Here is a 57671-nt window from a genome sequence, read left to right on the forward strand (position 1 = left end):
GGTTTAGAGCTCCGTTTCGCAGCAGATGGTGTCACCGCCACTTTGGATTAGCAGATCGCCAGCGGTCTAATGCGGAGAGGAGGACCGCCGCCCTGCCTCAATGCCCGGTCGTTGCAGCAGCACGTTAACCGCCGCAACGACTGGACGCCGTCACCTGATCCTTAGAAATCCCAACCGGCGCTGGAACCCATCGGATTCCGTGACCGTGATACTAACGTAGCTGAGGTATTTCAATCCCTCGTCGGACTCGGAATGGCGGACCAAAAAGGAGCACTCCGTCACTGGATCCAGTGCCGCATAGATCTTGAGCTTGCGCATTCCGATCTCGTCCGGCGGTTGAATCTGCTCGATCGGTCGTCCCTCAGCGTCTCTCTCCAGCCAATTACACCGGCCCTTGTCCGGGGCCGGGGATTCCAGAACTACCTCGGCGGCCCCGTCAGACCCGTCGAGGAACTGCAGGGACACTTTGGTGAACGGCTTGGGCGGGGTGACGGTGATTCGGTAACCGTTTTGCGTGGCAATACAACGCGCGTCGGACAGCATTTCAGACATGATCGGGATCCTTCGAGGTCTTGGAATAGCCCAGGTCCAGGCCTACTGTCTTGAACAGCAACTGATAATAACTCCACGTGTCGAGGTCGTGGACCCATGACAAGGGAATCGTGAATCCTGACGCGTCCAAATCACCGCTCACCATGAGCAGCACGGCCAGCCGCCGATGCATCCGATCGAGACCGGGCGAGGGGGAAGACCCCACCATTGCGGCGTTCGTCGGAATCCACCCGTCACGGAGCAAGGTCATCGACCCAGCCGCACGACCGGTGTCGGGCAGATGCAGTGCGAACTGGGCAGAAGTGCCTCCCATATGGCTCCCGGGGTCATAACCGGGCAGGCAGTCGTCAACACGGATCTCGAGCGAACCGTGTCGCACATCCGCGTACTTCCAGTGCACGTTGGTGATCACGCGTGATCCGGAACCCGGAAGTTCTCGAAGGACCTCGAGTGTAGCCGGGGCAAGGTGATCCTGGGTGTCCACGGGTCCGCTGGCTGACGACCAGTATGCGAGTGCCTCGGCCAACCCCATCCTCGGCTCGATGGCCTGGCTGAGCACCCGATCCACGATGAGGACCGGGGCAGAAGGCTGCGCGTCATATTCTCCCAGCTCATAGGACAGAGTCTGTCGCTGCAGCTCGTCCTGGTCTCGGTTGATTTTCACGCCGTCAGTCCCATCTCGATTGCCTTGCGATGAATGTAGGGCAGGTGCAACTTGGCCGTGGGTGAATACGCCTTTATCAGGCCGCTCGCTCGTCCCACTGTTTCCACGAGGTCGGCGAAATCGGCAGACCGCTGAAGGATGATTCGGCGTGTGCCTGCGCTGTTCGACAAGGAGAAACTCACGGCAGGACGGTGGGAACTCGAGAGCTCGGGTTCGTCGACACCGTCCTGCGGATCAGCGGGTTCCCAACAAACGAGGAACTCGTCCGGTTGCAGCTTGTCTCGTTCTGCCTGGATGAGGTTTTCAACTGCGTCGCTGAGAGCGACGAGCGGCTCGCCGCCGGTCTCGACCTCGTCCTCGCCGGTCGGAGGTAGCACGGTGAGCCCTCTCTTGATCCCTGAGGACTCCTCGTCACTTTCGATGACGTGATGAGGCACGTTCTTACGGCGCAAGGCCGCCAGTTGCGGCCACGTCACACCCGAGACCTGCAGCGGTGAGCCGACCTGTTCACCCGTGCCGGAGATGATGGAAACGGCTGATCCGGCACGATGTGGGAGCGGCAGATCAATAGTCTTCAGCATGTCACTGGGTCGCAGTTGAACTGTGCGCGTCACCAAGTGATCGGGTAGCCAGGGGCGCATGGTGGGGGTGGTTTTTACCGCGTCGACGGGGCGTTCTGTGGTCTTGGAGTAATTGTTCTGGGCGTGCTTCATGGTTTGTGGAACCACCCCGCCTTGGAACCACACGTGAGTCAGCCGCGCACCCAGCTTCTGCTGCTGGCCGTCCACCATGGTCACTTGCTTCTCATGAATCCGCCGCAGGGTCACGAACTGGTTGCAATGACGGAAACTGAACCCACTGCGCAATGCGCGAAGAGCCACATTATTGTCAATCGCCGAGGAGAGGCTCTCGTCGTAGGGGATCTGCTCAAGGAGCGACTTCTCGACGAGCCAGCCCGGATGCCCAGCGAACCCCCCTGTCGGCAAGGCGCCGGCCGTCGTCGGCCGGGCGTCAGAGAAGTAGTACATCTGCCCATCGGAATCGTAAAAGTGCAGCAGGTTTCCCACGCAACCCTGGGCCGCGCCATCGAGACAACCGAGCTGGATCTCCAGTCGGTCCGGTCGCATGAGGTCGTCATCGTCCAGCACGGCGATGTAAAAACCCCGCGCCTCCTTGGTCCCGCGGTTGCGTGCGGCGGCGACCCCGGTGGCATCCTGATGGACGTACCGGACGCGGGGATCCTCGATCTGCCGCACGACGGCTTCGGTGTCATCGGTGGATCCATCATCGATAACCAGCACTTCGAGGCTACGAACCGTCTGATAGAGCGCGGAGTAAATGGATTCCGCGAGGTAGGCACTGCGATTCCTCGTGGCGATGACAACCGAGACCAACGGTTCATCCGTTTGTCCGGGGGTAGGAACATTACGAATCACAGAGTCATCGCTGTAGTAGAGATCGCGGTTCTTCTTAATGGCGGCAGCAACCCGCGAATCTTTAGCAGCCATATTGGGGATACGGTCGTGCCAGATATGGAAGAGCTCGTCCCCACGGTGTCCCACCCATTCTTGACGCAAACCTGTTCGCTTGAGCCTTTTGGTGAGATCGAGGTCCTCGCCCCCATAGGTGTGCATTCGCTCATCCAGTCCACCGATGCGCAGGAGAGCGGATCGAGGGGCCAGAACGAGACCGTGCCCCCACCGAGAATGGGATACGGATTTCTCGCGGAACAAAGCCCAGTCAGGTTCTGCAGTGGTGAGTGCGTATTCCGTCAGGTCCTCCGGTAGATCCCACACTTGTGAGTTGATGAAGGATTTCGGGTGAGCTTTAATTTGATCCAGGTGTGCCGCCAGGCTCCCGGGGGTCCAGATCATGTCCACGTCGTGCACCTGCACGTATTCGCCACGACTAACAGCCAACGCCCGATTGATGCACACGGACTTGTTCCAGTGGTCCGACTCCAGACGCAACCATTCAGCCCCCGACCGCTCGCAGACTGACCGCACTGTCCCTGGGTCATCACTTCCAAGGTCCGAGACGATGACCTGCACAGACAGGCCCGGCGCCGCCGCAGCAAGCGACTCGATGGCGCGCCTGAGCCGGGAGACCCCCCTGTTGCGGAAGGGGATGATGACTGTCACGTCAACGCGGTCTGCGTCCTTTGTCGGAATGTTCATGGGTGCTCCAGTTCACAAGTAGCGATCGATGGTGGGGGGCCCGGACTCACGCCGGAAATTCGTGGAACTGCGCCAGGATGTTTTTGACCTCCAGGAACTCCTGCCAATCCGTGTAGGTGTAGGGCACGCACTGCGAGACCGCGGCCTCGTGGAGGGCGTGCGCGGTGAGCGAAGGGGGGACCCCCGAATAGAAATTGGTGTTGATTTTTTCGTAGAAATCCAAAGACAGTGGCCGGATTCTGTTCAAAACGTCAGCCGGAATGTCTCCGACCAGGAGCTTGGTGTACTCGGGTCCTAGGATCCTGTACAGGTAGAAGCTCAGGAAATCATTGGCCAGATTCGTTCCGAAGACACCGAGCGGAGGTTGCTCCACGTTCACCGGGTCCAGACTGATGGGGCCTGGAGCGTGACGAGCGGCGGCATGGAGAAGCAGAAGCTTCCTGGTGTGCTTGAGGCTTCCTGCTCCCGCGACGGATGCGAGACTCCGTAGTGCGAGTTCCGGCCTGTGGCTCAGGATGATCATGGCTGTTCCGACCTCGGTCAGGCCGATCACCGGGTTGAAGATGGTGAGCCCCGCCTGGTTGAACCACGCCTGCCTCAGGTTCCCCGACGTCATCCCGGCATTGAAGTGCCAGGGAGAGGCCTCCAAGATGGCACCGAAGGAGTAGGTTTGAAGATTGAGGTAGTCACGAAGCAGGATGGATCCGACACCCATGAACGACCACGTGTTGAGGCTGAATCCCAACTCGCGGAAGTTGGTGGAGATGGTGTGCGTCGGAAAGTCCTTGAAGAACTCGCGTTCGCGAGCGAATGGCCCGCCGAAGTCCAACGAGATTAGGTGGGCGTCCCTGGGTAGCAGGGCCTGTGCCGCCAGCGAATCGAACCCGCCGCTGAAGTTGAGGGCCACGTCGTTGCGTTGCTGGGGAGAATCGCTCATGGGGCTGCGCGCAGCACCTGTGAACCACTCAGCCTGCGTCACGGATTCGACCGCCCCGCGGGTCTCCGGGGAGATGGCGTCCGAGAAAACCACGGTCGAGTACTTCGTCCCGAGCAGCGTTGTGAGCGCCAGGGCCACCAGATCTGTATCGAGCACCCAGTCCTGGGGGAGGGTGAAGGTCAAACTGTCCGTGCGGGTCTCTTCGTGGAATGGAATGCTAAGCACACGGTTGGCAAACTCGATTTCACTGAACACTATTTTCAATCCAGGTACCTTCTGTGCCCGTTGATGGCGCCGCAACCTCATCTGGGCTGCTCGCCTTGTCTTGTCGTGCATCGTTCGTTGCTGCTGGCTGCGCTGTTGACTGAACCTGCCTATACAGTCCCTATCGGGGGGCCCGGCTGAGGGTCTGCAGACATCGAAATCACTTGGGCGCATCCGTCCACACGGCGGGCCGACGCTCCCGCGCAGACGGTGGTGAAGTGGTGAAGGAGATTGCTCGAATGAACGCTTGAGATGCCGACTCCCACGACGATTTGCCCTGCTGGTTCGAGAGTGATCGGATGACGATTGACACCGCAGTTTCTCTTGTCAGGTCGTCCACAGTCACGTGAACGGGACGTTTGAAGGCGGCACCGTCCCAGGACGCAACGGGCCGCCCGTCGAGGTGAACTTCGAACTGGAATTGACCGACCGCCCGAAGATTGCAGTAGGGGGCATCCACGACGAAGGTCAGGGTCTGCGGCAGCGTGGAGGTCGGGGCGAGGAAGGCCCGTGATGCGGTGGTGTGTGGCGTGAACCGGTAGGAAGGCAGGGAGAGCTCGTTTCCGACGGCATCCAATTCCAGAACCGGTCCAACTGGCCCCCTGACCTCGAGCGTGGCGCTCAGCTTGGCCGTGTCAGCCGCGGTGTGCCTGCCTTCGTGGGAAAGCCTCTCGTCCCTCATTTGCTCATACAGGTTTCGAACGTCGTTCTTGCCAGGGAAGTTCAGCACGGGCATGGAACGGTTGATGAGTTCCCAGAAGATGAATGACTCCTGGCGTTCCTGAAGCGTCATGGACAGTGAGATGTCCAGCAAAGCTCTGACGTTTATTGGGACAAGGGTCTGGAAGGCGAGATCGGTCTCGTTAAGAATCTCGGAGAGCCAACGACCGCACCGGATCTCCCAGTACGCGAGATCACGAACATGGTAGCCGTGGCGTTCGCCGTCGTAGCCCCACTTGCGAACCCCCTGGTCGTAGTACGCGCGCCTGTCCTCCGGTGAGACGTAACCCTGGTCACCCTTGGTGATCTGCATGTACAGGTTCTTGAGGCTGGCGAGGGTGTCGTTGTCCTCCGTGAGCCCCCAGTAGGCCCGGCCGATCTCGTACCCGTTTCCTCGGAGGTGGATATGTCCCTCCCCGGGGAATGCCGCTGCGTAGAAGGCGACCAGCCAGCGTGAATGCTGCTGCGTGGAGTTTGCCTTCAAGAGCGGTTCGAGTTCGCGAATTGTGTCCGTGTCTCGATTCTCCGACTCGAAGTAGCGGTGTTTGAATGACACGAACCTCTTAAGCTGCTCCACGAGCTCGCGGTCCAGTGCCATGGACTCGCTCCACTTCGAGCCGGGAATCTTCCTGGCCGTATAGGTGAAGAACTCTATTTCCTCCAAGTAGTCCACTGACAGTGCAAGCGAGGTCCTGCTGTCGGCCCCACCAGTGATGGACATCACCAGGCTGCTGTCGAGTTCGCTGAGCCGGGCCAGTTGGTTCGACCAGAGCCGCTGGAATCTATCCAGCTTCGCCTCGAGGCCCCACCCTGCGTAGGCGTTCGTGGTGCGCGGGAAATAGCGATCTACGGTCCAGTCAGGCAGCCTCAGGCGATGGTTCGGTAACAACGGCTCGATACCGACATACTTTGTGTGATCCCAGCTGTGGGTGAGGGCCCGGGCCCCCTCGCTCTCCTTGCGTTCCCGGTGCGGGTGGAGAACGTTGATGAGGTGGGCATGAGAACTAACGGTGTTGAATTCTCTGGAGCTGTACACGGAGCGCATGCCCGCCGCATCGTGATAGACCTCCACCGCATCCTCTGCTCCCCGGAGGATGATGTGTCTTCCGCCCAGCTCGTCGAGCGCGGACAGAAACTGCTCGTTACTGCTGTTCCACTGCTTCAGAAGGTGCTCCGCGACAGTGCCCTTCAGCGCCTTGTCTCCCGCGTAGAGGCATAGCCCATGGACGAGAACCCATCTGGGGCTGCCCTGGTCAAAAGCAATATCTGGTGCGTAGTGCTCGTCGTACGAAAAGTGCCACGCAGCACAGGGAAGTGTCAGAGTGGACCATGCCTCCGGGATCTTGGGCATGTCTGTTACGCGTGTGATCAGAAAACCACGCGGGTAAGGGCGACGTGAGACCACGAGGGTCCTTTCGGGGGGGGGGGGGAGGGGGGGATTGTGCGGAATGCCCCGCTGAGTCAGTGGGTCATGTGCGTCGGCCCATGGCCAGGTATCGCCATCCAGCTTGTTGCCACGCCACCGGATCCAGCACGTTCCGCCCGTCGATGATCGTGGGGGACTCCACCAGCGACTTCACGAACAGGGGATCCATCTCCCGGAACTCCCGCCACTCCGTGAGCAGCAGGGTCACCTGCGCACCGGTCACGGCGGCGTCGAGCGAGTCCACGTAGTCCAGGCGGGGGAAGCGCTGGGCGGCGTTGGCGTTGGCCTGGGGGTCGTAGAGGCGCACGTCCGCACCCATGGAGTGCAGGCGGGCGGCGATGTCCAGGGCGGGGGAGTCCCGGACGTCGTCGGACTCGGGCTTGAACGCCGCGCCGAGCACGGCAATCTGCGTGCCGTGCAGGGAACCACCGCATTCCTGGACGGCCAGCTGCACGGTGTATTCGCGCCGCCGCAGGTTGATGTCGTCCACCTCGGCCAGGAACCGCAGGGACTGGTCCAGACCCAGCTCGGAAGCGCGGGCGCGCAGCGCGCGGATGTCCTTGGGAAGGCACCCGCCGCCGAAGCCCACACCGGCGTTGAGGAACTTCCGCCCGATCCGCTCGTCCAGCCCGATCGCGTCCGCGAGCGTACGGATGTCCCCGCCCACGGTCTCGGTGATCTCGGACAGCGCGTTGATGAAGCTGATCTTGGTGGCCAGGAAACTGTTGGCCGCGACCTTCACGAGCTCCGCGGTCGCGTAGTCGGTCACGATGAACGGGATCCCCGCCTCGAGCTGGTGCGCATACACCTCACGCAGCACGGCCTCGGCGGCCTGCGCCGCGGAGGTGGGGCGACCGGCGTCGTCGTACTCGAGGCCCAATACCATACGGTCGGGACTCAGGGTGTCCTCCACCGCGTGACCTTCGCGCAGGAACTCGGGGTTCCACACGAGGCTCACGCGCGTGCCCGAGGGCGCCGAGGTCAGGGCCAGTTCCTGTAACCGGGCCGCCGAGCCCACGGGAACCGTGGACTTACCGGCGATCACGCAGTCGTGCGTGGTGGCGCGGGAGATCTGCTCCACGGCCGAGTCCACGTAGGTCATGTCCGCGGCGTGGCCGTTGCGCTTCTGGGGCGTTCCCACCCCGATGAAGTGCACGTCCCCGAAGGCGCCGGCCTCCTCGTAGGACGTGGTGAAGCGCACCGCGCCCGTGGCCACGTGCTTGCGCAGCAGCTCGGGCAGCCCCGGCTCGTGGAAGGGCACCTGCCCGGTGGAGAGTAGATCGATCTTGGCCTGGTCCACGTCCACGCCGAGCACCTCGTGACCGAGCTCGGCCATGGCCACCGCGTGCGTGGCACCGAGGTATCCGGTGCCGATGACTGTCATGCGCATGAAGAGACCGTGATCCTTCCGTTCGAGGCGAGAGGGCTGGGCTTACGCCTGGGAATCGAAGTCCGCCACGCGCCGGCCCACATCGAACATCTGCTCGATCGCGGCCAGGGAGCGTTCGGCGGCCTTGCCATCACCATACGGGTTCACGGCGTTGGCCATCTCGTGGTAGGCGGCATCGTCGTTGAGCAACCGGTCCACCTCGGTCACGATCCGCTCCTCGTCCGTACCGATGAGCTTCACGGTCCCGGCCGTCACGGCCTCGGGACGCTCGGTGTTCTCGCGCATCACGAGCACGGGCTTGCCGAGCGACGGCGCTTCCTCCTGCACCCCGCCGGAGTCGGTCAGCACCACGTGCGCCACGGACAGCATGCGGGTGAACTCGCCGTAGGCGAGCGGCTCGGTCACGACCACATTGGGCTTGCCCTCGATGGCCGGCAGCACCGCCTCGCGCACCACCGGGTTGCGGTGGGCGGGCAGCACGATGGTCAGCTCGGGTTCCGCGTCCGCGATCCGGGCCAGGGCGCGTCCGACGCCGCGCATCGCCTCGCCCTGGTTCTCACGACGGTGCGTGGTCACCAACAGCACGCGCTTGCCGGAGGACGCGATCTCCTCGAGCTGGGGGTCCGTGAAGGGCAGCTGCTGCTCCACGGTGTGCAGCAGAGCGTCGATCACGGTGTTACCCGTGACCACGATGTCCTCCTCCGTGATGGCCTCGCGCAGGAGATTCTCCTTGGACGTGGCCGTGGGGGCCAGGTGCAGGGACGTGATCTGCGAGGTGATCTTGCGGTTGGCCTCCTCCGGGAACGGGGAGAACAGGTTGAAGGAGCGCAGGCCGGCCTCGGCGTGGATCACGGGGATCCCGCGGTAGAACGCGGCGATCGCCGCAGCGGTGGAGGTGGTGGTGTCACCCTGGACCACCACGGCGTCCGGGGGAGTGTCCTCGAAGATCCGGTCCAGACCCTCGACCGTGCGGGTCAGCACACCGTTGAGGGTTTGGCGGGGCTGGATGATGTTCAGATCGTGGTCCGGCGTGATCCCGAAGATCTCGTTGACCTGGTCCAGCATCTCGCGGTGCTGGCCGGTCACAGTGACCACGCACTCGAACTGATCGCTGTTCTGCAGGGCGGTGACGATGGGAGCCATCTTGATGGCTTCCGGACGGGTACCGTAAATCGGCATGATCGTGAACACGCAATTCATCCTTACCTCGGCCAATGACGCGTTACGTGAGTCGCGGATCACCCAGCCCGGCCCCACACGCCCTGTACGGCCACAGTCTAAGGGAATACCAGGGTTCACGCGGGCAAGCTCGGATGATTGTGTCCACCATAGTGGCTACAAAAGTACCGGGGAGTAGGGGCGATGGTGCTCCCCAGGGTGTCCTACACTGTGTGTATATGAATGCAGGTGTGACGTCGGCGAATATCCTCTAGGAAAACGGCGTTATTGCCGGGAAATGTTCCCCCGAACACCCGGACCTCGGTGACCTGCATTACGGAGAAATGTCTCTGCGAGCTCGATGAAAGGCACCGTGGCACGCAACTATCTGGGCACCGTCCCCCCCAAGGCCCGTGTGATCGTCGCCGTCACCTACCGGGATGGGGACGGGCGACAGCTGGCCTTGCCGCAGTCACCGTTGCGCGAGAGCTTCACGGGTTTGCAATTGCTGACCCAGCAGTTGCTCGGGGACGCCAGGGGGATTATCTCTGGGTGGAACCAGGACTTCTCTATCGGCCAGCTGGGCCCATCAGCGTTCGAGATTGAGGTTCGGGCCGAGGCCCCGAAGCGCGTCAGTCTGCGCAGGCCGGCTACCATGACGAAGCACTTAATGGTCCTGGGTCTGCTGGAGCACCTCACGGATGTCTTGATCGACCTCGGGGATGTTGCGTGTTTCATGGCTGGTCACCCGACGGCCCACCTGCGGTACATAGACGGGTACCACGGGCCCTATTACGAGTTCATCCAGGACGGCCAGGCGGTCAAGACGATCGATGCACGCTTGCTGGAGCTGTTGGTGGCCCCGGGGTCCGTGGACGGAATCCGCGCGGTGGTCGCGAACCTCAAACAACCTGGGGTCGCTTATGCGACAGTAGCCAAGCGCGTTCCTGGCCTGTACTACGTGAGCCGCGTCCAAGTCCCTGCCAACGAGCACTTACGGGACTTCGCGAACGGAGGGTCGCTTCCGTTCAGTCAAGCGTGCCTGGATGCGGCGCGAGCCCAGGCCCTGTCGGAGCAAACGGCTGACTCATCCTCGTCGAGGGCTTATGACGGGCGGGAGCAGGACTGACCGCCCGGTGGAGCCTCGTGGACCACGTTCGTGCTCAACGCACGGTGCGCTTGGACTTGTTCCCGCGCAGCACCCGCACCACGTGGCGGACGCGTTCCACGTTGGAGGACACGGCCAGGTAGCCGCCTAGTGCCGCTACCGTGGACATCCCACCCACGATCAACGGCGTGTGGTACTTCTTCCATCGCTCGGGGTCCGAGGCGATGATGTGCGCAGTACCGTTGATGGTCGCGGCGATCACGCCGCCGGCCACGACCTGGTGGCCGATCTTGGCGCCGCTCTTGACCAGGGGATCCAGCTCGTCCGTGCGCAGGTGGACGTCGAAGCCGCCGCGTTCGAGCACCACCAGGAAGCGGCGCACGTACTCGGGCACGTCCACGCCCATCTGCACGGCTTCTTCGATCGTGGAGCGCAACCGGTTGAACAGCATGTCCGGGGAGAGCCGGTTGATGATGAACCGCTCCGCGTAGGGCTGCACGGCCGAGACCAGGTCGAAGCCGGGGTCCAGGCCGGTACCCATGGACTCGGCGGTGACGAGCATGCGCAGCAGCAAGGCGGACTCGCGCGGGAGCTGCAGCTTGTGGTGGCGCAGCACGGAGATCAGATCCGCCATGAGCTCGCCTACCCGCACCTCTTCGAGCGGTTTGTTGGCGTAGCGGCGCATCATCACGGAGACGTCGCGTTCCAGGTCCCGCTTGGAGACGTCGTGCTGGCCGCTATCGGTCAAGCCCAGCAGTCCGGTCGCGGCGCGGCGCGGGTTGTTCTGCACGACGCCGAGCAGCAGGGTGATCAGGTGGTCCCGGAACTCCTCACTGAGGTTGCCGACCATCCCGAAGTCAATGACCGCGATCCGCCCGTCCGGCTCCACGAACAAGTTGCCGGGGTGAGGATCCGCGTGGAAGAACCCGTCCTCGAACACCATTTTGCAGATCGCGTCCGTGGCCTCCTTGGCCAGCAGGTGACGGTTGACGCCCTCGGCCTCGAGAGCGTCGTAGTCGTTGATCTTGACTCCGAACATCCGCTCCATGGTCAGCACACGGGAGGTCGTGGCCTCCCAATAGATCTCGGGGATGTGGATCTGCGGGTGGCCGATGAAGTTCTCGGCCATGCGCTGAGAGTTGCGGGCCTCCTGGATGAAGTCCAGTTCGTCCCGCAGGGAGGCGCTGAACTCTTCCACGAGCCCCTCGAGGTCGTAGTCCTGGGCGGCGGTCCAGTAGCGGGCCACCCACGAGGACATGTCCTGCAGAATCTCCAGGTCACGATTGACCTCGTCGGTCACGCCGGGGCGGCGGACCTTGACGATGACTTCATGTCCCCGGAACACGGCGGCGTGGGCCTGACCGATCGAGCCGGTGGCCACGGGCTCGGGGTCCATGTGCGTGAGGATCTCCTCCGCCTGGGAATCCGGTTCGGCCTCGATCATGGCCCGGATCTGCTCCACGGGGATCGGTGGGGTGTCGTCCTGGAGCTTCAGCAGTTCGTCCGCGTACCCGGAGGGCAGCAGGTCCGGGCGGGTCGAGACGAGCTGGCCTAGCTTGATGAACGTGGGTCCCAGTTCCTCCAGGGCCATGCGCAGGTGTTCGGGCTGGGAGTGGATGGTCTGCGGATCGATGAGTTTCACGCGCGCCAGGGGGGCCCGCCACTGCGGTTTCAACCCACCGAGAGCGAAACCGAAACCGTGCTTGGTGAGCACTTCGATGATCTGGAGGAACCGTTCGCGGCGAGAAATCATACGGTTGAAAGAACCCCTTACAGCGTTCTGTGCAGGTAGAAGGCCATGAATCCGGTGGCCACGGCCACGATCAACACGAGCGTCGTGGCCAATGGTTCCACACCCAGCAGGATGATGCTCACGAGTACCAGGATCATGGTGAGCGCGGCGAGCGCGGTGACCAGGGGCTTCAGCCCGCTCGTGAGTCCGCCCACCAGCCGGGCCGCACTGGACCCGCCGGTCGCGCGGCGGGGTTCACGCGCGGGGGCGGGTGCCGCGGGTCGGGTCTGGGCGCCGGGGCGGTTGCGAGCGGCGGCGTCGTCGGTGTGGGCGGCACTGAAACCGCGGCGCCATTTCTTGGCGTTGCGCCCGCGGTCCGATTCCACGGGCACGTAGGCCGGGGGCACCTCGAAATCCTCGGCGTCCGGCAGCAGCTCGGGGACGTCGTTGGGCAGGTCCGTGAACCACTGCTGGGGGACCTCGGAGGCGCGGGCGGCCTGCAAGGTCATGGACACCTCGAACGAGGAACCACGAATCGTCCCCCACACGGCGGTGAGCAGATCCTGTTCGAACGCGTAGTGGATGATCGGGATGAACTGCTGGGACATCTGGGTAGAGAGCCGACCCACCTGTTTGCGTTCGTAGAGCACGTCCACGGTGTCGACGGTGAGCCCGTGGGAGTTCTTGACCTTGTTGACCTCGAGGGTGAGGATCACGCGGCCCTCACCGGAGGCTGGCACGATCGAGTGCAGATACTCGGCGAACTCCTGTTCGTCCAAAACCTTGATCGAGGAGCCCTGGGGCAGCACGGTCGATTGCGCGGGCGCGGTGTTGAGGGGGAACAGCAGGGCCGGGGGAGCGATGCCTATCGTCGCGCGCGCGGCGACCTCCGCCTGCCCGTCCTGGCGCTGCAACTCGGCCTCCAGGTGCAGCGGGACCACGGGGGTGTAGCCGGAGGCGATCACGCGTGAGAGGGGGTGCCAGTAACGGTGTGCGTCCCCGGAACTGAGGTGGGCCACCTTGTTCCCGCCCACGCGCACGGACACGGTGCGCGGGTCGAAGGGGTTGTCCGGTTCCAGGACCAGCGCGGCCGTCCCGGTCCACGTCTGCGCCCGGCCCACGGAGAGGCCTCCGAACACCCGCATGATCTCGGTGTCGTAGAAGTTCTCGGTGACGACGTCCAAGGACCCTCGGTCGTTGAGCGCGTAATCCCTCATGGTCTCCCTCGCAATAGCGCCGACGCGTGCTCCGCCGCGGCATCACACCACATGCTAACCGTTGATCCCAACGCATCGATGTTCATCCGCTCGGTGGAAAGCGGACCCCCAGGGTTCACCGGGACAGGCACGCCACCTGCAGTTCCACGGCCCTTTCGGCGTCCGCCGCGAGTTCCATGATGATGCGTCGCAGGGCCCCCGGGGCGTCCCGGTGGGCGTCCAACCACGCGTGGGTCTCCCGCACCACGGGGTGTTCCTTCGGGTCAGACGACGCCGCCCGCACCTCGATCGCGCGCGGGTACAGTCCGCGCACCATACGAGTCGCGATCTCCATGGAGTGGGTGTCCCACCATTCGGCGAAGTGGGCGAAGTACTCGGACTCGTAGCGATGCAGCACGGCAGGGGCCGCCAACTGGAAGCCGGAGATCGTGGCGCTCAGCTCGTCGTTGGACAGCTCCCCGGCCACGATCCGCTGCCACGCCTCGTCCTTGGCCCGGTCCGAGCGGATGGCGGCCACGGCCCGGGTGTAGCCCAACCGGCCGTCGCGGGTGGGATCCTGCGCGTGTTCGGTCTCCAGCTCGGAGACCGTGGCGTGACCAGTGGCGGTGAGCGCGGTGAGAAGAGACCAGCGCAGCTCGGAGGACAGGGGCAGACCGGCCACCGTGCCCTCGTCCCCGAGCCACTCCTGCACCTGACGGGCGTAGCTGCCGTCCCGAGCCGCTTCGCGGGCGAAAGCGCGCGCGAGTACCAGCTGCTCACCGGAACCCGCCTCCGCGGCCAGCAGGGCATTGCGCAGGGCCTCGAGGAATTCACGCCGCGAGGCAGTGCGGTACTGGTAGGGCACGTACTCGCCCAGGGCCTGACCCGCGTGGTCCAGCACGGTCGTGAGGATCGCCGCGTGACGCTCCGCACCGCACTCACGCGCCGCCATGGACACGTACTCCCGCGGGGACAACCGGGCATCGCGCACCGCGGCCCACACCTGCGAGTGCGCCACCGCTCGCGCGAGCGGGTCCTCGATCGCCCCCACCAGGCGGGTGATGGCCGCAAGCGATCCCGGGTCCGGATGGGCCAGGCAGTACGTGAGGTCAGTGTCGTTGACCAGCAGGAACGACTCGCCGTCCTGGGCCTCGCTGCTCGGGGCGTCGCCTAGACCCGTGACGGGAACGGGCGTGTCCGAGGCCGGCACCCGTACCTCGGTGCGAGCCCTGTTCACCACGGCATCGCCATCCCGCGTGTACCGGGCCACGGTCAGCCCGTGCGGACGCAACGACGCCGCTCGCTGGGTCAGCGTGGCGCTCGCCGCCGCGGTGCCGTCCCCTGCGGCGGGGTCACCGGACCCCGCGCCGTCGTGCGTGGCATGTGCACGCGGCGCCGCGGCGTCGTCGTCCACCGAGCCCGGGAGGCGGGCCTCCAGGACGGGGACACCCGTGGTGTGCAACCACTGCTGGGCCCACGCGCGGACGTCGTGATCGCTGGCCTCGTCCAGGACCTCCAGGAAGTCGTCCAGGCTCGTGTTCTCGAACGCGAACCGGCGGAAGTACGCACGGCACGCGTCCATGAACGCTTCCTCACCCACGAACGCCACGAGCTGCTTGAGCACGGAGGCGCCCTTGGCGTAGGTGATGCCGTCGAAGTTCTGCCGCGCGGCCTCCAGGTCCGGGATGTCCGCGACGATCGGGTGCGTGGTGGGCAACTGGTCCTGGCGGTATGCCCATTCCTTACGGGCGAGCGCGAACGTGACCCACGCGTCCGTGTACTCGGTCGCGTGCACGGACGCGTACGCGCCCATGAACTCCGCGAAGGACTCCTTCAACCACAGGTCGTCCCACCACCGCATGGTCACCAGGTCCCCGAACCACATGTGGGACATCTCGTGCAACAGCGTGTTCGCCCGCCCCGCCAACTGCGCCCGCGTGGCACCCGACGGGAACAGGTACGCCTCCGTGAACGTCACGAGCCCCGGGTTCTCCATGGCCCCCAGGTTGTACTCCGGCACGAACGCCTGCTCGTACTTCCCGAACGGGTACGCGAACGCGAACAACCGCGGGAAGAAATCCAGACCCTGCTTGGTGAGCATGAACAGCTCCTGGGTGTCCATGTACTCAGCGAGCGCCCGCCGGCAGTACAGCGTGAGGGGGATCGTCACGGTCTCGCCCTGGGGGTCGGTGCCGGACCACTCGTCGGTGAACCGGGCGTAGGGCCCCGCCAGGATGGCGGTGATGTAGCTCGAGATCCGCTGGGTGGGGGCAAAGTCGTGGGCCACCGCGCCGGGGACGTCGCAGTCGTCGGTGGTGTTCTGCCCCGTGGGGTTCCCGTTGGACGCCGCGAGCCACTCCGGGGGCGTGATCACGGTGAAGTGGTAGACGGCCTTGAGGTCCGGCTGCTCGAACACGGGGAACACCCGGCGGCAATCGGCGGGCTCGTACTGGGTGTAAAGGTAAACGGAGTCGTCCTGGGGGTCCACGTAGCGGTGCATGCCCTCCCCGGAACGGGAGTACAGCGCGCGACCCACCACGTGCAGCTCATTGGCCGTGCCCAGCTCCGGCAACCGGATCCGCGAGCCCTCCACGACGTCGTCCACGTCCAACGACTCGCCGTTGAGTTCCACGGCGCTCACGGTGTCGTGGATGAAGTCGATGAACGTCTCCGCACCGGCCTCCGCGGTGAAGCGCACCGTGACCTCGGTACCGAATGTCGTGGCGCCCGGCTCCCGTGCTCCCGAGAGATCCACCGTGACCCGGTAGTCCTCCACCCGGATCTGCTCCGCGCGCGTCATGGCATCTTCTCTGGTCAGTGAGCTGGCTCCCATGACCCCAGTGTAGGCATCCGCCCGCCCGCGCCCGCTTGCGGCCCGCTGGGCGTGCCGGGCAGACGACGACGCTGCCGTCGGCAACCGCGCGATACGGCGTCGTCGTCCCCGCCCGGGCTCCCGACCGCGCCTACGACGGCGGCCCCGCTCGCGTGAGCGGGGCCGCCGAGTGGGTGTCACGGAACGAGAGCCGGACTCAGTCCTGGAAGCGGTAGTTCTTGGGCGCGATCGTCAACCCCGAATCCGTGACCGTGAGCCCGCGGGCGAGGTCGCGCTCGCGGTCCAGGCCCACCGTGAACCCGGGCGGGACGATCACGTTCTTGTCCAGGATGGTGCGGTGCACGGTGGCCCCGGCGCCGATCTGCACGTTCTGCATGAGCACCGATTCGGTCACGCGGGCATCGTGCTCCACCTTGACCTTGGGGGAGAGCACCGAGGAGCCCACGTGCCCGCCGGTGATCAGCACACCAGGGGAGACGATCGAGTCGAAGGCCACGCCGGCCTGACCGTTGGGCCCACGCACCGTCCTGGCCGGCGGGGCCATGATCTGGTGGGTGTAGATGGGCCAGTCGTAGTTGTAGAGGTTGAACACCGGCAGCGGACGGATCAGGTCCATGTGAGAGTCGTAGTAGGAATCCAGGGTGCCCACGTCCCGCCAGTACTGGCGGTCGCGGTCGGTGGAACCCGGGACGTCGTTGTGGGTGAAGTCGTAGACCATGGCCTCACCGCGGTCCGCGAAGTGGGGCATGATGTCCCCACCCATGTCGTGGTTGGTGTCCTCGCGCTCGCCGTCCGCGCGCAGCGCCTCCACGAGGGCGTCCCGGTCGAAGACGTAGTTGCCCATAGACGCGAGGAACGCGTTCGGGTCGTCCGGCAGGGGAGCCGTGGAGTCCGGCTTCTCCACGAACCGCGTAATCTTCGTAGGGTCCTGCGGGTCCGTCTCGATCACCCCGAAGGACTTCACCATCTCCATGGGCTGGCGCACACCGGCCACCGTGGCCTTCGCCCCGGACTCGATGTGCTTCTCCACCATGTCCGCGAAGTCCATCCGGTACACGTGGTCCGCGCCCACGACCACCACGATGTCCGGATCGGCGTCGTCGATCAGGTTCATGGACTGGAAGATCGCGTTGGCCGAACCCAGGAACCATTCCTTGCCGCGGCGCTGCTGCGCGGGCACCGAGGTCACGTAGTTGCCCAGCTGCGTGGACAACCGCCACGTCTCGGACAGGTGCCGGTCCAGGGAGTGGGACTTGTACTGGGTGAGCACCACGATCTGCAGGTACCCCGAGTTCACCAGGTTGGACAGCGCGAAGTCGATCAACCGGTACCCGCCCGCGAACGGCACGGCGGGCTTGGCCCGGTCCTCCGTCAACGGCATCAGGCGCTTGCCCTCCCCACCGGCCAGAACGATGGCAAGGACTTTCTTGTGTCGTGACATTCGTACCCCTCACTTCCCGAGCCAGTCAGAGCCCTCGCGGACCACAACACGGCGTCGTCTTTGACTGGTCTTCCCCGTCATTGTGTCCCACTCGGCAAGGCGGAACACCGTGTCGCCGGAAGTTTCACGAACTTTTGCGCACCTGTGTGCGAGCACCCCCGTGCAGTACGCTCGCAGTGTGCGAGTAGACATCCTGAGCAAAGAGTTCCCGCCGGCCATCTACGGGGGAGCGGGGGTGCACGTGGCCGAGTTGTCCCGCGTGCTCGCACCGCTCGTGGACCTCAACATCCGCTGCTTCGGCGAACCCCGGGACCCGGACTTCCATGGCGCCCAGGTGCGAGCGTATCCCGTGCCGGGTGAACTGGCCGATGCCAACGCCGCCGTGCAGACCCTCGGGGTGGACCTCACCATGATCGGAGACATCCAGGGCGCGGATCTGGTGCACTCCCACACGTGGTACGCCAACATGGGTGGGCACCTGTCCTCCCTCATGTACGACATCCCCCACGTGCTCTCCGCCCACTCCCTGGAACCCCTGCGCCCGTGGAAGGCCGAACAGCTCGGCGGCGGGTACCGGGTGTCCAGCTTCGCGGAAAAGACCGCCTACGAGGCCGCTGCCGCGATCATCGCCGTGTCCGACGGCATGCGCCGCGACATCCTCGCCTCCTACCCGGACGTGGACCCCCAGCGTGTACGCACCGTGCACAACGGGATCGACGTCAGCCAGTGGGACCGAGACGAGAACACCGACGTCCTGGACGAGTACGGCATCGACCCCACCAAGCCCTCCGTGGTCTTCGTGGGCCGCGTGACCCGCCAGAAGGGCGTGCCTTACCTCCTGCGCGCCGCTCTGCAGCTGCCGCCCGAGGTGCAACTGGTCCTGTGCGCCGGCGCCGCTGACACCCCCGAGCTCGGCGCCGAGGTCAACGCCCTCATCGACCAGCTCAAGACCGAGCGCGAGGGCGTGGTGCTCATCGAGAAGATGCTGCCCCGCCGCGCCGTGATCCAGATCCTCTCCCACGCCACCGCCTTCGCGTGCCCCTCCGTCTACGAACCCCTGGGCATCGTCAACCTCGAAGCCATGGCCTGCGGCGCCGCCGTGGTCGCCACTGCCACCGGGGGCATCCCCGAAGTCGTCGTCGACGGCGAGACCGGCCGCCTGGTCCCCATCGAACAGGTCACCGACGGCACCGGCACACCCTTGGACCCCCAGAAGTTCGTGGACGACTTCGCCGCAGCCCTCACCGACGTGGTCTCCGACCCCGACCGCGCTCACCGCATGGGGCAGGCGGGACGCACGCGCGCGGAAGAACACTTCTCGTGGGAGTCCATCGCGCAGCAGACCCTGGAGGTCTACCGCTCGGTGCTGTGAGCTCTAGATGCCGTGAGCCCGGTTGATATGGTGGAAGCGGGGGGTTTGCATCATACATACCAATTGTGAGGGGAATCATGGCCTACGAGATCCAGACCGCTGCCGCTAAATACGAGACGATCGCCCGCTTCCCCGATTACGCCGAGGCCCAGGCCGTCGTGGACACGCTCTCCGACCGCGAGTTCGATGTCTCCACCGTCAAGATCGTGGGCGAGGGCCTGCGCTCCGAGGAATACGTCACCGGTCGCCTGACCAAGGGCCGCGCCGCGCTCGCCGGCCTGGGTTCCGGCGCGTGGCTGGGCCTGTTCATCGGCATCCTGTTCGGCCTGTTCGCCCCGGCGTTCGGCTGGCTGTCCATCATCCTGTGGTCCGTGGTGATCGGTGCCGTGTGGGGCGTGATCTTCGGTTTCGTGGCGCACCTGGCCACCGGCGGGAAGCGAGACTTCAAGTCCGTGCGCACCACGGCCGCGGACACCTACCTGGTGCAGGTCCGAGCCGAGCGCGCCCACGAGGCCATCACGGTCCTCAACCGCTGACTCCCTGCCGGTCCGCGCCCTCCGGCGCCCTCTCGACCGGTTTGAATAATTGACGACGACGGGCGGTCACCCTTCCGGGGTGGCCGCCCGTGGTCGTGCGCGTTCCGGCACGTCGACTCCGTCGCCGCGCGGGCGGGGCCGCTTCGGCTGCAGAGTATGCGGGTTCGGATCGTCGTTCGCGCAGCAGGGCCCCGGTACAACGGTCAGGCCCGGCCGTCGGAGACGGACCATGGTCCCCAGCCCGTGGGCAGCCGTCGGCCGGGGCCGCAAGCACCCCGGAGAGTAGCGACTCGACGGCGACTGCGAACGCGTCGTGTGTCTCCTGCAGGGAGCGCGAGCGCACGCGGGGGATGGGGGAGCGGGCGACGTGTGTGTCGTTCTTCTCGCTTTCGCATGGCCCACGGCCACGTCCCGGGTGGAGAACCTGCCCGGGGCGGTAGTCGGTTCGCAGGAGCAGGTCGATGCTGTTACCCAGAAGATGCCCGAGCACCTGCTCGAGCTGCACCCGATGGCCAACAGTGAGGACGCGGTCAACGGGATCACGTCGCGGGAGGTGTGCGGCGGGATCGTGCTGGGGGAGCAGCCCGAGATCCTCACGGCGAGTGCGGCCAGCCCGGTGGCGTCCCAGATGCTCACGGGCGTGGAGACGAACATGCAGCGCTGGATCGACCAGCAAGTGATCGCGGGGATGCAACAGGCGCCGCAGAAGATGGCGTCGGGCGGCGGCGCGGCCCCGGTGGCCCTGGGGCTCCGGGACAAAGTGGGGGCGCTGCCTCCGGGGGTTTCGTGCAGGCCCAGCGTGGCTCGGGTGCGGGGCAGACGCCGGGAGCCACGGGGGCGACTCCGCCCACCGTGAGGGTCACGGACGTGGTGCCCCTGTCCGACGACGACCCGCGGGGGAGATCTGGGCACCGATCGGATGGCCGGCGCTGGGAATCATCCTGACGGTGCTGGGGCACCACAAGAAGGAGTGGGCGCTGCGGTCGGCCGAGGGCCGAGGGTGCCGGCGGGAGAGGCCCAGGGACCGTTCCGGTCACTCCACGTTCGGTTCACTTTACATAATTTACATTATCGGTCATAGGGGTACGTCGGCAGCGACGCTATATGGGGCGAACCTCATTCGGCCTCTGCGATGCCTCAGGTGGCCACGCGTGGACACCCAGCCTCGAATCTCTCCGGCACGAGTCACCCCGGGACGTAATGCGGCACGTTGTCTGCTGCACGACACACCGCACGACGACATGGATCAACGAATCGGGACATGTGCGGCATGAAATTCCTACCGGTGCACATCCCGTTCAACATCCTGCGCCATGATGAGTTCCATGGTGGCCTATGGTCATCAGCCGACCGATTCCGTCCGTGGATCGCACCTGGTGCCTCATCCCGCCGATGGCTCCAGACAGCGCCACCATCGATGCGTCAAGGTGCTCAATTGACAAGGTAGTAGATATTCCACAATGCGAAAGGCTCTACCATGACCCAGTTCATGATCTCCGTCTTCCACGATCCGGGCGTCCAGGCCTCCGGCGAGGCATATCAGTCCAAGGACGACATGCAACGCGCCTTCGACGCAGTCGCCGCCTTCAACCAGGATCTGCAGGATTCCGGTCAGTGGGTGCTCGCCGGTGGACTCACACCGCCGGAAACCGCTCACACCGTGGACGCCACGGGTGCGTCCGGTGATGCGCCTGTGGTCTCCCTTGGTCCCCGGGTGGGCTCGGGTGCGGCGTTGGGTGGGTTCTGGATCGTCGAGGTCTCGAGCGAGGCAGGCGCCATGGAGCTAGCAGCCAAGGCGTCGGCGGCATGCGGCCAACCGGTGGAGGTCCGAGCTCTCGAGGTGCAAATGGCCCCTGTGCGCCGACAATGACCCAAAAAGGACCACGCGTCGCTGGGCGAAGCGCAGGTCGTTTGCTTCCAGTCTCAGGTGGGACTCGAACTCAAACCTAGAACCTTCACGATAAACTTCGCCCAGAATCACGTGCCGACAAGAGCCACTCCAAACACCGCCATAAAATAGAGACATGAGCTCGCAACTCAGTCCCGGATCGGACTCCCGCACATCAGTGGCCTCTCCCCCGCAGTCGCCCCGGCCAGCTCCTCCCGCCGAGCGAACCGCGAGGGCCTGGCCCCTTTTCCTGGCCGTGGACCTCGTTCTGGTGATCGTCTTCGCCGCCATTGGGCGATCCGCCCACGGCGAGGACGTCCTGGGCATGCTCACGACCGCGTGGCCCTTCCTCGTGGGCACCCTCATCGGATGGTTCGCGGCCCGAGGTGCGCACCGCCCGGCCGCCGTGGTGCCCACGGGCCTAGTCGTGTGGCTCAGCACCGAGATCGTGGGCATGTTCCTGCGGACGCTCACCGGCCAGGGCACCGCATGGTCGTTCGTCCTGGTCAGCCTGGTGGTGCTGGGAGCGTTCCTGGTGGGCTACCGCCTCGTTCTGGCAGGCGTAGCCCGAGTTCGTCGTCGCTGAAACGGCCACGACGCCCCTGGCTCACCGGCCGCCCCGAGACACCCACCGCGCCGTCGACCCACCGATACAGTGGAGTGACACCGTGGAAAGGAACCCCATGTTCACCGCCATCGTTTTGATCAAGACCTCGTCGGACCGGATTCCGGAGGTCGCCCAGGAGGTTTCGGATATCCGCGGGGTGACCGAGGTCTATTCGGTGACCGGTGAGTGGGACCTGATCGCCGTGGTCCGGGTCCACCAGCACGAACGGCTCGCGGACGTGATCGCCGATCAGCTGTCCAAGGTCGAGGGTGTCGAGTCCACGAACACCAACATCGCCTTCCGCACGTACAGCACGCACGATCTGGATGCGGCCTTCTCCCTGGGGATCGACGACTGACTCCCCGGCCGTAGCACGAACGACGCCGCTCCTCCGGAAACCGGGCGAGCGGCGTCGTCGTCAGATGGCGCGGTACCGCGCGGACGGGCCGGGCGGGAGCGACGACCGGGTGGTCACCGCGCGGCGAACTCGACCCACCGGGTGAGGACGTCTCGCGCCGCACCCGAGTCGATGGACTCGGCCGCACGCCCAACGGCGGCCTCGAAACGCTCCGCGAAGGGAGCATCGGCGCTCTCGTCGATGGCGACGAGCCCGGCGGCGGCATTCAACAAGACCGCGTTGCGCACGTGTCCGGGCGAGCCGTCGAGGACGTCGCGCACCACACCCGCGTTGTAAGTGGCGTCCTGGCCGCGCAGATCCTCGATCGTGGCGCGCGGCATGTCCAGGTCGAGGGGTTCGAGCGTGTGCTCGGTGGTGCGGCCGTCCCGCACCTCCCAGATCCGCGACGGCGCGGTGACGGTGAGCTCGTCGAGCCCGTCGCCGCCGCGGAAGACGAGAGCGCGGTCGCCACGGTTCTGGAACACGCCGGCCATCAGCGGGGCGAGAGCCTCGTCCGCGACGCCGATCGCCGAGGCCTTGACCTTGGCCGGATTGGTGATCGGACCCAGGAAGTTGAAGGCCGTGGCGACCCCGAGAGCCTTGCGCGCGGCGGCCGCGAAGCGCATGGACGGGTGGAACGTCTGCGCGAACAGGAAGGTAATCCCCACCTCGCTCGCGGCGCGCTTGACGCGCTCGACGGGCATGTCCAGCTGCACGCCCAGGGCCTCCAGGACGTCCGCCGATCCCGATTTGGACGACGACGCCCGGTTGCCGTGCTTCACGACCCGCACCCCCGCGCCCGCGCACACCAGGGCGGACATCGTGGAGATATTGACGCTCGAGAGGCGGTCCCCGCCGGTGCCCACGATGTCCAGCGCCGGGGCGGGAACGGAGATGGGGCGGGCGTGAGCGACCATGGCGTCCGCGAGACCGTTGAGCTCGGCCACGCTCTCCCCCTTGGTGCGCAACGCCATGAGGAAGCCCGCGACCACGGTGTCGGGGACCTCGCCCGCCATAATGTTGTCCATGGCCCAGTAGGACTGGTCCCATGACAGGTCCTCGCCGCGGGACAAGCTCGTCAACACGTCTGGCCAGTGGTTGTTCGTGCGGGAGGCGTTCGAGGTAGTCACGGCTTCGACTCTATCGCGCCATCACTCCGCGTGACGCAGTGCGGCGGCAGGCCGCGGCCCACCGCGGCCCGGCGGACGGGAGGGTCGTCCAGATCACACCTCGGGGACGCGACACGATGCGCTGCGGAGGCCGTGGTGGTTGGTTCGCCGGGAGTTTTGGCGACATAATGTCTCTGTGACAACTGCGACTCATACCCCAGCCAAACCGGTGGGCGCGACCATCACTCGCCCCAACCTCACTTCCGTGGGCACCATCGTGTGGTTGTCCTCCGAAGTGATGTTCTTCGCCGGACTCTTCGCCATGTACTTCACTCTGCGCGCCACCTCCCCGGAGGTCTGGCACGAGAACACACAGCTGCTCAACGTGCCCCTGGCGTTGGCCAACACCATCGTCCTGGTGCTGAGCTCCGTCACGTGCCAGTTCGGCGTCTTCGCCGCCGAGCGGCTCCAGCCCCGGCGCACCGGCGGCATCCTCCAGTTCACCAAGTGGGGCATGACTGAGTGGTTCGCCCTGACCTTCCTCATGGGCGCCGTGTTCGTGTCCGTGCAGGTTTACGAGTACGTTGCTCTCGTTTCCGAAGGCATCACGATCGCCGCGAACGCCTACGGCTCCGCCTTCTACATCACCACCGGTTTTCACGCCCTGCACGTGACCGGTGGCCTGATCGCATTCCTGTTCATCATGGGCCGCGCCTTCGTTGCCAAGCGCTTCGGTCACTACGAGGCCACCTCGGCCATCGTGGTCTCCTACTACTGGCACTTCGTCGACGTGGTCTGGATCGTCCTGTTCGTGCTGGTCTACTTCATCAAGTAGGCCCCCAGGACCGTTGGCCCATCCAAGTTCTAGAACCGAGTAAAAGGAACGTTTGACGTGAAGGCACTCTCACAAAAGCGCCGCCATCCCATGGCAGCCCTCGCGCTGTTGGTCATGGCTTTGCTTCTGACCGGTGGACTCTACGCAGTTGCCACAACCACCAATGAAGCCAAGGCCGACACCACCACGTACTCGGCTCAGGACGTCGAGGAGGGGCAGAAGCTCTTCCTGGCCAACTGCTCCACGTGCCACGGCATGCAGGCCCAGGGCACCAACACCGGTCCCTCCCTGATCGGCGTGGGCGCTTCCTCCGTCGACTTCCAGGTCGGGACCGGCCGTATGCCCATGCAGATGCAGGGCCCCCAGGCGCAGGTCAAGCCGCAGCAGTTCAACGACGAACAGACCAAGCAGCTCTCCGCGTACGTGGCTTCCCTGGGCGCCGGCCCCTCCGTCCCCGAGGAGGAGTACCTCGACATCAGCGAGGGCAACTCCGCCAACGGCGCCAAGGTGTTCCTGGCCAACTGCGCCATGTGCCACAACGCCGCTGGCCAGGGCGGTGCCCTGACCCGCGGCAAGTTCGCCCCCTCCCTCATGGGCGTGAGCGAAAAGCACATCTACGAGGCCATGCAGACCGGCCCGCAGAACATGCCGGTGTTCAACGACGCCAACATCACCCCCGAGGAGAAGCGGGACGTCATCACGTACCTGAAGACCCTCGACAACAACACCAACGTGGGTGGCTTCAGCCTCGGCTCCCTGGGCCCCGTGTCCGAGGGCCTGTTCATCTGGACCATCGGCCTGGTGATCGTCATCGGCTTCACCGTGTGGCTGACCTCGCGCTCCGCCTGAGAGCGCCCCGCCGGTACCCACCGGCACCCGAAACAGTATTCACAGCACCAAGAGAAGAATGAGGGACCACATGGGCGACCATCGTGACGGCACTCCCCACAAGAGCGGGGCGGTTGTCACCTCGGACGGAACGGGCACGGAAAACTTCCCCAACCCGGGGCTTCCACCGCACCGCCCCCGCGTGACGGACGTAGATCCCAAGGCCGCGAAGCGAGCTGAACACCAGGTGGTCCTGCTGTTCCTGCTCTCCATCATTGGATCCATCCTGTTCTTCGTGGCGTACTTCGGTATCCGCGTGGACGGTCCTCTGTACGACGCCGTCAACACCGAGCCCACCGCGCAGCTGCGGTTGCAGAACCTGCTGCTGGGCCTCGGTATCGCCCTCGGCATGTTCGGCATCGGTATCGGGGTGGTCCACTGGGCCCGTACCCTCATGCCGGACCACGAGATCGTGGAGATGCGCCACGACCTGCGCCCGGAAGAGGACCGCGCCGAGGCGCAGGGCATCCTGAACACCATCTACGACGAGTCCGGTGTGCGGCGCCGCCCGCTGCTGCGCAACACGCTGATCGGCGCCGCAGTGCTCATGCCCCTCCCCTTCGTGGGTTTGCTCAAGGACCTCGGTCCCACCGACCTCAAGGTCCTGCGCCACACCATGTGGGACGAGGGCGTGCGTCTGGTACGCGATCCCTCCGGTACCCCCATCAAGGCGTCCGACGTGACTCTCGGTTCCGCGTTCCACGTGGTCCCGGAGAACCTCAGCAGCCTGAGCCACGAAGAGGGCTACCTGGACGAGAAGGCCAAGGCCGTGGTCCTGCTCATGCGACTGGCCCCGGAGGACGTCAACGTCTCCCCCGAGCGCAGTGACTGGAACGTGGACGGCATCTTCGCCTACTCCAAGGTCTGCACGCACGTGGGTTGCCCGATCGCCCTGTACGAGCAGCACACGCACCACCTGCTGTGCCCGTGCCACCAGTCCACGTTCGACCTCACGAACGAGTGCGAGGTCATCTTCGGCCCGGCATCCCGCCCCCTGCCGCAGCTGCCCATTACCGTTGATTCCGACGGCTACCTCGTTGCCCGTAGCGACTTCCACGAGCCCGTGGGACCGACCTACTCGCAGCGCGATTTCGCCGTCCAAGACATGCAGGATGAGGCGAACTAATGTCCACATCAACAGACTTCGAATACCGCCCCACGACCACCACGGGCCGGATCGCCAACTTCGTGGACACGCGCGTGGGCGCCTCCGCGATGGTCAAGGAGTTCGGCCGTAAGGTCTTCCCCGACCACTGGTCCTTCATGTTCGGTGAGGTCGCCCTCTACAGCTTCATCATCCTGTTGCTGTCCGGCACCTTCCTGGCGTTCTGGTTCGACCCCACCATGACGTCCCTGCCCTACAACGGCAGCTACGTCCCCATGCAGGGTGTCGAGATGTCCGGGGCGTACGCCTCCACCCTGCACATCTCGTTCGACATCCGCGGCGGCCTCTTCCTGCGGCAGCTGCACCACTGGTCCGCGCTGCTGTTCGTCATGGCGCTGTCCGTGCACATGCTGCGCGTGTTCTTCACCGGCGCGTTCCGCCGCCCGCGTGAGCTGAACTGGGTCGTGGGTTGCGTGCTCTTCATCTTGGCGATCGTGGCCGGCTTCTCCGGCTACTCGCTCCCCGACGACGTGCTCTCCGGTAACGGTCTGCGCATCGCGGACGCGATCGCCAAGGCCGTCCCGATCGTGGGCACCTACATTTCCATGTTCATGTTCGGTGGCGAGTTCCCCGGCCACGCGATCATCGGTCGCCTCTACATCGTGCATGTGCTGATCATCCCCGCGTTGATCCTCATGATGATCGTGATCCACCTGTTCATGGTCGTGGTCCACAAGCACACTCAGTTCCCCGGTCCGGGTCGCACCGAGGACAACGTGGTGGGCTTCCCCGTGGGTCCCATTTACGCCGCGAAAGCGGGTGGATTCTTCTTCATCGTGTTCGGCATCCTGGCCGCCATCGCCGCGACCACCACGATCAACGCGATCTGGAACTACGGTCCCTACGATCCCTCCCCCGTGCAGGCTGGCTCCCAGCCCGACTGGTACATGGGCTTCTCCGACGGCGGTCTGCGCCTGATGCCCGGTCACTGGCCCTTCTCGTGGGAAGTCAATATCTTCGGTCTGGCGGTTCCGCTGGCCATTCTGTTGCCGCTGATCCCCATGGCCCTGATGTTCGGTGTCATGTTCGCGTGGCCGTGGATCGAGCGTTGGGTGACCCGCGACAACCGCGTGCACAACATCCTGGACCGTCCGCGTAACGCGCCGTTCCGCACCGCCGTGGGCGCCGCCGGCGTCACCTTCTACGCCGTCCAGATGATCGCGGCCAGCGGTGACCTCATCGCCACCCACTTCCATGTGGCCGTGAACGACGTCATCTACTGGCTGCGAGCCCTGTACTTCCTGGGCCCCATCCTGGCGTTCATCATCACCCGCCGCTTCTGCCTGTCCCTGCAGCGCAAGGACCGGGAGATCGTGCTCCACGGCCGCGAGTCGGGCCGCATCCAGGCCCTGCCCCACGGTGAGTTCGTGGAGGTCCACGAGCCCCTGGATGAATACCGTCGCTACAAGCTCGTGAACTTCGAGGACCGCAAGGTCCAACCCGCTCGTGCCAATGCCAAGGGCAAGGTCACGACGAGTGAGAAGATGCGCGGCGGTCTGAGCCGGATCTTCTTCGAGGACCGTGTGGCCCCCGTGACGCCCGCCGAGCTGGAAGCGGCTCACGGTCATCACGACGCCGAGCCCGCCAGCGTCGGCGCCGGCTCGCACAGCGCGCAGATCGAGAAGTAGGCCCCAGGCCCACGCACTCGATCTCCTCCACGAAGGGCCCGTCCGGATCACCTGATCTGGACGGGCCCTTCTGTATGCCTCGAGCGCCGAGCGTGCCGGATGCGGCCCTACCCGCCGACCTCGGGATCCGCACACGGGGGCGCGGAGCTGACGGGCACGGCAAGGGTGACGCTCCCATCCGTGTGGAAGGTCTGACGGTACGGTCCGACTGCCGCCAGGCCCAGACGTCGGAGCTCCGTGTCCAGCACTAGCCACGCGTCTCCGGTATCGACCGGCCGGTCCCCCAGGCGCACAACAGCCGCCACGTCGGCCCCGGGGAAGGTTATGGGGCGGGTGCCCGACACCGGCTCTCGCACGGCCACCGTGACCCTGATCAGGGTGCCGTCACGCGTGCCGTCGTAGCAGAGTTGGACATCCCGTGGCCGATCAGCGCCGTGGACGCCCAGACGCTGCCAGAGGCGAGCCACGGCCTCCGGGATCTCGGTCTCGTCCCGCACCGCATCCGAAACCCCGTGAAGCTCGAGTTCCGGCAATCCGACCAATGCGACCTCGCGTGCCATCGCGCCTCATTCGCTTTCCGTGGGGCCGACTTCTCGCCGATGTCCGGCGGTGCCGCAGCATGCGGCGGGACACGACCGTGCGCTGCGACAGCTCCCCTATGGATTCCATGGAACCATTCCACCCCATGACACGGTGTCAGACGCAAGGTGTACCCAATGGCCGCCGTGGACCCGCCCTCGCCCGGTCCGCCGTCGCCGAGGGTCGATACATCTAGGCTTGATTCATGGGCATTCAGCGAATGGACAACGTGGCCGTCGTGGTGGAGGACCTTGACGGCGCCGTGGACTTTTTCACCGAACTGGGCATGGAGCTGGAAGGACGAACACCCATAGAGGGGCTCTTTGCAGACCAGACCCTGGGCATGGACGGGGTTCGAAGCGAGATCGCCATGATGCGCACCCCTGACGGCCACGGCCGGGTGGAGCTGACCACCTACCACTCCCCGGCGCTCGTCAAGCCGGATCCACGCGCCCCGGCGCCCAACACCGTAGGGCTGCACCGGATCATGTTCGCGGTCGACGACATCGACGACACCATAGCCCGCCTCCGCAGCCACGGCGCCGAAGTCCTGGGCGAGGTCGCCAACTACGAAAACGTCTACCGCCTCTGTTACCTACGCGGCCCCGAGGGCATCATCGTGGCGCTGGCGAGTCAGGTAGGGCATTGATCCTTCCGAGTTATGACGCCGCTGAGACGCGCCCTGGGGCAGTACCCCACCGGGTTCCATGGTGCGGTTCCATCGCATGACGCGATGCCAGGCGCAAGAGCCGCCCAGTCGCCGCACCTGCCGCAGCCAGCGCCGCAATCACCCGACCCCCTGCCCGAGGCCACCTGCTGTGACGAACTGGGGGCACCTAGGATGAGGACATGACTTCACCAATGCTCCCGCGCGGTATCCAGCACATCGGCGTCACCGCGCCCGATCTCGACGCCACCACCCGGTTCATCGTCGACAGACTCGGTGCCGGGGTCGTGTACGACGGCCTGACCGCGGACGATGAACCACGCCGAGGGCGGAAGTCGAGCGTCGACTCGGCCTACCCGAGGGCGCGGCGATCCACAAGCAAGGCATGATCCGCATCGGCAACGGTCCCAACCTGGAGGTCTTCGAGATCAGTGGACAGCAGAGCGCCGAGGCCGGTCTGACAGATCTGGGGTTGAACTACATGGGCTTCTACTGCGACGACATCGACTCCGCGCCAGCGCGCCTCGTGGCGGGCGGTGGCCAGGCCCTCAGCGAGGTGCACGAGAACAGCCGCTATGCGGACTCCGAGGGCGAAGGGTCGGTCCACGTCAAGGCACCGAGGGGAATGCTCGTCGAGCTCCAGAGCATCCCCGCCGGCCACCACTACCTTGAGGGCTGCACGACGCGCGTATCGATGCCGGAACCCCGCCCGTAAGGCTCGGGGCTGATCGCGAACCCTGCCCCGGTTGGGAGATATGACGAGGCCCGCACCATCCCATGATGGTGCGGGCCTCGTCGTATGGTCAGCCGATGCTGATCAGTGAGCGTGCTCCCCGCGGGAGTGCTCGAAGACCAGGCCCAGCAGACCGAGAGCGGCCACCGGGACCGCCAGGCCGATGATCCACCAGCCGACCGCCAGCGCGGTCACGAACAGCGCCGAGCCGATGCCGAGCAGCAGGGGCCACCAGCTCCACGGGGAGAAGGCCCCGTAGTCACCGGACATCTCCACGATCTCACCGTCCTCGCGGTCCTCCGGGAGAGTGCCCCCGGTGGAGCGCTGCACGAGCCAGAGGTAGACCACGAGCATGAAGCTCATTGCGGCCACGGCCAACAGTGCGGGGAATCCGGCGAGTTCCTGGAACTCGGTGACGAATCCGTACACCAGGCCCACCACGGTGCAGAACACACCGAGCAGCAGGAACGTCTTGATAGTTGCGCTCATCGTCCGTTCCTTCCGGTGCCGCCCACCAGGGGGGTCTCGGCCTCATATTGCTGGCTGGAGAACGCCGAGAGCTCCGGGTGGTGGAGATCCAGCGCGGGGCGCTCGGAACGGATCCGAGGCAACGAGGTGAAGTTGTGACGCGGGGGCGGACAGGAGGTGGCCCACTCGAGGGAACCACCGAAGCCCCACGGGTCGTCCACTTCCACCTTCTTGGCGTTGCGGTGGGTGGTGTACACGTTCCAGAAGAACGGGATCATGGACACGCCCAGCAGCATGGAACCGATGGTCGAGAACTGGTTCATCCAGGTGAACCCGTCCTCGGGCAGGTAGTCGGCGTAACGACGCGGCATGCCGTCCACACCCAGCCAGTGCTGGATCAGGAACGTCATGTGGAAGCCCACGAACAGCAGCCAGAAGTGGATCTTGCCGATCCGCTCGTTGAGCATCTTGCCGGTGAACTTGGGCCACCAGAAGTAGAAGCCCGCGAACATGCCGAACACGATGGTTCCGAAGATCACGTAGTGGAAGTGCGCCACCACGAAGTAGGTGTCGGAGACGTGGAAGTCGAGCGGCGGCGTCGCCAGGATAATGCCCGTGAGACCACCGAACAGGAAGGTGAAGAGGAAGCCGAGCACCCACAGGATGGGCGTCTCGAACGTCAGCGACCCCTGCCACATGGTGCCGATCCAGTTGAAGAACTTCACGCCGGTGGGCACCGCGATCATCATGGTCATGAAGGAGAAAAAGCCCAGGGCCACCGCGCCGGTCACGTACATGTGGTGCGCCCACACGGTCACGGACAGCGCCGCGATTGCGATGGTCGCGAAGACGAGACCCTTGTACCCGAAGATCGGCTTGCGGGAGAACACCGGGACGATCTCCGAGACGATGCCGAAGAACGGCAGGGCCAACACGTAGACCTCGGGGTGACCGAAGAACCAGAACAGGTGCTGCCACAGGATGGCGCCACCGTTCTCGGCGTCGAACACGTGGCCGCCGAGTCGCCGGTCCATACCCAGCGCGAACAGAGCGGAGGCCAGCGGCGGGAAGATCATGATGATCAGCATGGAGGTGATCAGCGTGGTCCAGGTGAAGATGGACATGCGCCACATGGTCATACCCGGCGCACGCATGCACACGATGGTCGTGATGAAGTTCACGCCACCCATGATGGTGCCGAAGCCCTGCAGGCCCAGGCCGAAGACCCATAGGTCACCACCAACGCCCGGACTGAATGTCGTGCTGTTCAGTGGCGCGTAGGCGAACCACCCGAAGGAGGCCGCGCCCTGCGGGGAGATGAACCCGGATACCGCGATGAGCGAGCCGAAGAGGAAGAACCAGAACGCGAGGGCGTTCAGACGGGGGAAGGCCACGTCCGGCGCACCGAGCTGCAGGGGCACGATCACGTTGGCGAAACCGATGAACAGCGGGGTGCCGAACATCAGCAGCATGATGGTGCCGTGCATGGTGAACAGCTGGTTGTACTGTTCCTTGGTCTCCAGGATCTGCATGCCCGGCTGGAAGAGCTCGGCGCGGATCAGCAGAGCCATCACGCCACCGGCGCAGAAGAAGATGAAGGACGAGATCAGGTACATGTACCCGATGGTCTTGTGGTCGGTCGAGGTGAGCCAGTTGACGATCACCCGGCCCTTGGACCGTGGGACAACGCGGGGTGCGGTCGTGGCCGCGTCGTCCCGCGAATATTCGAGCGTAGACATTGCCTATCCCCTAGTTGTTGGACGTTTCGTTGAGGTTCGGGTTGCGGTTGTACTCGTCCCCGAGGATGCCCGTGTTGCCTTCGTCGCGCAGGCGCTGCATCTGGGCGTCGTACTCCTGCTGGCTCACGACGGCCACGTTGAAGAGCATCTCGGAGTGGTACTCACCGCACAGCTCGGCGCACTTGCCGGCGAAGGTACCCTCGCGGCCGGTGGTGAAGCTCATGTAGTTGGTGCGATCCGGGATCATGTCGATCTTCTCGAGGAAGGCGGGCACCCAGAACGAGTGGATGACGTCGCGGGACGTGATCTCCAGCTCGACCTTGCTGTCGGCCGGCAGGTACAGGGTGGGCAGGGTCTCCTCGACGCCGGGCTCGCCCGTGAGGTGCGCCTGGATGCCCTGGTAGTGGACGTTGTCGTCCAGGTAGTTGAAGTCCCACGCCCACTGCTTGCCGTACACCTGGATCTTGACGTCCGGGTTCTCGAAGCGGTCCGTGATGGCCGTTTGCGCGCGGAACGAGAAGAAGAAGAGGGTCACGATCAGGGCGATCGGGACGATCGTGTAGAAGATCTCCAGCGGGGCGTTGTACGCGAGCTGGCGGGGGTAGCCGGTCTCGTTCTTACGACGCCGGTAGGCGACCATGCACCAGAGCATCAGACCCCACACCACGAGACCCACGCCGAGCGCCGCGATCCACGACCCGATCCACAAGTCGATGACCTGATCGGCGTTGTCGGTGGTGCCCCGTTCGGTGGGCAAGAAGCCCAGCTTCGATTGCTCCGAGCAAGCGGTGAGCGAGATCGTCGCCAGGACTGCCACTGCCGAGGCCTTGAGCGCTCGGCCGCGGCGGCTGCCGGTTCGAGTTTGCGAACTCACAGACGGCCCTTCCTCTTTGTGTGTGTGGGTTCCGCATCGGTCCTGCGCGTGGGCACAATGGACGCGTTGCCCGTGGATGGTTCTCCCTAGGAAGCTTACCCCTCCGCCCCCGGATCCGCTGACACTGTGTCAGCGCGCCGTGTCGCGAGCGGGGCCGTCCGCAGACCCCGCCGATCCCCTCCCCTACGTGCACCGATGAGCCCCTCGAGCGGGCACGGAAAAGGGGTGCGCACGGACCCCCTGAGGATCCGAACGCACCCCTGTTCGGTGCGATCGATCAGTGGAACGAGTCACCGCACGCGCATGAGCCCTGCGCGTTGGGGTTGTCGATCGAGAAGCCCTGCTTAGAGATGGAGTCCTCGAAGTCCACGGTGGACCCGCTCAGGTACGGGACGCTCATCTTGTCCACGATGACCTCCACGCCGTCGAAGCCGCGGACGTGGTCGCCGTCGAGGACGCGCTCGTCGAAATACAGCTGGTAGATCAGCCCGGAGCAGCCGCCCGGCTGCACGGCGACGCGCAACCGCAGGTCGGTGCGCCCCTCCTGCTCGAGCAGGTCGCGGACCTTCTGGGCCGCGGTGTCCGTGAGCAGGACCTCGTGGGTGGGCATGTCCTGGGTGGTCTCGTTGTCGGTGGTGACGCTCATGGTGCTCACTTTCTGTGCGACGCGGGGTTGCGACCCCGGGTTCGGTGGATCCCTTCTGCCTGGTGGAACGCGCCGGCGCGGGGAATCATTCCGTGCTGCGCTCTCCCTGTTGGGCCAGCGCCGCGAGCACGAGGGCCTCGGCGGTGACGGCGTGCAGGAAGTCCCCGATGTGCAGGGATTCGTTGGCGCTGTGGGCCCGGGTGTCCGGGTCCTCGATACCGGTGATCAGGATCTGTGCCTCAGGGTACGCCCGGGTGAGGGTCGCGGTGAAGGGGATGGATCCGCCCATCCCCGCCGTGACGGCCGGGCGCCCCCACGCCTGTTCGAAGGCCCACAGGGCGATCTGCGAGCTCACGGCACCGGTGTCCGCACGGAAGGCGGGGCCGGTCTCCTCGAGTGCGAAGCTCACGTGCGCGCCGAACGGGGCGTTGTCCTCCACGTGCTTGCGCAGCGCCTCCCCCGCTTCCCGCTCGTCCTGGCCAGGAGCAATTCGCAGGCTCAGCTTGGCGCGCGCGGTGGCCGCGATGGTGTTGGAGGCGGTCGCGACATCGGTGACGTCGATCCCCGTAACGGACAGCGCCGGCTGGGTCCACAGCCGCGACGAGATCGAGCCGCGCCCGGCAAGTTGCACACTGTCCAACACGCCGGCGTCCTCGCGGAAGCGGTCCTCGTCGTAGTCCACGTCCGTGTCGTCCTCGCTCAGCAGCCCCGCGATGGCCACGGCGCCGTCGTCGTCGTGCAGGGTCGCGATCAGTCGCGACAGCAGCGTGGGTGCGTCCAGAACGGGCCCGCCGAACATGCCGGAGTGCACCGAGTGGTCCAGCACGCTGACCTCCACGATCCCTCCGACGACGCCGCGCAGGCTCGTCGTCAGTGCCGGGACGCCCACTTCCCAGTTCGCGGAGTCCGCGATCACGATGACGTCCGCGGCGAGCTTGTCCCGGTGCGCGGCCAGGAAGTCCTCGAAACCGGGCGAACCGGCCTCCTCCTCGCCCTCGATAAACACGGTCACACCCAGGCCCGGGTGCTCGCCGATGCGCTCGAAGAACGCGCGCAGCGCGCCCACGTGCACCATAACGCCGGCCTTGTCGTCGGCCGCGCCGCGACCCCAGAGCCGACCGTCCTTCTCCACGGCCTCGAACGGCTCGGTGTTCCACAGTTCACGCTTGCCCGGGGGTTGGACGTCGTGATGGGCGTACAACAGGATCGTGGGGTACCCGGGTGCCGCGGCCTTGCGAGCGACGACGGCGGGGTGCCCCGCAGCGTCCCCGCGGGGCTCGCGCAGGATCTCCACGCTGTCGAAAGGCAGGCCCCGGAGCAGACCGGCCACGGCCTCGGCACTGCGCTCGAGGTCGGCAGCGTCGAACGAGTCCCACGCGATGCCGGGGATCGCCACGAGGGAGCCGAGTTCTTCCAGCAGGATGTCCCGGGAACCGTCCACGCTCGCCCGGAGGGCATCGACGGTGTCGGAGCTGGGACGTGTGAAGTCAGTGGCCATGGGACCAGCCTAACGGCGGGAGCTCGGCGCGCACCGTGGCAAGCCCGTTCGGTTGCCTCCTGTCACGCGCGCGGCGACGTCGTGGCACTCCGGTAGGCTTGTCGGGTGTTTCGACGCAAGAAGTCAGCTGAATCCTCGGGATCCACAGCCGTGGGCGCGCGCGCCACGGCCGATCCCGCCGTGCCCACCGACCGCGGTGGGCAGCCCGGTGGCGGGAGGACGCCCGAGGGCAAAAAAGGCCGCCCCACCCCCACCCGCAAGGAGCAGGAGGCCGCGCGTCGCCGACCCCTGATCCCGGAGGACCGCAAGGCCGCCAAAGCCGAGTCCAGGATCGCAGAACGGGAACGGCGCGCCCAGGCACAGGCCGGCATGGCCGCCGGAGACGAACGCTACCTGGGCCCGCGGGACGCCGGGCCCCAGCGCCGTTTCGCCCGGGACTGGGTGGACTCCCGGTTCAACATCGGCGAGTACGTGCTGATCTTCCTGCTGCTGATCCTGGTCCTGATGTTCCTGCCGGTGCAGTCCGTGGCCATCACACTGATCTGGGTCGTGTACGGCTACATCATCCTGTGCGTGATCGACGCGATCATCATGTCCAACCGACTGCACGCGGCACTGCGCCGCACGTTCGGCACCGTCCAGCCCGGCACCCGCTGGTACGCCGCGATGCGTACTTTTACGATGCGCCGCATGCGCCTGCCCAAGCCGCAGGTGCGCCGGGGCGAGCGTCCCGAGTAATACCCGCAGAACCCGCGAGGGGCCGGCCCACCATGATGGGCCGGCCCCTCGTTCCATCGGTTCCGTGGGTCCTCAGTGCGGGGTGCGCCGTGCGGCACGGCGCAGGCCGCGGTTGATCCGCGCCGCCCAGAACGGCCCCTCGTACAGGAACGCAGTGTAGCCCTGCACCAGGGAAGCACCGGCGTCCAGTCGCTCGATCACGTCCCGGGCGCTCGTGGCGCCTCCCACGGAGATGAGCACGAGGTCCTCCCCCACGTGACCTCGCAGCAGCTTGAGCACCTCGAGGGAACGACGCCGCAGGGGCGCCCCCGAGAGTCCGCCGGCTCCACACGCGATCACGTCCTGTGCGTCGCTGCGCAGACCGAGCCCGTCGCGGGCGATCGTGGTGTTTGTCGCGACGATGCCGTCCAGCCCCAAGTCCCGGGCCAGGTCCGCGACCGCGAGGACGTCCTGGTCCGCGAGGTCCGGGGCGATCTTGACGAGCAGCGGCACGTGCCACGACGTGACCCGGTCCGCTTCCTCCCGCACGGCTCGCAACAGCGGTCGCAGCGCGTCGAGTTCCTGGAGTTGGCGTAGTCCGGGGGTGTTCGGGGAGGAGACGTTGACCACGAGGTAGTCCGCATACGGGGCGAGCACGCGGGTGCTGCGCACGTAGTCGTCCGTGGCGTCCTCGAGACCCACGGCCTTGGTCTTGCCGATGTTGACGCCCACCACGGGGCGCGCACGATGCGTACGGGCGGCGTCCTGGGCGAGGCTCTGCAGTGCCGAGGCCACTCGCGGGGCCACGGCCTCCGCGCCGTCGTTGTTGAAGCCCATACGATTGATCACGGCGCGATCCTCGACCAGGCGGAACAGCCGCGGACGGGGATTGCCCGGCTGACCCTGGCCCGTGACCGTGCCGATCTCCACGTGGCCGAAGCCGAGGTCCGTCAACGCGTGGGTACCGGTAGCGCCCTTGTCGAAACCCGCGGCCAGACCGAATGGGGACGGGAAGGTGAGCCCCATGACATGGACCTCGTTGCCCGGATCCGGGCGGGTGAGGCGGTGCAGCACCCGCCCCAGGCCCACACGGCGGGCCAGCTTGATCCCCGCGAACCCCACGGTGTGGGCGAGTTCCGGGTCCATCCAGGAGAAAACGAGATTGAAGAAAGCGGGGTACACGCGCATGGGGCCAGTTTTTCACACGGGATGCCCGCTCCCGGACCACCTCGGGCGCATCACCGGCGGGTACGCCAAGTGGGCGCCAATACGACGGGAAGACGAGTTCAGGTTAGATACAGTCTCAATCTCAACTCGAACTATAAGTATCAATATTCAGTTGAAACTCTAGATACTGAGGACCCATCCGGTGGTTACTCCCCCGTGGCCGGGGTCGTCTGATCCATCGCTCCTCCGTATCGTCGGTTGCGGTGAGCGTAATCCTCTACCGCACGCCACAGCACACGGCGGTCCATGTCCGGCCACAGGATATCCAGGAACATCATTTCCGCATATGCGGACTGCCACAGCATGAAATTGGACAGCCGCTGTTCTCCCGAGGACCGCAGGAACAGGTCCACGTCCGGCAACTGGGGCTCATCCAGGTACCGCTGGACCATGTCCTCGGTAATCGACCCGGGCGTGAGCCGCCCCTCCTGGACGTCCCGAGCCATCGCGACCGCGGCGTCGGCGATCTCCGCGCGACCGCCGTAGTTCACGCACATGGTCAGCGTGATGACATCATTGTCCTGGGTCTCGCGCTCCGCGGTCTCCAGTCGGTTGATCACGGACTTCCACAGGCGGGGGCGCCGCCCTGCCCACCGCACCTTGATCCCCCATTCCTTGAACGTGGGTAGCTGGCGGGACATCACGTCCCCCGTGAAGTTCATCAGGAACGCGACCTCGGCCGGGGACCGTTTCCAGTTCTCCGTGGAGAACGCGTACGCGGACACGTACGGGATCCCCAGGTCGATGGCTCCCGCGACGACCTCCATGAGGGCTCGCTCACCCTCCCGATGCCCCTCGGTACGCGGCAGTCCGCGGTCGTTGGCCCAGCGGCCGTTGCCGTCCATCACGAGGGCCAGATGTCGGGGAATGGCATCGCGATCCAGGGCGGGCACCGTGGCACCGCTGGGATGGGGCGGCGGCGGGGCGAAGCGGCTCATGCGGGGATCCTTTCGAGAAGCGACGGGGTGGTCCTCCCCCACCCTAGAACTTCCCACCGAGTGGCGGGCACTCCCCGCCTCAGCCGTCCCCTCGATCCACGAGGGCCAGAGAACGCACCGTGCGCTCCATGTGCCATTGGATGTACGCCGCCACGAACCCGGCAGCTGCGCGCGCGGTCTTGGTGTCGGCGGCGTCGATCGTGGACCAGTCCCCGCGCAGCAGCCCGTCCAGCAACACGAACGTGGCCGCACTGGGCGCGGCGGATCCCGGCGGACGGCACTGAGGACACACCGCACCGCCGAGGGCCGCGGAGAACGAGCGATGGGGCCCGGGAGCCCCGCACCGTGCGCAGTCCACGAAACTGGGCGTCCAACCGGCCAGGGCCACGGCGCGTAGCAGATAAGAGTCCAGGATGCGCCCCGGCTCGTGCAGACCACGCGCGAGGGCGGACAGCGCTCCCACGAGCAACTGGTAGTGCTGGGCTGCGGTGTCGTAGTCGTCCGCGGTGAGTTTCTCCGCGGTCTCGACCATGGCCGCCGCGGCGGTGTATCTTTCGTAGTCGGCCACGATGCTCTGCCCGTATGCCCGTTTGCCGATGGCCTGCGACACGATGTCCAGGTTCCGTCCGTGCACGAGCTGCACCTGGGCCACGTGGAAGGGTTCCAGGCGCGCACCGAACCGCGACGTGGTGCGCCGCACCCCCTTGGCCACCGCCCGGACCTGGCCGTTCTCGGCCGTCAGCAGGATCACGATCCGGTCCGCTTCACCGAGGTCGTAGGTGCGCAGCACCACGGCGTCGTCCCGATAGCTGCGCGATGCGAAGGTTGAACGGGCCATCGGGTCATTGTGTCACCTACCCCGGACACGACTCCGCTGCGGCGCATCCGGGTGCCCGCAGCGGAGTCGTCGGAGAAGGAAAGGAGCGCGCTCAGTCCTGCTGGGCCAACTGCGCGTCACGCACGGCGCGGTTGACCGCAGAGATCACGGCTTTCAGGGACGCTCGCGTGGTGTTGTTGTCCATCCCCGCACCCCACAGCACGCGGTCACCCACGGCGAGCTCCACGTAGCTCGCGGCCTGCGCGTTCGCGGACGCGGACAGCGTGTGCTCGGTGTAGTCCAGCAGGCGCACGTCCACGCCTTCCGCGTTGAACAGCTGAATCAGCGCGTCGATGGGCCCGGTGCCGTGCGCGGCGCGCTCGTGGTGCTCGCCGCCCACGTCCAGGCCGATCTCCAGGACCGTGTTGCCCTCGTCCTCGGCATGGGTGGAGATGGACGTGATGCGGTAGTGACCCCACAGCTCGCCGCCGCCGTCCTTGGCGGGCAGGTACTCGTCGGTGAAAATCTTCCACAGTTGCTGCGCGGTGACCTCCGAGCCCGAGGTTTCGGTGTACTTCTGCACGACCCCGGAGAACTCGATCTGGGCCCGGCGGGGCAGGTCGATGCCGTACTCGCTCTTGAGCAGATAGGCCACGCCACCCTTGCCGGACTGGGAGTTCACGCGGATCACGGCCTCGTAGCTGCGGCCCACGTCCTTGGGGTCGACCGGCAGGTACGGGACGGCCCATTCCATGTCATCGATGTCCACGCCCCGCTCCTGCGAGTCCCGCTGCATGGCCTCGAAGCCCTTCTTGATCGCGTCCTGGTGGGAACCGGAGAACGCGGTGAAGACCAGGTCACCGCCGTACGGGCTGCGCTCGGGCACGGGCAACTGGTTGCAGTACTCCACCGTGCGGCGGATCTCCTCGATGTCCGAGAAGTCGATCTGCGGGTCCACGCCCTGGGTCAACAGGTTCAACCCCAGGGTCACCAGGTCCACGTTGCCGGTGCGCTCGCCATTGCCGAACAGGCACCCCTCGATCCGGTCCGCCCCGGCCAGGTAGCCCAGCTCGGCGGCGGCCACACCGGTCCCGCGGTCGTTGTGGGGGTGCAGCGACAGGATGATGTCGTCGCGGTGGTACAGGTGCCGGCCCATCCACTCGATCGAGTCGGCGTAGATGTTGGGAGTGGCCATCTCCACGGTCGCGGGCAGGTTGATGATCATCTTACGACCGTCACCCACCTCGAAGGTCTCGGCGACCTCGTTGCAGATCCGCGCGGCGAACTCGAGCTCGGTGCCCGTGTAGGACTCCGGGGAGTACTCGTACGTGACGTCGGTGTGCTTGAGCTGTTCCTCGTACTTGCGGCATAACCTGGCACCGGTCAGGGCGATGTCCACGATGCCGTCCATGTCGCGGTCGAAGACCACGCGTCGCTGCAGGGTGGACGTGGAGTTGTACAGGTGCACGATCGCGTGCGGTGCGCCCTCGATCGCCTCGTACGTGCGCTCGATCAGGTGCTCGCGGGACTGCGTGAGCACCTGGATGGAGACGTCCTCCGGGATCAGGTCGCCCTCGACCAGGGTGCGCACGAAGTCGAAATCGATCTGCGAGGCGGACGGGAAGCCCACCTCGATCTCCTTGTAGCCCATCTTCACCAGCAACTGGAACATCTTCAGTTTGCGCTCGGAGTCCATGGGGTCGATCAACGCCTGGTTTCCGTCCCGCAGGTCCACGGCGCACCAGCGCGGGGCCGTGGTGGCCACCTTGTCCGGCCACGTGCGGTCGGACATGTCGAACGGGAAGTTCTGGTGGTACGGGGTGTACTTGTGGACGGGCATTCCGGAGGGACGCTGCAAATTCTTCATGGGACGGGGCCTTTCGATCAGAAGCTTGTGGGCCGGCACCACGGAACTCCGCAGCGGGTGGTCGGCCGTGAGGATCGGTTCAGGCCCCGCTGCGGCACGTAAGCAGGAGTAGCGTCATCCCTTGCCGCATGTGATCCAACGTACCACTAGGTCGCCGGCACACCGGATCGTTACCCCGCCGCGGTCTCCTGGCACGTGAACTGCTCCGCGGTCTGGCCCTGCAGGTCGTCGGGCAGGGCGGCGTTGCGGTCCATCGTGTCACCGCTACGGAAGTCCTGGCCCACCGCGACCTCGATCCCGGGCACGTCGTAGCTCGCCACGAGTTGGCTCGGTGAGACGTTCAGGACAGCGGCGACGTCGTCCGCGGCCAGCGCCCAGTTGGGGTTGTAGAACATCTGCGTGGCCGCGAGCTGGGTGCCGGAGGACGCGGTACGCGCCTGGTCGTAGCCGGCGCGTTCGAGCACGCTCACGAGCTGGTAGTCCCGGCCCCCGGCGTCCGTGCGGTTGCTCACCGTGATCGGCACGAGCGACGGGTCCACGGCGGGGCCGGTCGCGGTGGGCGATGCCGCCGGCTCCGTGGGGTGCGCGGCACTCGGCGCGGGGGTGGCGGTCTCCCCCATCGCGTGGGAGGGCCCGGGGGACGCCGACGGCGCGTCGCGGGCCTCCGTGACGGACACGTCCCGACGCAGGGTCTCGAAGAGCCGCTCGGCGGCCTTCTCGTCCAGCTGCAACCGGTTGGGGTCCTGCGGGTAGGGCTCGGACGGCGCGGTCACGAACGCGATCCGGCCGGGATCGATGCCGTTGAGCGCACCGGCCATGCCCACGAGGGTGGGGATGGAGGTCAACCCCTGGTCCACGTGCAGGTTTTGGGTCATCACCTCGGCGATGTGGTAGAGCTGCGGGAGGTTGGTGAGCGTCCCGTCCGCCTGGATCTTGCGCGTGAGGGACGCCAGGAACGACTGCTGCGAGCGGATGCGGGCCTCGTCCCCACCGTTGCCGAACGCCGCGCGGGAACGCAGGAACGCGAGTGCCTGTTCGCCCTCCACGGAGGAGATCCCGGCGGGCAGGCGCAGCCCGGACTTGGGGTCATCCACGGGTTCGTTGACGCACACCTGCACGCCGCCCACGGCGCTGGAGAGTTCCTTGACGGCGTTGAAGTCGGCGAGCATGAAGTGGTCGATGTTCACGCCGGTGAGTCGGTTGATCGCGGCCACGGTGCACCCAGGGCCGCCGTGTTCCACCGCACTGTTGAGCATCCCGGTCGTGGCCGGGTACACGGTGCCGCTCTTGGGGTCCGTGCACTGCGGGATCCTGACCATGAGGTCCCGGGGAAAGGAGACCACGGTGACGGCGTCGCGGTTCGCGGTCACGTGCACGAGCATCATGACGTCGGTGCGGCCCTCGGCGTCGTCCTCGCTGCCGTATTCGCTGTTGCCCTGACCGTGGCGAGTGTCCGAGCCCATGACGAGGATGTCCAGGGGGCCGTCGTCCACGTTCTCGGTACCGTCGGAGAGGTTCAGGGGGCTCGAGGTGAGGTTGCCGGTCAGGCGCAGCGCGGCGATCCCGCCGATGCCGAGTACGGCCAGGAGCCCGAACACGGCCAGGATCACGGCGATCCTGCGCACCGAGGAGCGGTGGACATGGGCGCGGTGATGACGTCCGGTCTGGCGCAGGTCGTACGCCTCGCCGTCGCGATCCGTGCGGCGGGCGGGGTGCGTACTCCACGGCGCGCTCGTACGCGAACTCCGGCGGCTCCGGCGTGGTGCTGAGCTGGGATCCACCGGTGACGTCTCCTGGGGTCTCGGATCGGGGGGCGTGCGGCCCTGACTGGTGGGTCAGGCTACGGCGCCGGGTTGACGTGTGGTGTGTGTCCGGTCAGAACCCGAGCTTGGACAGCTGTCGGGGGTCCCGTTGCCATTCCTTGGCGACCTTGACGTGCAGGTCCAGGTAGATCCGGGTGCCCAGTAGAGACTCGATCTGGGCTCGGGCGCGCGTTCCGATCTCGCGCAGTCGCGCACCGCGCTTGCCGATCACGATGGCCTTCTGGGAGTCCCGTTCCACGTACAGGCTCGCGTGGACGTCCAGCATGGGGTTGTCGGGTGAGCGGCCTTCACGTTCGGAGACCTCGTCCACGACCACGGCGAGCGAGTGGGGCAGTTCGTCCCGCACGCCCTCGAGCGCAGCCTCGCGGATGAGTTCGCCCATCATGGTGACCTCCGGCTCGTCGGTGAGGTCCCCTTCCGGGTACAGGGGCGGGGAGACGGGCATCAGCGACACGAGCAGCTCGGCGATCTCGTCCATCTGGAAGCCGTCCGCCGCGCTCACGGGGATCACGTGGGCCCATCCGGCCGGCGTGTCCTCGGTGCGCTGCGCGGCCGGGCGACCGCCGGTGCCCTTGGCGGACGGCGCCGCGTCGCGACGTCGTCGTCGTGCGTCGCGCTGGGCGCGCTCCTCGGTGACGACCTCGCGCCCGAGCTCGCTCACGGCCACGAGCTGTTCGGCGAGGCGCTGCTGGGGGACGAGGTCCGCCTTGGTCACGATCGCGACCACGGGGGTGCGCCCGACGGCGGCGACGACCTGCTGGGCGATGTACCGGTCCCCCGGGCCCACCTTCTGGTCCGCGGGCACGCAGAACCCGATCACGTCCACCTCACCCAGGGTCTGGGCCACGACGTCGTTGAGCCGCTGACCGAGCAGCGTGCGCGGACGGTGCAGGCCGGGGGTGTCCACGAGGATCAACTGACCGTCGGTGCGGTGCACGATCCCGCGGATGGTGTGCCGCGTGGTCTGCGGACGGTTGGACGTGATCGCGACCTTGCGCCCCACGAGCGCATTGGTCAGCGTGGACTTGCCCACGTTGGGCCGGCCCACGAACACGGCGAAACCGGCGCGGAAGTCAGCGGGCTGTTCAGTGGGCTGGGTCATCGCGGGTCCTCGGTCGTTCAGTCGGTGCGGGGGTCGGAGGCGGTGCGGCGCCTCACGTCATGGTCTCCACGGGCGCGTCCCGGCCCAGGAACTCCTCGAGCAGCGAGCGCTGGGCGGTGAACATGCGGGCGCGTTCGTCCTCGTGGGCGTGGTCGTGGCCCAGCAGGTGCAGCAGGGAGTGGGTGGTGAGCAGGCACAGTTCGTCCTGGGTGCTGTGGCCGGCGGCCGCGGCCTGGCGTTCGGCCACGGGTGGGCACAGTACGACGTCCCCGAGGACGCCCAGGCTAGGGTCGTCGGGGGTGCCCTCGCGCAGTTCGTCCATGGGGAAGGACATGACGTCGGTGGCTCCGGGCAGGTCCAGCCACTGTTCGTGCAGTTCGGCCATGCGGGTCTCGTCCACCACGGCGATGCTGACCTCGGTGTCGGGGTGCAGGTGCCAGCGGGTGAAGGCGAGGTCCACGAGGGCCTCGAGCTGGTCGGTGTCCACGGCGCGGTAGGCAGTGGGCAGCTCGGCCTGTTCGGCGGGGGTGTCCCACGGCAGGTCGAAGGCCACGCTCACGGGGTGTCTCCCCCGGTGCGCTCGGACGACGCCGCTCGGCGTTCGTCCTTGCGGCGGGCTCGTTCCACGCGGTGGCGGTTGGTGGTGTCGAACCGGTCGTAGGCGGCCACGATCTCGCCCACGAGTTCATGGCGCACCACGTCCGCGGAGGTCAGTTCGCAGAACGCGATGTCGTCGATCTTCCCGAGCACGTGTTGGACTTGGCGCAGTCCGGACTTGGTGGTCCCGGGCAGGTCCACCTGGGTCACGTCACCGGTGACCACGATCCGTGAGCCGAAGCCTAGACGGGTGAGGAACATCTTCATTTGTTCCGGGGTGGTGTTCTGGGCCTCGTCGAGGATCACGAAGGCGTCGTTGAGGGTGCGCCCGCGCATGTAGGCCAGCGGGGCGACCTCGATGGTCCCGGCCTCCATGAGCCGCGGAATGGATTCGGGGTCCATCATGTCGTGCAGGGCGTCGTAGAGGGGACGCAGGTAGGGATCGATCTTGTCGTTGAGCGAACCCGGGAGGAAGCCCAGTCGCTCGCCGGCCTCCACCGCGGGACGCGTGAGAATGATCCGGTTGACCTCCTTGGCCTGCAGGGCGCGCACGGCCTTGGCCATAGCCAGGTACGTCTTGCCGGTACCGGCGGGCCCGATCCCGAAGACCACGGTGTGCTCGTCGATCGCGTCCACGTAGGTCTTCTGGTTCACGGTCTTGGGCCGGATGGTCTTGCCGCGGGTGGAGAGGATGCTCGTGGACAGCGCGCTCGACGGGCGCAGGTCCTGGGCGTCACGCATCATGCGGGCCACGCGCAGCACCGTGCGTTCAGTGATCTCGGTGCCGCGCAGCGCCATCGCGAGAAGTTCCTCGAGCAGGGAGGCGGCCAGGCGGGTGTCGATCACGGGCCCCTCGAGGGCCACATCCAGGTCCCGCACGGTCATCCGCACGGCCGGGAACTGCTGCTCGAGCAGACGCAAGGTCGCGTCCCCGTGGCCCAAGGTCCGGACGGCGGTCTCCCGATCCGGTACGTGCACGGTGACGCGGGTTCGTTCGGTGGGCGGAGTGCTCAGTGCCTCGGTCCCTTCGGTTGGTTCGCTCATCGGGTCCAGCCTACCGGTGCGCGCGGACCCGGACCCGCCGGGACCGACGGGCTCGCACGCCGCAGGTTGCAATCCAATAACGGTCCGCCCGGATCCACGTGCGACGTTAGCGCCCGTGGCTTCCGGTGGGTAAGTTGTGTAGCCGTGAAAAATCCCGCAGGAACGACCGAGCCGCAGCGTCGTCGCGCCACCGCGCCCGGCGGACTTCGGCGCGCCGCGACGGGGGCGCTCGCCGTGTCGCTCGCCGCGGTCGTGGCCTCGTGCGGGACCGCCGCCGACCGACCGGACCACAACTCCGAAGCCGCCCCCGGGATCGCCTCCGCGCCCATGAACACGGACACCGCGATGGAAGGCGTGGCCACCGAACAGGCCCCCGTGTACTGGGTAGGCACCGGGGACCAATCGCGCTACCTGTTCCGCGAGTTCCGCACCCCGACCTCCCAGGACACGACCGACCCCGTGGCCCAGGCGGCGCTCATGGTCACCTCGGCCACCCCCGCGGACCCGGACTACCGGTCCCTGTGGTCCGCCGTGGACACCGTGGGCACCTCCGTGTCCCCGGACGGAACCATCACCGTGGACCTGCCCGCCGCCGCGTTCGCCTCCCAACTCTCCCCGCAGGACGCGCGGGTCGCACTGCAGCAAATGGTGTACACGGTCTCCGCGGCGGCCGTGACCGCCGGGCTGTTGGACTCGTCCACGGCCAAGGAGGTGCGGGTCCTCGTGAACGGGCAGAGCGGGTACAAGGCCTTCGGAGCCGTGGAACTTCATGCCCCGCTCACGCGTGACCCCGCACTGGCCGCGCCCGTGTGGCTCGTCGACCCCCAGACCGGGGCGGAACCCAAGAGCCCCGTGACGGTCTTCGCCCGCGTGCTGCCCTCGGTGCGTGACGCCCTCTGGGAGGTGCTCGAGGACGACCGCGTCGTGCACAGTGGGAACATCGCACCCGCTTCCCCCGGCTCGGATCCGACCACGGGCACGGAACTACGCACGAGTGTCACGCTCGACCCCGGGACGTACACCGTGCGCGTGAGCGGCACGGACGATTCCGGCACCACCGTGTCCGACGATCACACGATCACGGTGCGCGCCGGGGACTGAGCCCTCCCCGTTGGGTCCCGGGTCAGTCCCAGAGCCCGAGCACCGCGTGCAGCGCGGCCAGTGCCGCGGGTCCCGCGGTGGACGATCGCATGACAGCGGTCCCCAGGCGCATCGGCTGAGCACCGGCAGCGCACAACGCCTCGAGCTCTCCGTCACCGATCCCCCCTTCTGGGCCCACGATCACCGCGATCCGGGACCGATCACCCCACCGGGTCACGTCCGGGGTGGACCAACGTGGGCTCGCCGATTCATGCAGCACGAGCCACAGCGTCTCGGTTTCTGCAGCGATCAGCCGGGCCAGACCCGCGGTGTCCACCCAGTCACCGCGTTCGGGCCAGCGGGCGCGCCGGGACTGCTTGGCCGCCGCGGCCAGGGTGGAGTCCCACTTGGCCATGAGTTTGGCCGCGCGGTCCGCGTGGACGCGCACGATGCTGCGCTCCGCCTGCCACGGGATCACCCGGGAGACCCCGAGTTCGGTGGCGGCCTCCGCGGCCTGCAGGTCCCGGTCCCCCTTGGCGAGTGCCTGCACCAGCGTGAACTCCGGTTGCTGCGCGGCATCGTGGTGGATCTCGTGGACGGTCACGCTCATCCGGTCCTTGGCCCCGGAGTCGAACGTGCACACCGCACGGGTGCCGTGCCCGTCCACGAGGTCCAGGGCCTCCCCCGCGCGCAGGCGCCGCACGGTCACCGCGTGCTTGGCCTCGGGACCTGCGATGTCCAGGACCTCCCCCGGGTGCGCCCGGAAGAGGTCCTCGGCGGGGACGTGGAAGACGGGGTTGGTCACAGGTCGTTGAACCGGTCCCGCAACCGGGAGAAGAACCCACCGGAGTGGTTGGTGTTCACGGTCGTACCGTCCGCTGCTTCCTCACCGCGCAGCTCGGCGAGTTGCTCGAGCAGTTCGCGCTGTTCGGAGGAGAGGTCCTTGGGGGTCTCCACCTCGAAGTGCACCTTGAGGTCCCCGCGGCCCTTGCCCCGCAGGTGGGTGACACCCAGGTCGTCGAGCGTGACGGTCGCACCGGACTGGGTGCCGGGATCGACGTCCACCGTGCGAGCGCCGTCGAACGTCTCGAGGCTCACGGTGGTGCCGAGCGCGGCGGCGGTCATGGGGATACGCAGGCGGGCGTGGAGATCGTCGCCCTCGCGGAGGAAGGTGGGATCGGGGTCCACCTTCAGTTCCACGAAGAGGTCGCCGTTGGGTCCGCCGGCGGTGCCGGCCTCACCCTGGCCGCTCAGGCGGATGCGGTTGCCGGACTGGATGCCGGCGGGGATCTTCACGGTCAGGGGGCGGCGGTCGCGCACGCGGCCCTCGCCGTAGCACTCGTGGCACGGGCTCTCGATGACGGTGCCGAAGCCGTTGCACTGGGAGCACGGGGCCTGGGTGGTGACCATGCCCAGGATGGACTGGCGCTGGTACTGCATGTGGCCGGAGCCGCGGCACATGGTGCACGTCACGGGGCTCGTCCCGGGCTGGCAGCACGTGCCCTGGCACGTGGGGCACACGACGGCGGTGTCCACCGTGATGTCCTTCTCCATGCCGAACACGGCGTCCTTGAGGGAGATCCGCACGTTGATCAGGGCGTCCTGGCCCTGGCGGGTGCGGGACTGGGGGCCGCGCTGGCCACCGGCTCCCGCGCCCTGGAAGAACGTCTCGAAGATGTCGGAGAAGCCGAAGCCCGTGCCGGGGAAGCCCCCGCCGAAGCCGGTGTCCGTGCCGTTCTCGTTGCCTGTGGCGTCGTAGACACGGCGCTTGTCCGGGTCGGAGAGGACGTCATTGGCGTGGGAGACGCGCTTGAACTCCTCGGCGGCCTCGGGTGAGGGGTTCACGTCCGGGTGGAGTTTGCGGGCCTTCTTGCGGTAGGCGCGCTTGATCTCTTCGGCGCTGGCGTCCCGGCTCACGCCGAGGGTTTCGTAGTGATCGCTCACGATGTCGTCGTTTCTTCTTTCGTCGGTTCTACGGTCGAGCGGGGCGGGCGGCGCTCACGTGCGCTCAGCCCCCAGGTTCTTGGACAGGTAGCGGGCCACCGCGCGCACGGAGGCCATGGTCGTGGGGTAGTCCATGCGTGTGGGCCCCACGACTCCCACCTTGGACGCGGCGTGCGGACCGTAACCCGTGGCCACCACGGACGCCTCCGCCAGGGGGTCGTCGCTGTGGTCGGAGCCGATGCGCACCGCGACCCCGCGTTCGTCCTGCTGCATCTCGGACAACAATCGCAGCATGGCCACTTGTTCCTCAAGCGCCTCGAGCACCGGGGAGATGCTCTGCGGGAAGTCCCCGCTGAAGCGCGCGAGGTTCGCGGTCCCGGCCATCACCAGGCGGTGTTCGTCCGACACCGCTGCGAGCACCGCGAGCGCCCCGGTCACCGCGGTCCCGGCGTCGCGCAGTTCCTCGGGCAGGGCCGGGGGCAGGGTCACGGCGGCGTCGGGGACGTCTTCCACGGGCGTGCCGAGCAGGCGTGCGAGCACGTGGGCGCGCAGCTCCAGCAGCTGGGCCTCGGTCAGGGTGACGGGCAGTTCCACGGTGCGTTGGGCCACGCGTCCGGTGGTGGGGATCAGGATCACGAGTACGCGGGCGTCCCCCACGTCCACGAGTTCCACGTGGCGCACGGTGATCCCGGTGCGCACGGGATACTGGATCACGGCCACCTGGTGGGTGAGCTGGGCGAGCAGGCGCACGGTGCGCTCCATGATGTCGTCCAGGTCCTGGGCACCGTCCATGAACACCTGGATCGCGCGGCGCTGGGCGGAGGTGAGGGGCTCCAGGGCTGCGATCTGGTTGACGAACTCGCGGTAACCTCGGTCCGTGGGGATCCGCCCCGAGCTCGTGTGCGGGGCCACGATCAGCCCGTCCTCCTCGAGGGCGGCCATGTCGTTGCGCACCGTGGCGGAGGAGACGGGTAGGCGGTGGCGTTCCACGAGCGCCTTGGACCCCACGGGTTCACGCGAATGGACGTAGTCCTCCACGATGGCGCGCAGGATCTGCGCTCGGCGCGGATGCTCCATGTGTCTCACCTCCCGTTGCTGGTAATTCTGGCACTCAAGAGTTCACAGTGCTAATCCTGGCAGTCCCGGGCCCGTGGGTCAGGGGCCGATTTTGATACGCTCGCGGCTGATTCGCCTGCCCGGCGGCGCGCTCGCGCCGCGGCACGACGTCGAGGAGTCGCCCGTGAACGCATCCGGCTGGTCCTGGGGTCCCCAGGACCTAGGCAGTCCCGACGTCGCCCGCACCGGTGCCGTCTCCCGGGACGTCCCCGTGGCCCGGGACATGGTGCTCGAAGACGTGGAGACCGGGTGGGTGGGCGCCGTCGTGGGCGTGGAGACCATCGGCGGGATGCGCGTGGTGGGTCTGGAGGACCGGCACGGGCGCGTGAAGTCCTTCCCCCTGGGCCCGGGCTTCCTCCTGGACGGCGAACCCGTGCGGCTGGGCCCGCCCGAGACCCGCAGCGCCCCGGCCAAGCCCCGGATCACGCGTTCGGGGTCGGTCGAGGTCGAGAACCTGCGCGCGTCCGTGGCCAAGGAGTCGCGTGTGTGGGTCGAGGGGTACCACGACGCCGAGCTCGTGGCCAAGGTGTGGGGCCACGACCTCGCGGTCGAGGGCACCGTGGTGGAACCCCTGCACGGGATCGACGACCTCCCCTCAGCCATCGCCGAGTTCCACCCCGGCCCGCAGCGTCGGCTCGGGATCCTCGTGGACCACCTGGTCGCGGGCTCCAAGGAGTCCAGGATCGCCCAGGAGGCGCTCGCGGTCCCGGGTGCCCGGGACAACGTGCTCATCCTCGGACACCCCTACGTGGACATCTGGCAGGCCGTGAAGCCCAGCGCCCTGGGGATCCGGGAGTGGCCCGTGATCCCGCGCGGGGTGGATTGGAAGACCGGGATGGCACGCGCGCTGGGCCTACCGCACCGCACACCCCAGGACGTGGGGCGGGCGTGGCAGGCGATCCTTGCACGAGTGAACACGTACGCAGACCTCGAACCGGCCCTGCTGGGCCGCGTGGAGGAGCTCATCGACTTCCTCACCGCCCCGGACGCCGCCGATTCCTGACCCGGGCTGCGCCTGACCTGCGGCGACCCACGACGTCGACGGCGCTCGCAGCCGGTGGTCCACGGCTTCGGTGACCCGCGTTAGCGGTAACCCCCAGCGTGGGTGACGCCTGGCGTCGTCGTCCGGCGCGAGCCACGCGGGAACGACCGTAGGATGGGAGCACCGGCGTCCTCCGACCCGGATGGCTACCGCCCGTGAAAGGCACACCCGCTCGTGACTGACGCTGCTCCCTCCCCCTCCACTCGCTCCGCCGAGACTCCGTTCGAGTCCGTGGCCCCCGTGGCGCAACCCCTGGACGTGTCCCAGGACCGGCAGTGGGCCACCCTCGCCCACCTGGGTGGCGTGGTGGGCGTACTGCCCAGCTACATGATCCACCGGGTGTTCAAGGACCGTGGTCCCTTCACCGCTCAGGAATCCCGGGAAGCCGCCAACTACACCATGCTGCCCACCCTGGTGATCCTCGTGGGCATCGTGCTCTCACTCATCCCGTTCATCGGATGGCTCTTCTCGGTCATCGCCGCCGTGACCTGGCTGTTCCTGGCCATCACCTCCGTGCGCGCGGGCGTGAAGGTCAACCGCGGCGAACCGCACCAGTACCGGTTCAACACCCACCTCTACGACACGTTCGCGGCCCGCAACTCCTGACACGGTCACCAGTCGAGCAAGCGGCGCGTCACGGCGTCGGCCATCAGACGCCCCGCGTCCGTGAGGACCGCGGACCCGCGGAGGGCGGCGGCGCCGTCCAGCCAGCCGTCGGCGATCAATCCGGCCACCGCGTGCCGCCCCTCCGGGCGCAGCCCCTCGAGCGGGAGTCCCTCACGGATCCTGATCCCGAGCATCACGTGTTCCACGTACTGCGTCTCGCCATCCAAGGTCTCGCGGCCCACGGCCGGTGAGTCACCCCGGCGCACGGCGGCCGTGTAGGGCAACGGGTGCTTGAGGTTCCACCAGCGCACGCCGTCACTGTGTGAGTGCGCCCCCGGGCCGATCCCCCACCAGTCCTGATTGCGCCAGTACGCGAGGTTGTGCCCGCTGCGGTTCTGCACCGCGCTGCGCCCGTGGGCCGCGCGGGACCAGTTGGACACCTCGTACCACTCGAACCCGGCCTCGCGCAGCAGCGCGTCCGCGAGCGTGTACTTCTCCGCCTGGTCGTCCGGATCCACGTCCGGCACCTCACCGCGGCGGATCTGGGCGGCCAGCTTGGTGCCGTCCTCGATGATCAGGGAGTACGCGGAGACGTGGTCGGGGTCCATGGCCAGCGCGGCCTCCAACGAGGTGCGCCAGTCGGCCACGCTCTCCCCCGGCGTACCGTAGATCAGGTCCACGCTCGCGCCCAGTCCGCGGTCCTTGGCCCAGCCGACGGCGCGCGGGACGTTCGCCGGCGTGTGCGTGCGTTCCAGCACGCGCAGCACGTGGGGCACCGCGGACTGCATCCCGAAGGACACCCGGGTAACCCCGGCCGCGGCGAGCACGTCGAACGTCTCCTCGCTCACCGAGTCGGGGTTGGCCTCCACGGTGACCTCGGCGTCCGGGGCCAGCCCGAAGCTCTCCCGGGCCTGCTCCAGCATGAGCGCGAGCTCCCGGGCGGGCAGAAGGGTGGGCGTACCCCCGCCGAAGAACACGCTGTGCAGCGCGCGCGGCGGTGCCCCGGCGGCGTCGAGCACGGACCGGGCGAAGCGGACCTCCGCGGCGGCGTCGGCGTGGTAGTCGCGCTGGGAGACGCCGTCCCCGAGCTGGTCCATGGTGTAGGTGTTGAAGTCGCAGTACCCGCAGCGCACCGCGCAGAACGGGACGTGGACGTACAGGCTCAGGGTGCGATCGGTGGCACGGGCGACCGATGCCGCGGGGAGCGCGCCGTCCCGGGGTGCGGGATCACCCTCCGGTTGGGCGGGCATTACTTCTTCTTGTCCTTCCCGGTGTCCTCGTCCGAGGACAGCGCGGCCACGAAGGCCTCCTGGGGGACCTCCACGCGGCCCACCATCTTCATGCGCTTCTTGCCCTCCTTCTGCTTCTCGAGCAGTTTGCGCTTACGGGAGATGTCACCGCCGTAGCACTTGGAGAGCACGTCCTTACGGATCGCGCGGATGTTCTCGCGCGCGATGATCCGGGAACCGATCGCGGCCTGGATGGGGACCTCGTACTGCTGACGCGGGATGAGCTTCTGCAGCTTGCCCGTCATGAGCACACCGTACGAGTACGCCTTGTCCTTGTGGGTGATCGCGCTGAACGCGTCCACCTGCTCGCCCTGCAGGAGGATGTCCACCTTCACGAGATCCGCGGCCTGCTCGCCGTCCGCCTTCCAGTCCAGGGACGCGTAGCCCCGGGTCTTGGACTTGAGCTGGTCGAAGAAGTCGAAGACGATCTCCGCGAGCGGCAACCGGTAGCGCAGCTCCACGCGGTCCTCGGAGAGGTAGTCCATCCCCTTCATCTCACCGCGCTTGGACTGGCACAGTTCCATGACCGCGCCGATGAACTCGGACGGCACCAGGATGGTGGCCGAGACCATGGGTTCGCGGATCTCCAGGATCCGCCCCTCCGGGAACTCGGACGGGTTAGTAACCTGCTCCTCCGAGTTGTCCTCGAGCGTCACGTTGTAGGACACGGACGGCGCGGTGGAGATCAGGTCCAGGTTGAATTCGCGTTCGAGCCGGTCGCGGGTGATCTCCAGGTGCAGCAGCCCCAGGAAACCGCAACGGAAGCCGAAGCCCAACGCGGCGGAGGTCTCGGGTTCGTACACCAGGGCGGCGTCGTTGAGCTGGAGCTTCTCGAGGGCGTCCCGCAGCACGGGGTAGTCCGAACCCTCCACGGGGAACAGTCCCGAGAACACCATGGGCTTGGGGTCCTCGTACCCACCCAGGGACTGCTGCGCGGGCTTGGTCTGGCCCGTGACCGTGTCACCCACGCGGGACTGGCGGACGTCCTTCACGCCCGTGATCAGATAGCCCACCTCCCCCACGCTCAGCCCCTGCGAGGGCACCGGCTCCGGGGAGATCACACCGAGTTCGAGCAGCTCGTGGGTGGCCCCGGTGGACATCATCTGGATCCGCTCTCGCGGGGACAGCGTCCCGTCCACCACGCGCACATAGGTCACCACGCCGCGGTAGGTGTCGTACACCGAGTCGAAGATCATGGCACGCGACGGCGCGTCCTTGACCCCCTGGGGCGCCGGGACCTGGCGCACGATCGTGTCCAGCAGCTCCTCGACGCCCTCACCGGTCTTGCCCGAGACCTTGAGCACGTCCTCGGGTTCCACGCCGATCAGATTGGCGAGTTCAGTAGCGTACTTCTCCGGCTGCGCGGCCGGCAGGTCGATCTTGTTGAGCACCGGGATGATCGTGAGGTCGTTCTCGATCGCGAGGTACAGGTTGGCCAGCGTCTGCGCCTCGATCCCCTGGGCGGCGTCCACGAGCAGGATCGTGGCCTCGCACGCGGCCAGGGACCGGGAGACCTCGTACGTGAAGTCCACGTGCCCGGGCGTGTCGATCATGTTCAGCGCGTAGTCCGTGCCGTCCACGTTCCACGGCATCCGCACCGCCTGGGACTTGATGGTGATCCCGCGTTCGCGTTCGATGTCCATGCGGTCCAGGTACTGGGCCTTCATCTGCCGGGGCGTCACCACGCCCGTGGCCTGCAGCATCCGGTCCGCGAGGGTGGACTTGCCGTGGTCGATGTGGGCGATGATGCAGAAGTTCCTGATCACCGAGGGGTCGGTCGAGGCGGGAACCGGTGGATTGACGGCCAACGGTGACACGGGCGGTCCTTTCGATCGGATGACTCCCCAGTTTCCCACGTTCCGCGGCAACGGACGAACCGCTGCCCCTACGATGAGCACATGGCTGACTTCATGCGCCTCGCGCGCCAGGGCCTGCGGGCCTACCGGATGTACCAGCGGGTCTCGCGGACCCTGCGCGGGCGGCGAGACGCCGGCCGCGCGCCGTTGCCCCGGGACGCCTCCGGGCACGCGCGCCGCGATCGGGCCGCCGCGCCGGGGACGACGACGTCGCCCGCCGGCACCTCCCGGCTCTACCCCGGTGACTGGACGGGGCCGGTGACCCCGCACTACGACCCCCACCCGGATGGTCGCCCCGATCCGGGCGAGGTCGTGTGGACCTGGGTACCCTACGAGGAGGACCACTCACGCGGCAAGGACCGTCCCGTGCTGATCGTGGACCGCGCCGGGGAGTACGTGCTGTGCGTGATGCTCACCTCCAAGGACCACGACACCGCGACCCACGACGATCCCGACTTCGTGGACGTGGGAACCGGCGACTGGGACCGCTCGGGCCGCCCGTCCGAGGCCCGGATCGACCGGATCATCCCCGTGCGCCCCGAGGACGTGCGCCGGGAGGGCGCGGTGCTCGCCCGCTCACGCTTCGACGCGGTGGCCGCGGAGCTCGCCACCCGCGCCCGCCACTGACCGGCGCCGCGGCCGGCGATCTGCTAAAGTGGATCGCTGTGTGTCCGCGCTGGTCGTCGGGCACAGCGGATGGTTGCCACCGAGCATCCCCACTCTCACAACTCAGTCGATGACCATCCGTGAGCCCTCACTGACCTACTTCCGCAAACGTTCTAGGAGTTACACGTGGCCAACATCAAGTCGCAGAAGAAGCGCATCCTCACCAACGAGAAGGCTCGCCTGCGCAACAACTCTTACAAGTCCGAGCTCAAGACCCTGATCCGCAAGGTGGACGCCGCGGTCGAGTCCGGCAACAAGGAAGCTGCGACCGAGACGCTGCGCAACGCGTCTCGCAAGCTCGACAAGGCCGTGTCCAAGGGTGTGCTGCACAAGAACACCGCGGCCAACAAGAAGTCCGGTCTGGCCAAGAAGGTCGCCAAGATCTGAATCGACTGACCCCGTCCGCACAGGACGCCTGCGGGCCCGGCACCGTTTCTCGGTGCCGGGCCCGCAGTCTTTCCCCGGGTCTTCCGGGATCGCAATGGTGACCCTCGGAGATGGCCCCTCAGTGGTGACCGGACGTCGCGATCACGGTGATCGCCCGCTCCACCGCGAAGTACGGGGACCGGGACGCACCCTTGACCTGGGCGTCGGCCTCGGCCACGGCCTGCAGGGCGGCGGCCACGTCCCCGGCGGTGAACCGGCGGGCCTCGTTCTGCGCGCGCTCCACTTGCCACGGCGCCGCGCCCACGTCCCGCGCAAGTGCTCCCGCTCCCCCGCGGGATCCTGCGGTCAGCGCGATCAACCGCATCTTGGAGCCCAGCGCGGCGACCATGGGGACCGGGTCCACTCCCACGTCCACGGCTTGCCGCCACAGCTTCAGGGCCTGATCCGCGTTACCGGCCACCGCGGCGTCCGCGACGCGGAACGCGGTGACCTCCACGCGCCCGCCGTAGTACTTCTCCACGAGGTCGTGATCCACCGTGAGCGGGCCGTCCGCGATCAACTGCGCGCACGCGGCGGCGAGCTCCGCGGTGCTCGTGCCCACGGCCGCGGCGAGGGCGCGGGCGGCGTCCGGCTCGATGCGTTTGCCGTGCGCGCGGAACTCGGCTAGGACGAAGGCCGTCTTGTCGCGGTCCGATTTGGGCGGCGTGCAATCGAGGACGAGCGCCGACTCCTTGAGAGCGTCCAGTAGTTTCTTGCCGCGGTTACCCCCGGAGTGCTCCCACAGCACGGTCACGTCCGGGTCCGGGTTGGCCACGTACGACAGGCCGTCCGCGAGGAGGTTCTCGTGCATGCTCGCGAGGTCGTGGACGCACACGAGTTTGGGGTCGTCGAACAGGGAGGGGCTCGTGACCACGGCCAAGCTCCCGCTCTCGTAGTCGGCGGCGGAGATGTCCGTGACCTCGCACGACCCTCGCTGCTCCCGGGTCTGGTCCCGCAGGGAGTCCTTGATGCGCTGCAGGATGTACTCGTCGGAGCCGGAGGCCAGCACGAGCGGCTGCGGGGTGACGTCCCGCCACGAGGTCTGCGGCGGCGCGGCGGCCTTGCGACGGGCTGGGGGCATCGGAACTCCTCAGGTGCGCGCGGCATGGGAGGGCGCCGCTGTGGTCCTCATGCTAGCGCCGGGTGGGGACATGCCGTGGCCCGGTGTGGACGGGTGAGGCATTGGAACAAGAAACGTGAGCCACACGCGACGAACCCGGTGCACCCAGTGGCTTGACGCGCGGTCACCGTGTCGAGACCACGAGCTGATTCCCTTCCTTGCGGATCCACAACGAACCGCTGAGGTCCGTGCGCACCACCGCCGCCCCGGTCTCCTGCAGGGCCGCCACGGTTGCGGGGTGGGGATGGCCGTAGCTGTTGCCCTCCCCCACCGAGATCACCGCCAGGGCGGGATCTGAGTCCCTGATGATGTCGGTCCCACCGTTGCGCGCGCCGTGGTGGGAGACCTTCAACACATCTGCGTGTGGGGCGGCTGCTATTGGCAGGAGCCTGGTGGCCGCTCGGTACCCATCGGCTTCGAGGTCCCCCGCGGTCAACCAGGTGGTGGTCCCCTGGTCAGCGGTGCGGGTGATGAGCAGGACGAGGGACGCATTGTTCTCGTCCTCCGAACTCACCCGGCTGTGCACGGGAGCGCGCGGGATTCCGCCCGTTGCAGTAGGCGTGACCCGCGGGGCGAGTACCTCGACCGTGAGCGGTCCGGCGGTTAGTCGTGCCCCGGGCGCAGGCTGCTCGGCCTTCTCCGCGAGCGGTGCCAGTTCGCGTGGTAGCTCCGTCCCGGCCGTGGAGTACCACACCCGCTCCACATCCACCGCATCGGAGAGCCCCTCCAGGCCGGCCACGTGGTCGTCGTGGTTGTGCGTGGCGATCACCGCGTCCAGGTGCGTGATGCCCGCCTGGTCGAGACAGCGACGCAGAGCCCTGGGGTCGGGCCCGCCATCCACGAGCACCGCGCTGTGCTCCCCGGTGCGGTGCAGCACGGCATCTCCCTGCCCGACGTCGCACACCACGGACTCCCACGCGGGCGCCGGTCGGAACCACCACACCGCACCCAGGACGACCAACACGACCACCGCGAGGGACGCGATCACCGCGAGCACGCGACGTCTTACCCGTAGCCTGCGCGCGCGAACGCGCCATACGGCATCGGGCTCGGGCGGCGGGGCCGATGAGGCGTCGACCGTGCCCGCGATGGGTGGTGCCTGACGCAGGCGGTGGTCCACCCCGTGCAGGATGCCGAGGAACAGCAGTGTGACCGCGGTGAGGATGA

Annotated in this window: 53 protein-coding genes (1 of these 53 running past the window's edge); 20 read left to right on the forward strand and 33 right to left on the reverse strand. The window is 66.9% G+C overall.

Annotated elements, in window-relative coordinates; genetic code table 11:
* Positions 1-150: 150 nt before the first annotated feature.
* The 7 genes from Q9R22_RS08765 to wecB all read right to left on the reverse strand — a co-directional run bounded on the left by Q9R22_RS08765 (position 151) and on the right by wecB (position 9330).
* A complete protein-coding gene (locus Q9R22_RS08765; RefSeq protein ID WP_145004647.1) occupies positions 151-552 on the reverse strand; it encodes a hypothetical protein in 402 nt (133 codons plus the stop codon).
* The gene (locus tag Q9R22_RS08770) at positions 545-1216 is read right to left on the reverse strand and encodes a hypothetical protein (protein ID WP_145004650.1); all 672 of its coding nucleotides are present in this window, start codon (positions 1214-1216) and stop codon (positions 545-547) included. Before Q9R22_RS08770 ends, Q9R22_RS08765 begins: the two co-directional genes overlap by 8 nt.
* A complete protein-coding gene (locus Q9R22_RS08775) occupies positions 1213-3393 on the reverse strand; it encodes a glycosyltransferase family A protein (RefSeq protein WP_145004653.1) in 2181 nt (726 codons plus the stop codon). Before Q9R22_RS08775 ends, Q9R22_RS08770 begins: the two co-directional genes overlap by 4 nt.
* A gap of 46 nt (positions 3394-3439) precedes the next feature.
* Entirely contained in the window at positions 3440-4666 is a 1227-nt protein-coding gene (locus tag Q9R22_RS08780; RefSeq protein WP_145004656.1) for a hypothetical protein, read from the reverse strand.
* Between the two features lie 88 nt (positions 4667-4754).
* On the reverse strand, positions 4755-6665 hold the full coding sequence (locus Q9R22_RS08785) for a hypothetical protein (RefSeq protein ID WP_145004660.1): 1911 nt from the start codon (positions 6663-6665) through the stop codon (positions 4755-4757).
* A 118-nt stretch (positions 6666-6783) separates the two neighbouring features.
* Positions 6784-8130, reverse strand: a complete 1347-nt coding sequence (locus Q9R22_RS08790) for a UDP-glucose/GDP-mannose dehydrogenase family protein (protein ID WP_145004663.1) — start codon at positions 8128-8130, stop codon at positions 6784-6786.
* A gap of 42 nt (positions 8131-8172) precedes the next feature.
* Entirely contained in the window at positions 8173-9330 is a 1158-nt protein-coding gene (wecB, locus tag Q9R22_RS08795; protein WP_396415670.1) for a non-hydrolyzing UDP-N-acetylglucosamine 2-epimerase, read from the reverse strand.
* Between the two features lie 331 nt (positions 9331-9661).
* Here wecB and Q9R22_RS08800 point away from each other — a divergent pair, with 331 nt between their 5' ends.
* The gene (locus Q9R22_RS08800) at positions 9662-10417 is read left to right on the forward strand and encodes a hypothetical protein (protein ID WP_145004669.1); all 756 of its coding nucleotides are present in this window, start codon (positions 9662-9664) and stop codon (positions 10415-10417) included.
* A gap of 34 nt (positions 10418-10451) precedes the next feature.
* Here Q9R22_RS08800 and Q9R22_RS08805 read toward each other — a convergent pair whose 3' ends face one another.
* The 4 genes from Q9R22_RS08805 to glgC form a co-directional block, all read right to left on the reverse strand.
* A complete protein-coding gene (locus Q9R22_RS08805) occupies positions 10452-12149 on the reverse strand; it encodes an AarF/ABC1/UbiB kinase family protein (RefSeq protein WP_145004672.1) in 1698 nt (565 codons plus the stop codon).
* Positions 12150-12166: 17 nt separating this feature from the next.
* The gene (locus Q9R22_RS08810) at positions 12167-13345 is read right to left on the reverse strand and encodes a hypothetical protein (RefSeq protein WP_311254171.1); all 1179 of its coding nucleotides are present in this window, start codon (positions 13343-13345) and stop codon (positions 12167-12169) included.
* A gap of 115 nt (positions 13346-13460) precedes the next feature.
* Positions 13461-16157: an aminopeptidase N gene (gene pepN / locus Q9R22_RS08815; RefSeq protein WP_311254172.1), complete on the reverse strand. Its 2697-nt coding sequence runs from the start codon at positions 16155-16157 to the stop codon at positions 13461-13463.
* Between the two features lie 196 nt (positions 16158-16353).
* A complete protein-coding gene (gene glgC, locus Q9R22_RS08820; protein WP_311254173.1) occupies positions 16354-17598 on the reverse strand; it encodes a glucose-1-phosphate adenylyltransferase in 1245 nt (414 codons plus the stop codon).
* A gap of 178 nt (positions 17599-17776) precedes the next feature.
* Between glgC and glgA the strand changes: the two genes are divergently transcribed.
* The 6 genes from glgA (at position 17777) to Q9R22_RS08850 (ending at position 22359) form a co-directional block, all read left to right on the forward strand.
* Positions 17777-18970 carry a glycogen synthase gene (gene glgA / locus Q9R22_RS08825; RefSeq protein WP_131332939.1) on the forward strand — a complete coding sequence of 398 codons (1194 nt, stop codon included), beginning with the start codon at positions 17777-17779 and terminating at the stop codon, positions 18968-18970.
* Positions 18971-19047: 77 nt separating this feature from the next.
* Positions 19048-19506, forward strand: a complete 459-nt coding sequence (locus tag Q9R22_RS08830; protein ID WP_064845191.1) for a general stress protein — start codon at positions 19048-19050, stop codon at positions 19504-19506.
* Between the two features lie 367 nt (positions 19507-19873).
* Positions 19874-20362, forward strand: coding sequence for a hypothetical protein (locus Q9R22_RS08835; RefSeq protein ID WP_085106052.1), 489 nt, complete (start codon positions 19874-19876; stop codon positions 20360-20362).
* Positions 20363-20983: 621 nt separating this feature from the next.
* Positions 20984-21376 (forward strand): YciI family protein, encoded by a 393-nt coding sequence (locus tag Q9R22_RS08840; protein ID WP_131332940.1) that lies wholly within the window; start codon positions 20984-20986, stop codon positions 21374-21376.
* A 154-nt stretch (positions 21377-21530) separates the two neighbouring features.
* The gene (locus tag Q9R22_RS08845; RefSeq protein WP_131332941.1) at positions 21531-21980 is read left to right on the forward strand and encodes a DUF3054 domain-containing protein; all 450 of its coding nucleotides are present in this window, start codon (positions 21531-21533) and stop codon (positions 21978-21980) included.
* A gap of 97 nt (positions 21981-22077) precedes the next feature.
* A complete protein-coding gene (locus Q9R22_RS08850) occupies positions 22078-22359 on the forward strand; it encodes an Lrp/AsnC family transcriptional regulator (protein WP_155384267.1) in 282 nt (93 codons plus the stop codon).
* 113 nt (positions 22360-22472) lie between these two features.
* On the opposite strand, the gene trpD is transcribed toward Q9R22_RS08850, so the two are convergent.
* Positions 22473-23528 (reverse strand): anthranilate phosphoribosyltransferase, encoded by a 1056-nt coding sequence (gene trpD, locus Q9R22_RS08855; RefSeq protein WP_131332942.1) that lies wholly within the window; start codon positions 23526-23528, stop codon positions 22473-22475.
* Between the two features lie 175 nt (positions 23529-23703).
* Here trpD and Q9R22_RS08860 point away from each other — a divergent pair, with 175 nt between their 5' ends.
* The 4 genes from Q9R22_RS08860 to Q9R22_RS08875 are packed head-to-tail and all read left to right on the forward strand — an operon-like array spanning position 23704 to position 28023.
* A complete protein-coding gene (locus Q9R22_RS08860) occupies positions 23704-24342 on the forward strand; it encodes a heme-copper oxidase subunit III (protein ID WP_131332943.1) in 639 nt (212 codons plus the stop codon).
* Positions 24343-24399: 57 nt separating this feature from the next.
* Positions 24400-25191 carry a c-type cytochrome gene (locus tag Q9R22_RS08865; RefSeq protein WP_098053448.1) on the forward strand — a complete coding sequence of 264 codons (792 nt, stop codon included), beginning with the start codon at positions 24400-24402 and terminating at the stop codon, positions 25189-25191.
* A 58-nt stretch (positions 25192-25249) separates the two neighbouring features.
* Positions 25250-26356 carry a ubiquinol-cytochrome c reductase iron-sulfur subunit gene (locus Q9R22_RS08870; RefSeq protein WP_131332944.1) on the forward strand — a complete coding sequence of 369 codons (1107 nt, stop codon included), beginning with the start codon at positions 25250-25252 and terminating at the stop codon, positions 26354-26356.
* Positions 26356-28023 (forward strand): ubiquinol-cytochrome c reductase cytochrome b subunit, encoded by a 1668-nt coding sequence (locus Q9R22_RS08875; RefSeq protein WP_098053450.1) that lies wholly within the window; start codon positions 26356-26358, stop codon positions 28021-28023. Before Q9R22_RS08870 ends, Q9R22_RS08875 begins: the two co-directional genes overlap by 1 nt.
* Before the next feature lie 107 nt (positions 28024-28130).
* On the opposite strand, the gene Q9R22_RS08880 is transcribed toward Q9R22_RS08875, so the two are convergent.
* The gene (locus Q9R22_RS08880) at positions 28131-28583 is read right to left on the reverse strand and encodes a hypothetical protein (RefSeq protein WP_131332945.1); all 453 of its coding nucleotides are present in this window, start codon (positions 28581-28583) and stop codon (positions 28131-28133) included.
* Positions 28584-28807: 224 nt separating this feature from the next.
* Here Q9R22_RS08880 and Q9R22_RS08885 point away from each other — a divergent pair, with 224 nt between their 5' ends.
* From Q9R22_RS08885 to Q9R22_RS08895, 3 genes are all read left to right on the forward strand, one after another.
* Entirely contained in the window at positions 28808-29251 is a 444-nt protein-coding gene (locus tag Q9R22_RS08885) for a VOC family protein (protein ID WP_131332946.1), read from the forward strand.
* A gap of 200 nt (positions 29252-29451) precedes the next feature.
* Entirely contained in the window at positions 29452-29658 is a 207-nt protein-coding gene (locus Q9R22_RS08890; RefSeq protein ID WP_207387824.1) for a hypothetical protein, read from the forward strand.
* Positions 29655-29984, forward strand: coding sequence for a hypothetical protein (locus tag Q9R22_RS08895; protein ID WP_207387825.1), 330 nt, complete (start codon positions 29655-29657; stop codon positions 29982-29984). Before Q9R22_RS08890 ends, Q9R22_RS08895 begins: the two co-directional genes overlap by 4 nt.
* Positions 29985-30086: 102 nt before the next feature.
* Here the strand turns inward: Q9R22_RS08895 and Q9R22_RS08900 are convergent, their stop codons facing one another.
* The 5 genes from Q9R22_RS08900 to Q9R22_RS08920 all read right to left on the reverse strand — a co-directional run bounded on the left by Q9R22_RS08900 (position 30087) and on the right by Q9R22_RS08920 (position 35227).
* Positions 30087-30491, reverse strand: coding sequence for a cytochrome c oxidase subunit 4 (locus Q9R22_RS08900; protein WP_064845200.1), 405 nt, complete (start codon positions 30489-30491; stop codon positions 30087-30089).
* Positions 30488-32209, reverse strand: a complete 1722-nt coding sequence (gene ctaD / locus Q9R22_RS08905; protein WP_064845201.1) for a cytochrome c oxidase subunit I — start codon at positions 32207-32209, stop codon at positions 30488-30490. The genes Q9R22_RS08900 and ctaD overlap by 4 nt, the downstream gene beginning before the upstream one ends.
* A gap of 10 nt (positions 32210-32219) precedes the next feature.
* Positions 32220-33026 (reverse strand): cytochrome c oxidase subunit II, encoded by an 807-nt coding sequence (coxB, locus tag Q9R22_RS08910; protein WP_082943121.1) that lies wholly within the window; start codon positions 33024-33026, stop codon positions 32220-32222.
* A 334-nt stretch (positions 33027-33360) separates the two neighbouring features.
* Complete coding sequence (locus tag Q9R22_RS08915) at positions 33361-33729, reverse strand: iron-sulfur cluster assembly accessory protein (RefSeq protein WP_035961960.1); 369 nt, start codon at positions 33727-33729, stop codon at positions 33361-33363.
* An 85-nt stretch (positions 33730-33814) separates the two neighbouring features.
* On the reverse strand, positions 33815-35227 hold the full coding sequence (locus Q9R22_RS08920; RefSeq protein WP_131332947.1) for a dipeptidase: 1413 nt from the start codon (positions 35225-35227) through the stop codon (positions 33815-33817).
* A gap of 105 nt (positions 35228-35332) precedes the next feature.
* Here Q9R22_RS08920 and Q9R22_RS08925 point away from each other — a divergent pair, with 105 nt between their 5' ends.
* Complete coding sequence (locus Q9R22_RS08925; protein ID WP_085106043.1) at positions 35333-35965, forward strand: DUF3043 domain-containing protein; 633 nt, start codon at positions 35333-35335, stop codon at positions 35963-35965.
* A gap of 72 nt (positions 35966-36037) precedes the next feature.
* Here the strand turns inward: Q9R22_RS08925 and Q9R22_RS08930 are convergent, their stop codons facing one another.
* The 8 genes from Q9R22_RS08930 to Q9R22_RS08965 all read right to left on the reverse strand — a co-directional run bounded on the left by Q9R22_RS08930 (position 36038) and on the right by Q9R22_RS08965 (position 45359).
* The gene (locus Q9R22_RS08930) at positions 36038-37132 is read right to left on the reverse strand and encodes a quinone-dependent dihydroorotate dehydrogenase (protein ID WP_131332948.1); all 1095 of its coding nucleotides are present in this window, start codon (positions 37130-37132) and stop codon (positions 36038-36040) included.
* Positions 37133-37317: 185 nt separating this feature from the next.
* On the reverse strand, positions 37318-38109 hold the full coding sequence (locus Q9R22_RS08935) for an isoprenyl transferase (RefSeq protein ID WP_131332949.1): 792 nt from the start codon (positions 38107-38109) through the stop codon (positions 37318-37320).
* A 79-nt stretch (positions 38110-38188) separates the two neighbouring features.
* The gene (gene recO / locus Q9R22_RS08940) at positions 38189-38947 is read right to left on the reverse strand and encodes a DNA repair protein RecO (protein ID WP_131332950.1); all 759 of its coding nucleotides are present in this window, start codon (positions 38945-38947) and stop codon (positions 38189-38191) included.
* A 91-nt stretch (positions 38948-39038) separates the two neighbouring features.
* Entirely contained in the window at positions 39039-40793 is a 1755-nt protein-coding gene (leuA, locus tag Q9R22_RS08945; RefSeq protein WP_131332951.1) for a 2-isopropylmalate synthase, read from the reverse strand.
* Between the two features lie 170 nt (positions 40794-40963).
* Entirely contained in the window at positions 40964-42418 is a 1455-nt protein-coding gene (locus tag Q9R22_RS08950) for an LCP family protein (protein WP_311254174.1), read from the reverse strand.
* 250 nt (positions 42419-42668) lie between these two features.
* Positions 42669-43718, reverse strand: a complete 1050-nt coding sequence (locus Q9R22_RS08955) for a GTPase Era (RefSeq protein ID WP_064845849.1) — start codon at positions 43716-43718, stop codon at positions 42669-42671.
* Positions 43719-43770: 52 nt separating this feature from the next.
* Positions 43771-44226 carry an rRNA maturation RNase YbeY gene (ybeY, locus tag Q9R22_RS08960; RefSeq protein ID WP_231885507.1) on the reverse strand — a complete coding sequence of 152 codons (456 nt, stop codon included), beginning with the start codon at positions 44224-44226 and terminating at the stop codon, positions 43771-43773.
* Between the two features lie 47 nt (positions 44227-44273).
* Positions 44274-45359, reverse strand: a complete 1086-nt coding sequence (locus Q9R22_RS08965; RefSeq protein ID WP_064845851.1) for a PhoH family protein — start codon at positions 45357-45359, stop codon at positions 44274-44276.
* A 144-nt stretch (positions 45360-45503) separates the two neighbouring features.
* Between Q9R22_RS08965 and Q9R22_RS08970 the strand changes: the two genes are divergently transcribed.
* Positions 45504-46460: a GerMN domain-containing protein gene (locus tag Q9R22_RS08970; protein WP_131332953.1), complete on the forward strand. Its 957-nt coding sequence runs from the start codon at positions 45504-45506 to the stop codon at positions 46458-46460.
* Positions 46461-46482: 22 nt separating this feature from the next.
* Here Q9R22_RS08970 and Q9R22_RS08975 read toward each other — a convergent pair whose 3' ends face one another.
* The 3 genes from Q9R22_RS08975 to hrcA are packed head-to-tail and all read right to left on the reverse strand — an operon-like array spanning position 46483 to position 49460.
* Complete coding sequence (locus Q9R22_RS08975; protein ID WP_131332954.1) at positions 46483-47244, reverse strand: 16S rRNA (uracil(1498)-N(3))-methyltransferase; 762 nt, start codon at positions 47242-47244, stop codon at positions 46483-46485.
* Complete coding sequence (dnaJ, locus tag Q9R22_RS08980; protein WP_098053461.1) at positions 47241-48383, reverse strand: molecular chaperone DnaJ; 1143 nt, start codon at positions 48381-48383, stop codon at positions 47241-47243. Before dnaJ ends, Q9R22_RS08975 begins: the two co-directional genes overlap by 4 nt.
* A gap of 54 nt (positions 48384-48437) precedes the next feature.
* A complete protein-coding gene (gene hrcA / locus Q9R22_RS08985; protein WP_131332955.1) occupies positions 48438-49460 on the reverse strand; it encodes a heat-inducible transcriptional repressor HrcA in 1023 nt (340 codons plus the stop codon).
* A 163-nt stretch (positions 49461-49623) separates the two neighbouring features.
* On the opposite strand from hrcA, the gene Q9R22_RS08990 reads away from it, so the two are divergent.
* Together Q9R22_RS08990 and Q9R22_RS08995 are read left to right on the forward strand one after the other, a co-directional pair.
* Positions 49624-50502, forward strand: coding sequence for a DUF3097 family protein (locus Q9R22_RS08990; RefSeq protein ID WP_085106033.1), 879 nt, complete (start codon positions 49624-49626; stop codon positions 50500-50502).
* A gap of 213 nt (positions 50503-50715) precedes the next feature.
* Positions 50716-51147, forward strand: coding sequence for a DUF4870 domain-containing protein (locus tag Q9R22_RS08995; RefSeq protein WP_242670416.1), 432 nt, complete (start codon positions 50716-50718; stop codon positions 51145-51147).
* Positions 51148-51152: 5 nt separating this feature from the next.
* Here Q9R22_RS08995 and hemW read toward each other — a convergent pair whose 3' ends face one another.
* Both hemW and lepA read right to left on the reverse strand, forming a co-directional pair.
* Positions 51153-52397, reverse strand: a complete 1245-nt coding sequence (hemW, locus tag Q9R22_RS09000) for a radical SAM family heme chaperone HemW (protein ID WP_131332956.1) — start codon at positions 52395-52397, stop codon at positions 51153-51155.
* Entirely contained in the window at positions 52397-54253 is a 1857-nt protein-coding gene (gene lepA / locus Q9R22_RS09005) for a translation elongation factor 4 (protein WP_131332957.1), read from the reverse strand. The genes hemW and lepA overlap by 1 nt, the downstream gene beginning before the upstream one ends.
* 81 nt (positions 54254-54334) lie before the next feature.
* Between lepA and Q9R22_RS09010 the strand changes: the two genes are divergently transcribed.
* Entirely contained in the window at positions 54335-54919 is a 585-nt protein-coding gene (locus Q9R22_RS09010; RefSeq protein WP_131332958.1) for a type II toxin-antitoxin system PemK/MazF family toxin, read from the forward strand.
* A 165-nt stretch (positions 54920-55084) separates the two neighbouring features.
* Positions 55085-55345, forward strand: a complete 261-nt coding sequence (gene rpsT, locus Q9R22_RS09015) for a 30S ribosomal protein S20 (protein WP_035961892.1) — start codon at positions 55085-55087, stop codon at positions 55343-55345.
* A 118-nt stretch (positions 55346-55463) separates the two neighbouring features.
* Here the strand turns inward: rpsT and holA are convergent, their stop codons facing one another.
* Positions 55464-56465 carry a DNA polymerase III subunit delta gene (gene holA, locus Q9R22_RS09020; protein ID WP_131332959.1) on the reverse strand — a complete coding sequence of 334 codons (1002 nt, stop codon included), beginning with the start codon at positions 56463-56465 and terminating at the stop codon, positions 55464-55466.
* A gap of 163 nt (positions 56466-56628) precedes the next feature.
* A protein-coding gene (locus tag Q9R22_RS09025; protein ID WP_131332960.1) for a ComEC/Rec2 family competence protein crosses the window boundary here: on the reverse strand, positions 56629-57671 show its 3' portion. 1333 nt of this gene lie beyond the right edge of the window; only the last 1043 of its 2376 coding nucleotides appear in the window; its start codon lies off the right edge, out of view — the gene reads right to left on this strand; the stop codon is at positions 56629-56631.

This window comes from Kocuria sp. PD6, from assembly GCF_031844145.1.
Classification (GTDB): domain Bacteria; phylum Actinomycetota; class Actinomycetes; order Actinomycetales; family Micrococcaceae; genus Kocuria; species Kocuria marina.

What these genes read in the sequence shown, in the direction of transcription:
- Q9R22_RS08765 (WP_145004647.1), bottom strand. Translation starts at nt 552, where the DNA reads ATGTCTGAAATGCTGTCCGACGCGCGTTGTATTGCCACGCAAAACGGT.
- Q9R22_RS08775 (WP_145004653.1), bottom strand. Translation starts at nt 3,393, where the DNA reads ATGAACATTCCGACAAAGGACGCAGACCGCGTTGACGTGACAGTCATC.
- Q9R22_RS08780 (WP_145004656.1), bottom strand. Translation starts at nt 4,666, where the DNA reads ATGCACGACAAGACAAGGCGAGCAGCCCAGATGAGGTTGCGGCGCCAT.
- Q9R22_RS08785 (WP_145004660.1), bottom strand. Translation starts at nt 6,665, where the DNA reads ATGCCCAAGATCCCGGAGGCATGGTCCACTCTGACACTTCCCTGTGCT.
- Q9R22_RS08790 (WP_145004663.1), bottom strand. Translation starts at nt 8,130, where the DNA reads ATGCGCATGACAGTCATCGGCACCGGATACCTCGGTGCCACGCACGCG.
- wecB (WP_396415670.1), bottom strand. Translation starts at nt 9,330, where the DNA reads ATGAATTGCGTGTTCACGATCATGCCGATTTACGGTACCCGTCCGGAA.
- Q9R22_RS08805 (WP_145004672.1), bottom strand. Translation starts at nt 12,149, where the DNA reads ATGATTTCTCGCCGCGAACGGTTCCTCCAGATCATCGAAGTGCTCACC.
- Q9R22_RS08810 (WP_311254171.1), bottom strand. Translation starts at nt 13,345, where the DNA reads ATGAGGGATTACGCGCTCAACGACCGAGGGTCCTTGGACGTCGTCACC.
- pepN (WP_311254172.1), bottom strand. Translation starts at nt 16,157, where the DNA reads ATGGGAGCCAGCTCACTGACCAGAGAAGATGCCATGACGCGCGCGGAG.
- glgC (WP_311254173.1), bottom strand. Translation starts at nt 17,598, where the DNA reads ATGTCACGACACAAGAAAGTCCTTGCCATCGTTCTGGCCGGTGGGGAG.
- Q9R22_RS08830 (WP_064845191.1), top strand. Translation starts at nt 19,048, where the DNA reads ATGGCCTACGAGATCCAGACCGCTGCCGCTAAATACGAGACGATCGCC.
- Q9R22_RS08840 (WP_131332940.1), top strand. Translation starts at nt 20,984, where the DNA reads ATGACCCAGTTCATGATCTCCGTCTTCCACGATCCGGGCGTCCAGGCC.
- Q9R22_RS08845 (WP_131332941.1), top strand. Translation starts at nt 21,531, where the DNA reads ATGAGCTCGCAACTCAGTCCCGGATCGGACTCCCGCACATCAGTGGCC.
- Q9R22_RS08850 (WP_155384267.1), top strand. Translation starts at nt 22,078, where the DNA reads ATGTTCACCGCCATCGTTTTGATCAAGACCTCGTCGGACCGGATTCCG.
- Q9R22_RS08870 (WP_131332944.1), top strand. Translation starts at nt 25,250, where the DNA reads ATGAGGGACCACATGGGCGACCATCGTGACGGCACTCCCCACAAGAGC.
- Q9R22_RS08875 (WP_098053450.1), top strand. Translation starts at nt 26,356, where the DNA reads ATGTCCACATCAACAGACTTCGAATACCGCCCCACGACCACCACGGGC.
- Q9R22_RS08880 (WP_131332945.1), bottom strand. Translation starts at nt 28,583, where the DNA reads ATGGCACGCGAGGTCGCATTGGTCGGATTGCCGGAACTCGAGCTTCAC.
- Q9R22_RS08885 (WP_131332946.1), top strand. Translation starts at nt 28,808, where the DNA reads ATGGGCATTCAGCGAATGGACAACGTGGCCGTCGTGGTGGAGGACCTT.
- Q9R22_RS08890 (WP_207387824.1), top strand. Translation starts at nt 29,452, where the DNA reads ATGACTTCACCAATGCTCCCGCGCGGTATCCAGCACATCGGCGTCACC.
- Q9R22_RS08895 (WP_207387825.1), top strand. Translation starts at nt 29,655, where the DNA reads ATGATCCGCATCGGCAACGGTCCCAACCTGGAGGTCTTCGAGATCAGT.
- Q9R22_RS08900 (WP_064845200.1), bottom strand. Translation starts at nt 30,491, where the DNA reads ATGAGCGCAACTATCAAGACGTTCCTGCTGCTCGGTGTGTTCTGCACC.
- ctaD (WP_064845201.1), bottom strand. Translation starts at nt 32,209, where the DNA reads ATGTCTACGCTCGAATATTCGCGGGACGACGCGGCCACGACCGCACCC.
- Q9R22_RS08915 (WP_035961960.1), bottom strand. Translation starts at nt 33,729, where the DNA reads ATGAGCGTCACCACCGACAACGAGACCACCCAGGACATGCCCACCCAC.
- Q9R22_RS08920 (WP_131332947.1), bottom strand. Translation starts at nt 35,227, where the DNA reads ATGGCCACTGACTTCACACGTCCCAGCTCCGACACCGTCGATGCCCTC.
- Q9R22_RS08930 (WP_131332948.1), bottom strand. Translation starts at nt 37,132, where the DNA reads ATGCGCGTGTACCCCGCTTTCTTCAATCTCGTTTTCTCCTGGATGGAC.
- Q9R22_RS08935 (WP_131332949.1), bottom strand. Translation starts at nt 38,109, where the DNA reads ATGAGCCGCTTCGCCCCGCCGCCGCCCCATCCCAGCGGTGCCACGGTG.
- recO (WP_131332950.1), bottom strand. Translation starts at nt 38,947, where the DNA reads ATGGCCCGTTCAACCTTCGCATCGCGCAGCTATCGGGACGACGCCGTG.
- leuA (WP_131332951.1), bottom strand. Translation starts at nt 40,793, where the DNA reads ATGAAGAATTTGCAGCGTCCCTCCGGAATGCCCGTCCACAAGTACACC.
- Q9R22_RS08955 (WP_064845849.1), bottom strand. Translation starts at nt 43,718, where the DNA reads ATGACCCAGCCCACTGAACAGCCCGCTGACTTCCGCGCCGGTTTCGCC.
- Q9R22_RS08965 (WP_064845851.1), bottom strand. Translation starts at nt 45,359, where the DNA reads ATGAGCGAACCAACCGAAGGGACCGAGGCACTGAGCACTCCGCCCACC.
- hrcA (WP_131332955.1), bottom strand. Translation starts at nt 49,460, where the DNA reads ATGGAGCATCCGCGCCGAGCGCAGATCCTGCGCGCCATCGTGGAGGAC.
- hemW (WP_131332956.1), bottom strand. Translation starts at nt 52,397, where the DNA reads ATGCCCGCCCAACCGGAGGGTGATCCCGCACCCCGGGACGGCGCGCTC.
- Q9R22_RS09010 (WP_131332958.1), top strand. Translation starts at nt 54,335, where the DNA reads ATGGCTGACTTCATGCGCCTCGCGCGCCAGGGCCTGCGGGCCTACCGG.
- holA (WP_131332959.1), bottom strand. Translation starts at nt 56,465, where the DNA reads ATGCCCCCAGCCCGTCGCAAGGCCGCCGCGCCGCCGCAGACCTCGTGG.